Source organism: Streptomyces sp. NPDC029296 (genome assembly GCF_055569255.1).
This window is the reverse complement of the sequence record NZ_JBVHXT010000038.1, coordinates 1-57061: the sequence shown is the minus strand read 5'-3', so window position 1 is coordinate 57061 and position 57061 is coordinate 1. Positions and strand designations below refer to the sequence as shown.

Annotated in this window: 43 protein-coding genes, 6 tRNA genes, 1 pseudogene and 1 riboswitch (1 of these 51 cut by a window edge); of the genes and pseudogenes, 22 read left to right on the top strand and 28 right to left on the bottom strand. The window is 72.8% G+C overall.

The genetic code is table 11. From position 1 onward, the window contains the following. Nucleotides 1–2035 carry the 3' portion of a phosphoribosylformylglycinamidine synthase subunit PurL gene (purL, locus tag ACZ4W9_RS29655; RefSeq protein WP_467940974.1) on the top strand. It extends 224 nt beyond the left edge of the window, so 2035 of the gene's 2259 nt are visible here — the last part of the coding sequence; its start codon lies off the left edge, out of view; it ends in the stop codon at nucleotides 2033–2035. 60 nt (nucleotides 2036–2095) lie between these two features. Here the strand turns inward: purL and ACZ4W9_RS29650 are convergent, their stop codons facing one another. Continuing rightward, the gene (locus tag ACZ4W9_RS29650; RefSeq protein ID WP_467940972.1) at nucleotides 2096–2680 is read right to left on the bottom strand and encodes a Uma2 family endonuclease; all 585 of its coding nucleotides are present in this window, start codon (nucleotides 2678–2680) and stop codon (nucleotides 2096–2098) included. Between the two features lie 117 nt (nucleotides 2681–2797). On the opposite strand from ACZ4W9_RS29650, the gene ACZ4W9_RS29645 reads away from it, so the two are divergent. The 4 genes from ACZ4W9_RS29645 (at nucleotide 2798) to purM (ending at nucleotide 6912) form a co-directional block, all read left to right on the top strand. Continuing rightward, entirely contained in the window at nucleotides 2798–3595 is a 798-nt protein-coding gene (locus tag ACZ4W9_RS29645) for a maleylpyruvate isomerase family mycothiol-dependent enzyme (RefSeq protein ID WP_467940970.1), read from the top strand. A 119-nt stretch (nucleotides 3596–3714) separates the two neighbouring features. Next, nucleotides 3715–4080, top strand: a complete 366-nt coding sequence (locus ACZ4W9_RS29640; RefSeq protein WP_467940968.1) for an META domain-containing protein — start codon at nucleotides 3715–3717, stop codon at nucleotides 4078–4080. A 202-nt stretch (nucleotides 4081–4282) separates the two neighbouring features. Continuing rightward, nucleotides 4283–5812, top strand: coding sequence for an amidophosphoribosyltransferase (gene purF, locus ACZ4W9_RS29635; protein WP_467940966.1), 1530 nt, complete (start codon nucleotides 4283–4285; stop codon nucleotides 5810–5812). Nucleotides 5813–5847: 35 nt separating this feature from the next. Further along, nucleotides 5848–6912, top strand: a complete 1065-nt coding sequence (gene purM / locus ACZ4W9_RS29630; RefSeq protein WP_467940964.1) for a phosphoribosylformylglycinamidine cyclo-ligase — start codon at nucleotides 5848–5850, stop codon at nucleotides 6910–6912. Between the two features lie 99 nt (nucleotides 6913–7011). Here the strand turns inward: purM and ACZ4W9_RS29625 are convergent, their stop codons facing one another. Further along, entirely contained in the window at nucleotides 7012–7257 is a 246-nt protein-coding gene (locus ACZ4W9_RS29625; protein ID WP_318202591.1) for a DUF3073 domain-containing protein, read from the bottom strand. Between the two features lie 290 nt (nucleotides 7258–7547). Next, on the bottom strand, nucleotides 7548–8654 hold the full coding sequence (locus ACZ4W9_RS29620) for a Leu/Phe/Val dehydrogenase (RefSeq protein ID WP_467940961.1): 1107 nt from the start codon (nucleotides 8652–8654) through the stop codon (nucleotides 7548–7550). A 199-nt stretch (nucleotides 8655–8853) separates the two neighbouring features. Here ACZ4W9_RS29620 and ACZ4W9_RS29615 point away from each other — a divergent pair, with 199 nt between their 5' ends. Beyond that, nucleotides 8854–9696 (top strand): DUF8083 family protein, encoded by an 843-nt coding sequence (locus ACZ4W9_RS29615; protein WP_467940959.1) that lies wholly within the window; start codon nucleotides 8854–8856, stop codon nucleotides 9694–9696. 518 nt (nucleotides 9697–10214) lie between these two features. Next, nucleotides 10215–10421, top strand: coding sequence for a developmental transcriptional regulator BldC (gene bldC, locus ACZ4W9_RS29610; RefSeq protein WP_003949541.1), 207 nt, complete (start codon nucleotides 10215–10217; stop codon nucleotides 10419–10421). Between the two features lie 461 nt (nucleotides 10422–10882). On the opposite strand, the gene ACZ4W9_RS29605 is transcribed toward bldC, so the two are convergent. The 3 genes from ACZ4W9_RS29605 to hrpA all read right to left on the bottom strand — a co-directional run bounded on the left by ACZ4W9_RS29605 (nucleotide 10883) and on the right by hrpA (nucleotide 15414). After that, nucleotides 10883–11074, bottom strand: a complete 192-nt coding sequence (locus tag ACZ4W9_RS29605) for a DUF6274 family protein (RefSeq protein WP_467940957.1) — start codon at nucleotides 11072–11074, stop codon at nucleotides 10883–10885. 215 nt (nucleotides 11075–11289) lie between these two features. Beyond that, nucleotides 11290–11364, bottom strand: a tRNA-Asp gene (locus ACZ4W9_RS29600). Nucleotides 11365–11457: 93 nt separating this feature from the next. Then, nucleotides 11458–15414 (bottom strand): ATP-dependent RNA helicase HrpA, encoded by a 3957-nt coding sequence (hrpA, locus tag ACZ4W9_RS29595; protein ID WP_467940955.1) that lies wholly within the window; start codon nucleotides 15412–15414, stop codon nucleotides 11458–11460. A 116-nt stretch (nucleotides 15415–15530) separates the two neighbouring features. Here hrpA and ACZ4W9_RS29590 point away from each other — a divergent pair, with 116 nt between their 5' ends. Further along, nucleotides 15531–16568 (top strand): ABC-2 transporter permease, encoded by a 1038-nt coding sequence (locus tag ACZ4W9_RS29590; protein ID WP_467940953.1) that lies wholly within the window; start codon nucleotides 15531–15533, stop codon nucleotides 16566–16568. Here the strand turns inward: ACZ4W9_RS29590 and ACZ4W9_RS29585 are convergent. The 6 genes from ACZ4W9_RS29585 to ACZ4W9_RS29560 form a co-directional block, all read right to left on the bottom strand. Then, nucleotides 16565–16921 carry a hypothetical protein gene (locus ACZ4W9_RS29585; protein WP_467940951.1) on the bottom strand — a complete coding sequence of 119 codons (357 nt, stop codon included), beginning with the start codon at nucleotides 16919–16921 and terminating at the stop codon, nucleotides 16565–16567. The two genes, ACZ4W9_RS29590 and ACZ4W9_RS29585, sit on opposite strands and share 4 nt — an antisense overlap. A 105-nt stretch (nucleotides 16922–17026) precedes the next feature. After that, a complete protein-coding gene (locus ACZ4W9_RS29580) occupies nucleotides 17027–17722 on the bottom strand; it encodes a histone deacetylase (RefSeq protein ID WP_467940949.1) in 696 nt (231 codons plus the stop codon). A gap of 96 nt (nucleotides 17723–17818) precedes the next feature. Next, nucleotides 17819–17892, bottom strand: a tRNA-Phe gene (locus tag ACZ4W9_RS29575). Between the two features lie 24 nt (nucleotides 17893–17916). Further along, nucleotides 17917–17991, bottom strand: a tRNA-Asp gene (locus ACZ4W9_RS29570). Between the two features lie 36 nt (nucleotides 17992–18027). Then, nucleotides 18028–18100, bottom strand: a tRNA-Glu gene (locus ACZ4W9_RS29565). 80 nt (nucleotides 18101–18180) lie between these two features. Beyond that, nucleotides 18181–19734, bottom strand: coding sequence for a metallophosphoesterase (locus ACZ4W9_RS29560; RefSeq protein WP_467940947.1), 1554 nt, complete (start codon nucleotides 19732–19734; stop codon nucleotides 18181–18183). 60 nt (nucleotides 19735–19794) lie between these two features. Between ACZ4W9_RS29560 and ACZ4W9_RS29555 the strand changes: the two genes are divergently transcribed. The 5 genes from ACZ4W9_RS29555 to ACZ4W9_RS29535 all read left to right on the top strand — a co-directional run bounded on the left by ACZ4W9_RS29555 (nucleotide 19795) and on the right by ACZ4W9_RS29535 (nucleotide 25078). Next, on the top strand, nucleotides 19795–20145 hold the full coding sequence (locus ACZ4W9_RS29555) for a metallopeptidase family protein (protein WP_030619698.1): 351 nt from the start codon (nucleotides 19795–19797) through the stop codon (nucleotides 20143–20145). Nucleotides 20146–20345: 200 nt separating this feature from the next. After that, nucleotides 20346–20882, top strand: coding sequence for a hypothetical protein (locus ACZ4W9_RS29550; RefSeq protein ID WP_467940943.1), 537 nt, complete (start codon nucleotides 20346–20348; stop codon nucleotides 20880–20882). A gap of 247 nt (nucleotides 20883–21129) precedes the next feature. Then, nucleotides 21130–23280, top strand: coding sequence for a DEAD/DEAH box helicase (locus tag ACZ4W9_RS29545; RefSeq protein ID WP_467940941.1), 2151 nt, complete (start codon nucleotides 21130–21132; stop codon nucleotides 23278–23280). A 108-nt stretch (nucleotides 23281–23388) separates the two neighbouring features. Then, nucleotides 23389–24906 (top strand): amino acid permease, encoded by a 1518-nt coding sequence (locus tag ACZ4W9_RS29540; RefSeq protein ID WP_467940939.1) that lies wholly within the window; start codon nucleotides 23389–23391, stop codon nucleotides 24904–24906. Between the two features lie 99 nt (nucleotides 24907–25005). Next, a tRNA-Lys gene (locus ACZ4W9_RS29535) sits at nucleotides 25006–25078 on the top strand. Between the two features lie 105 nt (nucleotides 25079–25183). Here ACZ4W9_RS29535 and ACZ4W9_RS29530 read toward each other — a convergent pair. From ACZ4W9_RS29530 to ACZ4W9_RS29505, 6 genes are all read right to left on the bottom strand, one after another. Further along, entirely contained in the window at nucleotides 25184–25924 is a 741-nt protein-coding gene (locus ACZ4W9_RS29530) for a hypothetical protein (RefSeq protein WP_467940937.1), read from the bottom strand. Continuing rightward, nucleotides 25921–26394 (bottom strand): hypothetical protein, encoded by a 474-nt coding sequence (locus ACZ4W9_RS29525; RefSeq protein ID WP_467940935.1) that lies wholly within the window; start codon nucleotides 26392–26394, stop codon nucleotides 25921–25923. The genes ACZ4W9_RS29530 and ACZ4W9_RS29525 overlap by 4 nt, the downstream gene beginning before the upstream one ends. Further along, nucleotides 26391–26729 carry a hypothetical protein gene (locus ACZ4W9_RS29520; protein WP_467940933.1) on the bottom strand — a complete coding sequence of 113 codons (339 nt, stop codon included), beginning with the start codon at nucleotides 26727–26729 and terminating at the stop codon, nucleotides 26391–26393. Before ACZ4W9_RS29520 ends, ACZ4W9_RS29525 begins: the two co-directional genes overlap by 4 nt. Beyond that, the gene (locus ACZ4W9_RS29515) at nucleotides 26726–27148 is read right to left on the bottom strand and encodes an ATP-binding protein (protein WP_467940931.1); all 423 of its coding nucleotides are present in this window, start codon (nucleotides 27146–27148) and stop codon (nucleotides 26726–26728) included. The genes ACZ4W9_RS29520 and ACZ4W9_RS29515 overlap by 4 nt, the downstream gene beginning before the upstream one ends. 309 nt (nucleotides 27149–27457) lie before the next feature. Next, nucleotides 27458–28639 carry a helix-turn-helix domain-containing protein gene (locus ACZ4W9_RS29510; RefSeq protein ID WP_467940929.1) on the bottom strand — a complete coding sequence of 394 codons (1182 nt, stop codon included), beginning with the start codon at nucleotides 28637–28639 and terminating at the stop codon, nucleotides 27458–27460. Nucleotides 28640–28700: 61 nt separating this feature from the next. Then, complete coding sequence (locus ACZ4W9_RS29505) at nucleotides 28701–29342, bottom strand: HAD family hydrolase (protein WP_467940927.1); 642 nt, start codon at nucleotides 29340–29342, stop codon at nucleotides 28701–28703. Between the two features lie 564 nt (nucleotides 29343–29906). On the opposite strand from ACZ4W9_RS29505, the gene ACZ4W9_RS29500 reads away from it, so the two are divergent. Beyond that, complete coding sequence (locus ACZ4W9_RS29500) at nucleotides 29907–30767, top strand: hypothetical protein (protein ID WP_467940925.1); 861 nt, start codon at nucleotides 29907–29909, stop codon at nucleotides 30765–30767. Between the two features lie 494 nt (nucleotides 30768–31261). Here ACZ4W9_RS29500 and ACZ4W9_RS29495 read toward each other — a convergent pair whose 3' ends face one another. Together ACZ4W9_RS29495 and ACZ4W9_RS29490 are read right to left on the bottom strand one after the other, a co-directional pair. After that, nucleotides 31262–31897: a GTP cyclohydrolase II gene (locus ACZ4W9_RS29495; RefSeq protein ID WP_467940923.1), complete on the bottom strand. Its 636-nt coding sequence runs from the start codon at nucleotides 31895–31897 to the stop codon at nucleotides 31262–31264. A 75-nt stretch (nucleotides 31898–31972) separates the two neighbouring features. Next, the gene (locus ACZ4W9_RS29490; protein ID WP_467940921.1) at nucleotides 31973–32482 is read right to left on the bottom strand and encodes a MarR family winged helix-turn-helix transcriptional regulator; all 510 of its coding nucleotides are present in this window, start codon (nucleotides 32480–32482) and stop codon (nucleotides 31973–31975) included. A gap of 83 nt (nucleotides 32483–32565) precedes the next feature. On the opposite strand from ACZ4W9_RS29490, the gene ACZ4W9_RS29485 reads away from it, so the two are divergent. Then, the gene (locus tag ACZ4W9_RS29485) at nucleotides 32566–33702 is read left to right on the top strand and encodes a dihydrofolate reductase family protein (RefSeq protein ID WP_467940919.1); all 1137 of its coding nucleotides are present in this window, start codon (nucleotides 32566–32568) and stop codon (nucleotides 33700–33702) included. Between the two features lie 77 nt (nucleotides 33703–33779). Here the strand turns inward: ACZ4W9_RS29485 and ACZ4W9_RS29480 are convergent. After that, a tRNA-Met gene (locus tag ACZ4W9_RS29480) sits at nucleotides 33780–33853 on the bottom strand. A gap of 321 nt (nucleotides 33854–34174) precedes the next feature. Next, a riboswitch (cyclic di-AMP (ydaO/yuaA leader) is annotated at nucleotides 34175–34342 on the top strand. A 9-nt stretch (nucleotides 34343–34351) separates the two neighbouring features. Between ACZ4W9_RS29480 and ACZ4W9_RS29475 the strand changes: the two genes are divergently transcribed. Together ACZ4W9_RS29475 and ACZ4W9_RS29470 are read left to right on the top strand one after the other, a co-directional pair. After that, a complete protein-coding gene (locus ACZ4W9_RS29475) occupies nucleotides 34352–35419 on the top strand; it encodes a M23 family metallopeptidase (RefSeq protein WP_467940918.1) in 1068 nt (355 codons plus the stop codon). Nucleotides 35420–35495: 76 nt separating this feature from the next. After that, nucleotides 35496–36440: an aldo/keto reductase gene (locus ACZ4W9_RS29470; protein ID WP_467940917.1), complete on the top strand. Its 945-nt coding sequence runs from the start codon at nucleotides 35496–35498 to the stop codon at nucleotides 36438–36440. Between the two features lie 42 nt (nucleotides 36441–36482). Here the strand turns inward: ACZ4W9_RS29470 and ACZ4W9_RS29465 are convergent, their stop codons facing one another. From ACZ4W9_RS29465 to ACZ4W9_RS29450, 4 genes are all read right to left on the bottom strand, one after another. Then, nucleotides 36483–37778: a PrsW family intramembrane metalloprotease gene (locus ACZ4W9_RS29465; protein ID WP_467940915.1), complete on the bottom strand. Its 1296-nt coding sequence runs from the start codon at nucleotides 37776–37778 to the stop codon at nucleotides 36483–36485. A 60-nt stretch (nucleotides 37779–37838) separates the two neighbouring features. Beyond that, nucleotides 37839–38654, bottom strand: coding sequence for a tRNA (guanosine(46)-N7)-methyltransferase TrmB (gene trmB / locus ACZ4W9_RS29460; protein WP_467940913.1), 816 nt, complete (start codon nucleotides 38652–38654; stop codon nucleotides 37839–37841). A 30-nt stretch (nucleotides 38655–38684) separates the two neighbouring features. Continuing rightward, on the bottom strand, nucleotides 38685–39926 hold the full coding sequence (gene lhgO / locus ACZ4W9_RS29455) for an L-2-hydroxyglutarate oxidase (protein ID WP_467940911.1): 1242 nt from the start codon (nucleotides 39924–39926) through the stop codon (nucleotides 38685–38687). Between the two features lie 69 nt (nucleotides 39927–39995). Continuing rightward, nucleotides 39996–41420 (bottom strand): MFS transporter, encoded by a 1425-nt coding sequence (locus tag ACZ4W9_RS29450; protein WP_467940909.1) that lies wholly within the window; start codon nucleotides 41418–41420, stop codon nucleotides 39996–39998. Nucleotides 41421–42130: 710 nt separating this feature from the next. Here ACZ4W9_RS29450 and ACZ4W9_RS29445 point away from each other — a divergent pair. Both ACZ4W9_RS29445 and ACZ4W9_RS29440 read left to right on the top strand, forming a co-directional pair. Further along, on the top strand, nucleotides 42131–44206 hold the full coding sequence (locus ACZ4W9_RS29445; RefSeq protein ID WP_467940907.1) for an asparagine synthase-related protein: 2076 nt from the start codon (nucleotides 42131–42133) through the stop codon (nucleotides 44204–44206). A gap of 303 nt (nucleotides 44207–44509) precedes the next feature. Then, nucleotides 44510–47810: pseudogene (locus tag ACZ4W9_RS29440) on the top strand (AfsR/SARP family transcriptional regulator). A gap of 45 nt (nucleotides 47811–47855) precedes the next feature. Here ACZ4W9_RS29440 and ACZ4W9_RS29435 read toward each other — a convergent pair. Together ACZ4W9_RS29435 and ACZ4W9_RS29430 are read right to left on the bottom strand one after the other, a co-directional pair. After that, a complete protein-coding gene (locus ACZ4W9_RS29435; protein ID WP_467940905.1) occupies nucleotides 47856–49811 on the bottom strand; it encodes a sigma-70 family RNA polymerase sigma factor in 1956 nt (651 codons plus the stop codon). A gap of 551 nt (nucleotides 49812–50362) precedes the next feature. Further along, entirely contained in the window at nucleotides 50363–51130 is a 768-nt protein-coding gene (locus ACZ4W9_RS29430) for a TetR/AcrR family transcriptional regulator (protein ID WP_467940903.1), read from the bottom strand. A 377-nt stretch (nucleotides 51131–51507) separates the two neighbouring features. Between ACZ4W9_RS29430 and ACZ4W9_RS29425 the strand changes: the two genes are divergently transcribed. Next, nucleotides 51508–52881 (top strand): NAD(P)/FAD-dependent oxidoreductase, encoded by a 1374-nt coding sequence (locus ACZ4W9_RS29425; protein ID WP_467940901.1) that lies wholly within the window; start codon nucleotides 51508–51510, stop codon nucleotides 52879–52881. 136 nt (nucleotides 52882–53017) lie between these two features. After that, nucleotides 53018–54664, top strand: a complete 1647-nt coding sequence (locus tag ACZ4W9_RS29420; protein WP_467940899.1) for an ATP-binding SpoIIE family protein phosphatase — start codon at nucleotides 53018–53020, stop codon at nucleotides 54662–54664. Between the two features lie 99 nt (nucleotides 54665–54763). Here the strand turns inward: ACZ4W9_RS29420 and ACZ4W9_RS29415 are convergent, their stop codons facing one another. Beyond that, entirely contained in the window at nucleotides 54764–56029 is a 1266-nt protein-coding gene (locus tag ACZ4W9_RS29415; RefSeq protein WP_467941030.1) for an MFS transporter, read from the bottom strand. A gap of 134 nt (nucleotides 56030–56163) precedes the next feature. Here ACZ4W9_RS29415 and ACZ4W9_RS29410 point away from each other — a divergent pair, with 134 nt between their 5' ends. Next, on the top strand, nucleotides 56164–56712 hold the full coding sequence (locus ACZ4W9_RS29410) for a MarR family winged helix-turn-helix transcriptional regulator (protein ID WP_467940897.1): 549 nt from the start codon (nucleotides 56164–56166) through the stop codon (nucleotides 56710–56712). Nucleotides 56713–57061 lie beyond the last annotated feature (349 nt).

Here is a 57061-nt window from a genome sequence, read left to right as displayed (position 1 = left end):
CCCGCGGTCGGACGCCCTTCTCGTCGGCATCGGCGAGAACGCCGGCGTGGTCGACGTCGGCCAGGGCTACGCCGTGACCTTCAAGGTCGAGTCGCACAACCACCCGTCGTACGTCGAGCCCTACCAGGGCGCGGCCACCGGCGTCGGCGGCATCGTCCGCGACATCATCGCGATGGGCGCCCGCCCGGTCGCGGTCGTGGACCCGCTGCGCTTCGGCGCCGCCGACCACCCCGACACCAAGCGCGTCCTGCCGGGCGTCGTCGCGGGCATCGGCGGCTACGGCAACTGCCTGGGCCTGCCCAACATCGGCGGCGAGGTCGTCTTCGACGCCTGCTACCAGGGCAACCCGCTGGTCAACGCCGGTGCCATCGGTGTGATGCGGCACGAGGACATCCACCTCGCCAAGGCGTCCGGCGCGGGCAACAAGGTCATCCTCTACGGCGCCCGGACCGGCGGCGACGGCATCGGCGGCGCCTCCATCCTGGCCTCCGAGACCTTCGACGACGCCAAGCCCTCCAAGCGCCCCGCCGTCCAGGTCGGCGACCCCTTCCAGGAGAAGCTGCTCATCGAGTGCACCCTGGAGGCGTTCCGGGAGAAGCTGGTCGTCGGCATCCAGGACCTCGGCGCGGCCGGTCTGTCCTGCGCCACTTCCGAGCTGGCCTCCAACGGCTCCGGCGGCATGCGCGTCACCCTGGACGACGTGCCGCTGCGCGACTCCACGCTCTCGCCCGAGGAGATCCTCATGAGCGAGTCGCAGGAACGCATGTGCGCGGTCGTGGAGCCGGACAAGGTCGACCGCTTCCTGGAGATCTGCGAGAAGTGGGACGTCATCGCCACCGTCATCGGTGAGGTGACCGACGGCGACCGGCTGGAGATCTTCTGGCACGGCGGGAAGATCGTGGACGTCGACCCGCGCACGGTCGCGCACGACGGCCCGGTCTACGAACGCCCGTACGCCCGCCCCGACTGGCAGGACGCCCTCCAGGCGGACGACGCGAACAAGCTCCCCCGCCCGGAGACGAGCGAGGAGCTGAAGGACCAGGTCCTGAAGCTGGTGGCGTCGCCGAACCAGGCGTCGAAGAAGTGGGTCACGCAGCAGTACGACCACTTCGTGCAGGGCAACACCGTGCTGGCGCAGCCGGAGGACTCCGGCATGATCCGCGTCGACGACGAGACCGGTCTCGGCGTCGCGATCGCGACGGACGGCAACGGCCGGTACGCCAAGCTGGACCCGTACACGGGCGCGCAGCTGGCCCTTGCCGAGGCCTACCGGAACGTCGCCACCACGGGCGCCAAGCCGCTGGCGGTCTCCGACTGCCTGAACTTCGGCTCGCCCGAGGACCCGGCGGTGATGTGGCAGTTCGCGGAGGCGGTACGCGGTCTCGCCGACGGCTGTCAGCAGCTCGGCACGCCCGTGACCGGCGGCAACGTCTCGCTCTACAACCAGACCGGCGACGCGGCGATCCACCCGACCCCGGTCGTCGCCGTCCTCGGCGTGATCGACGACGTGGCCCGCCGCACCCCGGTCGCCTTCCAGGAGGAGGGCCAGCTGATCTACCTCCTCGGCGACACCCGCGAGGAGTTCGGCGGCTCGGCCTGGTCCCAGGTGGTCCACGACCACCTCGGCGGCCTGCCCCCGGCGGTGGACCTGGAGCGGGAGCGGCTGCTCGCCGAGATCCTGATCTCCGCCTCCCGCGACGGCATGATCGACTCCGCGCACGACCTGTCCGACGGCGGTCTGATCCAGGCGGTCGTGGAGTCGGCGCTGCTCGGCGGCATCGGCGCCCGCCTGGTCGTCCCCGACGGCCTGGACGCCTTCACCTTCCTCCTGTCCGAGTCGGCCGGCCGCGCCATCGTCGCCGTCCCGCGCTCGGAGGAGATCCGCTTCACCGACATGTGCGGCGCCCGCGGCCTGCCGGCCACCCGCATCGGCGTGGTGGACGGCGACGCGGTCGAGATCCAGGGCGAGTTCTCCCTCCCCCTGGAAGACCTCCGCAAGGCCCACGAGGAGACGATCCCGGCGCTGCTGGCGTAAGCGGTCGTACGCCGTGAGGGTCCCGCCCGGACGAGTGTGTCCGGGCGGGACCCCCTGGTTTCAGCGCACGTAGTCTTTGAGGATCTCCGTGTCCAGCTCGATGCCCATCGGGCCGGGAAGGGCCACCTTCTCGCCGAACTTCGCGGTGTGGACGTCCCGGTACCCGCCGATCTGCCGGTCCGGCCCGCTGTGCACGGTCACCGTGCGGGAGTCCCGGTCGATCAAGAGGTAGAGCGGGATTCCCGCCTGGCCGTACGCGGTCGGCTTCTCGTGCCGGTCCCGCCGGTCGGTGTCCGAGTCGTACGAGGTGACCTCGACGACCATGAGCACACCGGCCGGGTCGGCCCACTCGCCGTGCCCGGCGAAGTGGGCCTCCGGGGCGATCACGGCGTCCGGCCTGGTCCTGCCCTCGTGGTATGCGTCGACTCGGAGTCCACGGGCCTGGTACACATCGAGGTCGGGCCTCGTCTGCATACAGCGTCGGGCCAGCCAGGTAACGATGGTGTCGTGGTCCCCGTCGGCCACCTTCTTGACTCCGATCCGTCCGTTGACGAACTCCAACGTGACGGTCTCGGGAGCGGCGGAGGCGATCGCTTCGAACTCCTGCACCGACATCTGAGACGTGCGCTCGGCCATAACCGTCATGTTGCCCCCCTTCCAGGCACAGGCCACCGTTGTCCGGTCCCGGCGCCGCGAGGCGGGTTTCGGCGTCGACCACCCGCACGAGTGATCGACGGCGGAGGTCCGCATAGGCTCGGCCGCATGCCAACAGCCAGGAAGCGTGTGCGTGGTTACGACCCGGCCAGGACGCGGGCCGCCGTCCTCGCCCAGTTCGGCAACGTGCGGGAGGCCGTGCGCGGGTTGGACGAGGAGCGGCTCGGGCTGCCCACGCGGCTCGGGGAGTGGACCGTGCGGGAGCTGGTCGTGCACATCGGCATGGCCGTCACCGCCGTGCTGCGGGCCGCCGCCCGCCCGGCGCCGCCGAAGCAGGACGTCCGGCTGGTCGACTGGACCTTCGCCACGGCCGCCAACTCCGCCGCCATCGACGACTTCACGCGCCGGCTCGCCGTGGAGCGCCCGGACCTCGACGCCTACCTCGCCGAGGCCGAGGACGGCCTGCGGGCCCTGCTGGCCGAGCACCCTGCCGGCCGGCTGCTGGAGACCAACGCGGGCGCCATGCCGCTGGACGACTACCTCGTCACCCGCACGGTGGAACTCGTCGTCCACACCGACGACCTGAACGCCGCCGTCCCGGGCCTCGCCGTGCCGTTCGACCGGCAGGCCCTGGCCGCCGCCACCCGGCTGCTCGCCGATGCGCTCGCGGTCAAGGCGCCCGGCGGCTCCACCGAGGTGCGCGTGCCGCCGTACGCCGTCGTGCAGTGCGTGGAAGGGCTCCGGCACACCCGCGGCACCCCGCCCAACGTCGTGGAGACCGACCCGCTGACCTGGATCCGGCTCGCCACCGGCCGCCTGGCCTGGGCGGACGCCGTGGCCGGCGCGCAGGTCGCCGCCAGCGGGGAGCGGGCCGACCTCGGCGGGCTGCTGCCGCTGCTGGGGTAGCGGAACCGGCGGCCGCCCGCCCTCGTCCCAACGGTATGAAACGGCACGGCAAGTGGCTCGGGCTGCTGATGGTTCCCCTGTTGGCGGGCTGTGCCGCCGGGGCGGCGGACAGGAGTGCCATGGGCGGGAACGCGTCGGTGACCGGCGTGGAGTGGCGGGTCGAGAGCGTCACGGCGGGCGGTGAGACCCTCGGCGCCCCCGCCGGCGGCTCCCCGCACCTGAGGATCGGCACCGACGGCACCGCGGCCGGCGATCTCGGCTGCAACCGGTTCAGCGCCCGCGTCGGCGTGCACGGGGACCGGATCACCTTCGGGGCGCTGCGCACCACCAAGATGGCCTGCGATCCCGCGCGGACGCGCTTCGAGCGGGCGCTCACCCGGGTGCTCGACGGGCAGACGGTCACCGGTACCGTCGAGCAGGGCAGGCTCACCCTCACCAGCGGTCACGGTGACCTCGTCCGGCTCGGCCGCGGCGCGCCCGAATGATGTGCGACACCTCACTCATCGCGGCGGCGAATCGTTCGTATTCGCCTCGCGACGGCCCGTCCCGGAAACGGTCCGATCGCCGCAACACGCCGGGTGACCTGCGTAAACGTAGAAAGCACCAAGGTGATCGGAGCGGTCGGGCCGGGCGAGGGCACGTATCCCCAATTCGGACCAGTGGTCGACCTCGCCTACACTCGGTGGCGTGCCACGTGGTGACGGTCGACTCAATCACGATCTGCTTCCCGGCGAAAAGGGCCCCCAGGACGCTTGCGGCGTCTTCGGCGTCTGGGCTCCGGGTGAAGAGGTCGCAAAGCTCACGTACTTCGGGCTCTACGCCCTCCAGCACCGGGGTCAGGAATCCGCGGGAATCGCGGTCAGCAACGGCTCCCAGATCCTCGTCTTCAAGGACATGGGCCTGGTTTCCCAGGTCTTCGACGAAACCTCGCTCGGTTCGCTCCAGGGTCACATCGCGGTCGGACACGCCCGCTACTCGACCACCGGAGCCTCCGTGTGGGAGAACGCCCAGCCGACGTTCCGTGCCACCGGGCACGGCTCGATCGCGCTCGGCCACAACGGCAACCTGGTCAACACGGCGCAGCTCGCCGAGATGGTCGCCGAACTGCCCAACGACAACAACAGCCGCTCCACCCGGGTCGCGGCGACCAACGACACCGACCTGCTGACGGCCCTGCTGGCCGCCCAGGTCGACGAGGACGGCAAACCGCTGACCATCGAGGAGGCCGCCCATACGGTCCTCCCGAAGGTGCGGGGAGCCTTCTCGCTCGTCTTCATGGACGAGCACACCCTCTACGCCGCCCGTGACCCGCAGGGCATCCGCCCGCTGGTCCTCGGCCGCCTGGAGCGCGGCTGGGTGGTCGCCTCCGAGTCGGCCGCCCTGGACATCTGCGGCGCCAGCTTCGTGCGCGAGATCGAGCCGGGCGAGTTCGTCGCCATCGACGAGAACGGCCTGCGCAGCTCGCGATTCGCGGAAGCGAAGCCCAAGGGCTGTGTCTTCGAGTACGTGTACCTGGCCCGCCCGGACACCGACATCGCCGGCCGCAACGTGTACCTCTCGCGCGTGGAGATGGGCCGCCGGCTGGCCAAGGAGGCCCCGGCCGAGGCCGACCTGGTCATAGCCACCCCGGAATCCGGCACTCCGGCCGCCATCGGCTACGCGGAGGCCTCCGGCATCCCCTTCGGCGCCGGCCTGGTCAAGAACGCCTACGTCGGCCGGACCTTCATCCAGCCCTCGCAGACCATCCGCCAGCTGGGCATCCGGCTGAAGCTGAACCCGCTGAAGGAAGTCATCAAGGGCAAGCGCCTGGTCGTCGTCGACGACTCGATCGTGCGCGGCAACACGCAGCGCGCCCTGGTCCGCATGCTCCGCGAGGCGGGCGCCGCCGAGGTCCACATCCGGATCTCCTCGCCGCCCGTGAAGTGGCCCTGCTTCTTCGGCATCGACTTCGCCACCCGCGCGGAACTGATCGCCAACGGCATGAGCATCGAGGAGATCGGCACCAGCCTGGGCGCCGACTCCCTCGCCTACATCTCCATCGACGGCATGATCGAGGCGACCACCATCGCCAAGCCGAACCTGTGCCGCGCCTGCTTCGACGGCGAGTACCCGATGGAGCTGCCGGACCCCGAGCTGCTCGGAAAGCAGCTGCTGGAGACCGAGCTGGCCGCCGGTCCCGCCGCCACGGCCGCGGCCGACGCGATCCGTCGCCCGTAACACCCCCGCAGTACGACACGAAAGCTCTCACAGTCATGTCTGAGACAACCGGTGCCAGCTACGCAGCGGCGGGCGTCGACATCGAGGCGGGCGACCGCGCGGTCGAGCTCATGAAGGAATGGGTGAAGAAGACCCGGCGCCCCGAGGTGCTGGGCGGCCTCGGCGGCTTCGCCGGGCTCTTCGACGCCTCCGCCCTCAAGCGCTACGAACGTCCCCTGCTGGCCTCGGCCACGGACGGCGTCGGCACGAAGGTGGACATCGCCCGCCGCATGGGCGTCTACGACACCATCGGCCACGACCTGGTCGCCATGGTCATGGACGACATCGTGGTGTGCGGCGCCGAGCCGCTGTTCATGACCGACTACATCTGCGTCGGCAAGGTCCACCCCGAGCGGGTCGCGGCCATCGTCAAGGGCATCGCGGAAGGCTGTGTGCTGGCCGGCTGCGCCCTGGTGGGCGGTGAGACGGCCGAACACCCGGGCCTGCTGGGCGAGGACGACTTCGACGTCGCCGGGGCCGGTACGGGCGTCGTGGAGGCCGACCGGCTGCTCGGCGCCGATCGCATCCGCACGGGTGACGCGGTGATCGCCATGGCGTCCTCCGGGCTTCACTCGAACGGGTACTCCCTGGTCCGTCACGTCCTGCTGGACCGCGCCGGGCTGGCCCTGGAGTCGGAGATCGCGGAGCTGGGCCGCAGCCTCGGCGAGGAGCTGCTGGAGCCGACGAAGATCTACTCGCTGGACTGCCTGGCGCTGACCCGCACCGCCGAGGTGCACGCGTTCAGCCACATCACCGGCGGCGGCCTCGCGGCGAACCTGGCCCGGGTGATCCCGGACGGTCTGCACGCCGTGGTGGACCGCTCCACCTGGACCCCGGGCGCGATCTTCGACCTGGTCGGGAAGACCGGCAGCGTCGAGCGCCTGGAGCTGGAGAAGACCCTCAACATGGGCGTCGGCATGATGGCGATCGTCCCGCAGGAGTCGGCCGAGGTGGCCCTCGCGACCCTGGCCGACCGGGGCGTCGACGCCTGGGTGGCCGGCGAGATCACCGAGCGCGGCGACAGGACGACGGGCGCCGAGCTGATCGGTGACTACGCGTAAGACCGGTACGCGGGGCCCCGGCCCCGCGACGGCAGCACAAAACCCGGTCCGGCGCCAAGGCCCCGGACCGGGAAAGTGCGGTAAAGCCCGCTGCAAGCGTTACGCGCCGCGACGGTGCTGCTGAGGACCGTCGTCCTCGTCGTCGTCGTCCTCATAGAGGTCGGCGTACCGTGCATACAGGTCGTCGTCGTGCTCATCGTCCTCGAAACGGTCGCCGTTCGGCGACTGGTTCGACGTCGATGCGCCCAGCTCCTCGGCCAGGCGTGAGAGGTCCGTCCCACCGCTGTTGTACTTCAGCTGGCGGGCGACCTTCGTCTGCTTGGCCTTGGCCCGGCCGCGCCCCATGGCTCGACCCCCTCAACGACGGGGCTCGACGGCCCCAGAGTCTGACACGCGTTCATGATCTGGAACGGACTCTCCGCGGAGAGGCCGGTCCGTAGGGCTTCCACGGTACCTGAGCCCGCGCCCATACGGTACGTCGCCCGCAGCAAGCGCGTCTGCCCAGGACCTTCGAGGCGCCCCGTCCTCGCTGGTCAGTGGCGATTTTAACCACTTATCGGGGAACGACCCGCCGGGGGAAGTGAGAGTTCTCTCGAAGTTCCCGCCGACGGGTACCGCTCATATGTGCGAACGGGCTAGCGCTCGGCGCCGTTCGCACGGGCGTCGGCCATCCGCCGCTCGGCGATCCGGTCGGCCGCGGCGGCCGGCGGGATCCCGTCTTCCTTCGCACGTGCGAATATGGCCAGCGTGGTGTCGAAAATCTCCGACGTCTTGGCCTTGCACCGGTCGAAGTCGAACCCGTGCAGCTCGTCGGCCACCTGGATGACCCCGCCCGCGTTCACCACGTAGTCCGGCGCGTAGAGGATCCCGCGGTCGGCGAGGTCCTTCTCCACCCCCGGGTGGGCGAGCTGGTTGTTGGCCGCGCCGCACACCACCTTTGCGGTGATCACCGGCACGGTGAGGTCGTTCAGCGCGCCGCCGAGGGCGCAGGGGGCGTAGATGTCGAGGCCCTCGACGCGGATCAGCTCCTCGGTGCCGGCGACGGCCGTCACGCCCTCGGGGTACTGGTCGAGGATCCGGCGCACGGCGTCCGGGCGCACGTCGGTGATCACGACCTCGGCGCCCTCCTCGCGCAGGTGCCGCACCAGCTGGTGGCCGACCTTGCCGACGCCCGCGACGCCGACCTTGCGGCCGCGCAGCGAGGGGTCGCCCCACAGGTGCTGGGCGGAGGCGCGCATGCCCTGGTAGACACCGAAGGAGGTGAGCACCGAGGAGTCGCCGGCCCCGCCGTTCTCCGGGGAGCGGCCGGTGGTCCAGCGGCACTCGCGGGCCACCACGTCCATGTCGGTGACGTAGGTGCCGACATCGCAGGCGGTGACGTAGCGACCGCCGAGGGAGGCGACCATCCGCCCGTAGGCGAGCAGCAGCTCCTCGGTCTTGTCGCGCTCGGGGTCGCCGATGATCACGGCCTTGCCGCCGCCGTGACGGAGACCGGCCATGGCGTTCTTGTACGACATCCCGCGCGCGAGGTTGAGCGCGTCGGCCACGGCCTCGGCCTCGGTCGCGTACGGGTAGAAGCGCGTGCCGCCGAGGGCGGGGCCGAGGGCGGAGGAGTGGATGGCGATCACGGCCTTGAGGCCGCTGGCGCGGTCCTGGCAGAGCACGACCTGCTCATGACCGCCCTGGTCCGAGTGGAACAGGGTGTGCAGAACATCGGCAGGCGCGCCGGTTACGTCGGTCACTGTGGTGACTCCTGTGTACTAGCGGCGAGTGGGGTCGGTCCCCGTACGGGTGGCGGGGAGCCGTGGCATGAGCGTAGAGCCTCGGCCCCGTCACCATCCGCTCAGTGTTCAGGATCACTCGCACGGAGCCCTGACGCACGCATGACCGTGACACGATGCGCAGTGGTTTCGAGCCGGGCCCGATGGGGAGGGAGCAGGCGTGCCCAAGGTGTCCTCCGTGGTCGTCCCCTATGCCGCCTACCTGCGTGTGTACGAGCCGCTGGGCGCCTTCCCGGAGCCCGAGCGCGACCACTGGGCGCGCTACGCCCGCCGCCCCGACCGCCCTTCCTACCAGGACGAACTGCGGCGCTCCCTGGCCGACTTGGTGGCCACCCCACCGATCGCGGTGCCGGTGCACGAGAGCGGGGACGCCTTCGTGCTGGAGGTCGACGGGGTCGTCTGCGTGTGCCCCTGGCGGACCCGGCTGCGCGGCTGGCAGGCCCTGGACGGGCTCGCGGAGGAGCTGCCCCCGCCGGTGCTGGACGCGGTGCTGCCGCCGGTGGTGCGCCGGCAGGCGGCCCAGGACTACGAGCGCTGGCTCGCCCGCAACCCGGATGCCCGCCCGTGGATCCGCACGGCGACCTGGCAGGTGCCGCTGAACTGGTTCGTGCTGGTCGCGGACGACGAGCGGCGGTACGACGAGGGGACCGCCGACGTGCCCCCGGTACTGCGCTACCGCACGGCGATGGTGCAGGCCCGGCGCCGGGTGGCGCGGGCGCTGCGCACGCTGCGGGACACCGTCGAGGAGGGCCCGCTGATCGACGGCGTGGTGGACGTCGGCCGCTGGCTGGAGGAGTTCCACCCGCGCTCGCTGGTGGAGCTGGACTACGGCGGGCTGGTGCACGTGCTGCCGGCGGGCGAGCTGGAGGGCGACCACTCGGCGGCGGACGTGGCGGCCGGGATCGAGGCGCTGCGCCGGGGCGACGGCATGGCCGCCGGGGAGGCGTACGGGCGGCTGGTGGAGCGCTGGCGGGCGGTCCGGGACCGGCGCTCCGCGAACTGAGTGACGTGGGTCACGGTCAAACCGGCCCGGAGGACGTACGTTCTACCTCGCTTGACCATCTGACGGGACGTTGGACTCGATCTGGACTTTTGTCCCAAGGGTGATGGACAGCACTTACAAGGCCCTTGCCCAGGAAGCCACCCCTCGTGCCAAAATAGGACAAGGAGTCCGGGGAGGGCTCCGTCCGTCCCACTATGCTCCATTGTGGCCGGAATCTCAGCATTGCACGCTTTGGGGGGTCCGGTGACTCCTGAACCCCACTGTGACTGATCGTCACAGTGGGGTGACTGTCCGCTATGGCATGGTCCATCGGCTTCCGTCGCTGATGAACACCTGGGAGGGCAATTCCATCGGTTTGGCCGACGCGGCTGGACAGATGGTGTAGTTGTAGTGCCGAGGACAAGCCGTTCGTCCTATAACCGACTCGACTTGCGTCCGCCATTTCGGGCAACGCGGGTCAAGGTGCAGAATTTAGAGGAAAGAACCGAGAAGGTTCGGTTCTCCCGAGGAGGCCGCTCATGACCGCTCGCACCCCTGATGCCGAGCCGCTGCTGACCCCCGCTGAGGTCGCCACCATGTTCCGCGTCGACCCCAAGACGGTCACGCGGTGGGCGAAGGCCGGCAAGCTCACGTCCATCCGCACGCTCGGTGGGCACCGCCGCTACCGCGAGGCGGAGGTCCGGGCGCTGCTGGCGGGCATCCCGCAGCAGCGCAGCGAGGCCTGAACAACCGCGTAACCGGGCAAGACGGACGGTCCCCCAACCGTCCGGGGCGCCCGAAACCTTGGCTCCACACGACGCGGGACCTGCCCCAACAGGCCCCACGCCCAAGCCGAAGAGAACGTCGTAGGCACACAGCACAGGGTGCGTCGTCGATCGCGCTGGACCCCGCCGGGTCCAGCGCGATCTTTTTTGTGCGCGGGGTGCGGGCGGGGGCGGGGTCTGTGAGCGTCCTTGTCGGAGTCTGGGGAGGCCTGTCGGAACGGCTGGGTGCGACCCCGGGTCACAGTGCAATTGCACATATTAAATTGACCCATTGTAGGAGAGGGGTAAGTTCCCCTGTTTCCCCAACTCGTGCGGTGACTCCCGTCACACGGCAGGGCGCTTGCCGCTCCCGGCACGCATGGGTTAAAGAGCCGCACCGCTCTCAGGGGCCCATGTGCGTACGGGTGTTGGGTCCGGCGGGGTCACGCGCGCGGGCGGCCCTCGCCCTCGGCGGCCTCCCGCTCGCCCTCCTGGCCCCGCGGGCCGGCGGCCATCGCCAGCCGCAGCAGATGGTGGCAGACGGGACAGTGACGGGTGAGATGCCGGTAGGACGTGGCGGCCGCCAGATGGGCCCTCAGAAGCGCCCGCGTCTCGTGCCTGACCGACGCCGTCATACGCCACCTCCAGGGGCCGCACAGGAGGAACGGGCCCTGCTCCCTGGGTACCGGTGGAAAGAGACGCCGTCAAGGCCGCGCGCCGCCACCGGAAGGGTGAAGAGCCGCCCGGCGGGGGCCACTTCGCGACGGGCGGGGGCGCGAGCGGGATCGGCGTTTCCCGCAAACACGACCGAGGCCCGCTTCCCTTGCGGGAAGCGGGCCTCGGTTCGATGCGGTCCTGACGGGATTTGAACCCGCGGCCTCCACCTTGACAGGGTGGCGAGCACTCCAAACTGCTCCACAGGACCTTGCTCGCGGCGCTTGTTCGTGCGTTGCGCTGCGAGAAGGACTGTACAGGAGGGTGAGGGTGCTGGTCGAACTCACCCTCCGTACCGGGTCGGCTACGGGGCCGCCGCGTCGATCGCCTTCACGATCCGCTTGTCCGACACCGGGTACGCCGTGCCCAGCGCGTGGGCGAAATAGCTGACCCGCAGCTCCTCGATCATCCAGCGGATGTCCAGCACCTGCTGCGGCACCGGCCGGCCCTGGGGCAGCTGCTCCAGCAGCCAGGCGTACTCGTCCTGCATCTCGTGGACCTTCTCCATGCGCGTGGTGTCCCGCTGCGCGTTGGCCGGCATCTGCTGCAGGCGCCGGTCGGCGGCCACCAGATAGCGCATCAGGTCGGGCAGGCGGCGTATCCCCGCCCAGGTGACGAAGCCGGGCTTCACGAGGGCGTCCAGCTGCTTGCGGACGTCCGTCAGGTTGGCGAGCAGGGCGGGGCTGCGTACGGCCTTCAGGCGCCGCTCACAGGCCTGCCAGGCGGCCAGCACCTGCTGCACTTGGGCGACCGTGCGGACCGTGGTGTCCACGATCTCCGCGCGCACCTTGTCGTACAGCTTCCGGTACGACTCCTCGTCCCACACCGGACCGCCGAAGTCCGCGATGAGCTTGTCCGCCGCCGCCATCGCGCAGTCGTCGAACAGGGCCTGGATGGAGCCGTGCGGATTCGCGGACAGGGCCAGCTTCTGCTGGTTCGTCAGCTTCTCGGACGCGAACTTCGCCGGGTTCACCGGGATGTTGCGCAGGATCAGCCGGCGGGTGCCCTTCCACATGGCCTCCGTCTGCTCCGCCTCGGTGTCGAACAGCCGGACCGAGACCGTGTCGCCGTCGTCCACCAGCGCCGGGTACGCCCGCACCGGCTGCCCGGCCCGGCGCGTCTCGAAGACCCGGGTCAGCGCGCCGATCGTCCAGTCGGTCAGGCCCGCGCGCTCCAGGGACTCGCCGCCCTCGCGGGACGCGGTCGCCGCCGCGGCCTGGGACAGGGCCTTGCGCGCCTTCGGCTTCAGCCTGAGCTTCAGCACCTCCAGGTCCTTGTCCTCGGCGAGCTTGCGGCGCCGCTCGTCGACGATCCGGAAGGTGATCTTCAGGTGGTCGGGGACCCTCGCCCAGTCGAAGTCGTCCGCCTCGAAGGGCACGCCGACCATCCGCTTCAGCTCGCGGGCCATGGTGACGGTCAGCGGCTCCTGGAGGGGCACCGCCCGCTCCAGGAACGCCTTGGCGTAGTTCGGCGCCGGGACGTAGTGGCGGCGGATCGGCTTGGGCAGCGAGCGGATCAGCTCGGTCACCACCTCCTCGCGCAGGCCCGGGATCTGCCAGTCGAAGCCCTCGTCCGTGACCTGGTTGAGCACCTGGAGCGGGATGTGCACCGTCACGCCGTCGGCGTCCGCGCCCGGTTCGAACTGGTAGGTGACCTTGAACTTCAGGTTGCCCTGGCGCCAGGTGTCCGGGTAGTCGGCCTTGGTGACCGCCTCCGCGGACTCCCGGATGAGCATCTCCCGCTCGAAGTCCAGGAAGTCGGGCTGCTCGTGCCGCTTGTGCTTCCACCAGGAGTCGAAGTGCGCGCCGGAGACGACGTGTTCGGGCACCCGCTGGTCGTAGAAGTCGAACAGGGTCTCGTCGTCCACGACGATGCCCCGGCGCCGGGCGCGGTGCTCCAGCTCCTCGACCTCGCTGAGCAGCCTGCGGTTGTCGGCGAAGAACTTGTGGTGCGTGCGCCAGTCGCCCTCCACCAGCGCGTTGCGGATGAACAGCTCGCGGGAGACCTCGGGGTCGATCCGGCCGTAGTTCACCTTGCGCTGGGCGACGATCGGGACGCCGTACAGCGTGACCTTCTCGTACGCCATCACGGCCGCCTGGTCCTTCTCCCAGTGCGGTTCGCTGTACGTGCGCTTCAGCAGGTGTTCGGCCAGCGGTTCGACCCACTCGGGCTCGATCCTGGCGTTGACCCGGGCCCAGAGCCTGGACGTCTCCACCAGTTCCGCCGACATCAGGAACTTCGGCTGCTTCTTGAACAGCGCCGAGCCCGGGAAGATCGCGAACTTGGCGCTGCGGGCGCCCAGGTACTCGTTCTTGTTGCCGTCCTTGACGTCCTTCATCCCGATGTGGGAGAGCAGGCCGGCGAGGAGGGAGACGTGGACGCGGTCGGCCGGGGCGTCGGTACCCGCCGAGGGCTCCTCGAGGTGGATGCCCATCTGCTTGGCGACCGTGCGCAGCTGGGTGTAGATGTCCTGCCACTCGCGGATGCGCAGGAAGTTCAGGTACTCCTGCTTGCACATCCGGCGGAAGGACGACGACCCCCGCTCCTTCTGCTGCTCGCGGATGTACCGCCACAGGTTCAGATAGGCGAGGAAGTCGCTGGTCTCGTCCTTGAAGCGGGCGTGCTGCTGGTCGGCCTGGGTCTGCTTGTCGGCCGGGCGCTCGCGCGGGTCCTGGATGGACAGCGCGGCGGCGATGACCATGACCTCGCGGGCGCAGCCGTTCTCGGCGGCCTCCAGGACCATCCGGGCCAGCCGCGGGTCGACCGGCAGCTGGGCCAGCTTGCGGCCGGTGTCCGTGAGCCGCTTGCGGGGGTCCTTCTGGGCCGGGTCCAGCGCGCCCAGCTCCTGGAGCAGCTGCACGCCGTCGCGGATGTTGCGGTGGTCCGGCGGGTCGATGAAAGGGAACTTCTCGATGTCGCCGAGGCCGGCCGCGGTCATCTGGAGGATGACGGAGGCGAGGTTCGTCCGCAGGATCTCCGCGTCCGTGAACTCCGGGCGGGCGAGGAAGTCCTCCTCGGAGTACAGGCGGATGCAGATGCCGTCGGACGTACGGCCGCAGCGGCCCTTGCGCTGGTTGGCGCTGGCCTGGGAGACCGGCTCGATGGGCAGCCGCTGGACCTTGGTGCGGTGGCTGTAGCGGCTGATCCGGGCGAAGCCGGGGTCGATGACGTACTTGATGCCCGGGACGGTCAGGGAGGTCTCGGCGACGTTGGTGGCCAGAACGATCCTGCGCCCGGTGTGCTGCTGGAAGACGCGGTGCTGCTCGGCGTGCGAGAGCCGGGCGTAGAGGGGGAGGACCTCCGTGAACCTGTACTTCTTCTTCTCCAGCGCGTCCGCGGTGTCCCGGATCTCCCGCTCACCGGAGAGGAAGACGAGGATGTCGCCCGGCCCCTCGGCCATCAGTTCCTCGACGGCGTCGGTGATGGCGGTGATCTGGTCGCGGTCGGCGTCCTCGGACTCCTCCTCCAGGAGGGGCCGGTAGCGGACCTCCACGGGATACGTCCGCCCGCTCACCTCGATGATCGGGGCGTCGCCGAAGTGCCGGGAGAAGCGCTCGGGGTCGATGGTCGCCGAGGTGATGACGACCTTCAGGTCCGGGCGCTTGGGCAGCAGCTGGGCCAGGTAGCCCAGCAGGAAGTCGATGTTGAGGGACCGCTCGTGGGCCTCGTCGATGATGATCGTGTCGTAGGCGCGCAGCTCGCGGTCGGTCTGGATCTCGGCGAGCAGGATGCCGTCCGTCATCAGCTTGACGAAGGTGGCGTCCGGGTTGACCTGGTCGGTGAAGCGGACCTTCCAGCCGACGGCCTCGCCGAGCGGGGTCCGCAGCTCCTCGGCGACCCGCTCCGCGACCGTCCGGGCGGCGATCCGGCGCGGCTGGGTGTGCCCGATCATGCCGCGCACGCCCCGGCCCAGCTCCATGCAGATCTTGGGGATCTGCGTGGTCTTGCCGGAGCCGGTCTCACCGGCCACGATGACGACCTGGTGGTCGCGGATGGCGTCCGCGATCGCGTCCTTCTTCTGGCTGACCGGCAGCTGCTCGGGGTAGGTGACGGCCGGCACGCGGGAGCGGCGCTCGGCCATCCGGCCGGCGGCGCGGTCGATCTCGGTCTCGATCTCGGCGAGCACGGCGGCGCGCGCCTCCGGCTTGCGGATCTTGCGCGCGCCCTCCAGCCGCCGCCCGATCCGGTGCGCGTCGCGCAGCGACAGCTCGGTCAGGCGGGGGGCGAGGGTGCCGAGGGCGGGGGCGGGATGCGTAGACATACGCGATCCAGGATCTCACCCAGGACGAAAAACACGCGAACGATTTGACCGGGGGCGGCCCGGCGCCCCCGGTCACCGACAGGCACCCCGCACGACAAGCTGCCAAAGTAGCCGTTATGCCCGATAAGCAACGCTGGGCGGCGTTCAAGGCATCTCCTTTCCTGCCCGCCACGGTCCTCGTCCTCATCCTCGCCGCCGCGGCCGGCCTCTTCGCCGGCTCGTACACGTACGCCATGGCCAACCCGACCCCGCACGGCATCCCGACGGCGGTCACCGGCCGCTACGACGAGCCGGCCGCCCGGCGCTTCATCGACGGCATGGAGGAGGCGCTGGACGCCTCGATGCGGCTGCACCCGTACGGCAGCCGGCGGGACGCGGTACGGGCCGTGGACGAGCAGAAGGTGTTCGCGGTGCTGGACGTGCCCGCCGGCGGCCGGACGGTCTCGCTGGACGTGTCCGGGGCGTCCGGGGCGACGGTCGCCCAGGTGCTCGGGCAGGCGGCGGGGCAGGTCGGCAAGGCCACCGGCACCACCGTGGTGGTCCGCGACCTCAAGCCGCTGCAGCCGGGCGACCCGCGGGGACTGGCCATCTTCTACATCACCCTGGCCGCCGTGATCATCGGCTTCGTGGGCGCCATCCAGCTCAGCGTGCACGCGCGGGAGCTGAACCCGGCGGAGCGGATCGCCTACACCGTCGCCTACGCCGTGCTCGGCGGGTTCACGATCGGCGCGGTGGTCGACTGGTGGCTGGGCGCGGTCCGGCTGCCGTTCGTCGAGTCGTGGGCCATCCTCGCCTTCACGATGTTCACGTCCGGCATGGTGTTCACGATGTTCAACACCCTGTTCGGCCGGTGGGCCATGCTGCCGACCTGGGGCCTGATGGTGCTGCTGGGCAACCCGTCGTCCGGCGGTGCCGTCTCCTGGCCGCTGCTGCCGTCCCTGCTCGGCACGATCGGCCGCTGGCTGCCGCCCGGCGCCTCGGTGAACGCCCAGCACACCGCGGTGTACTTCCGGGGCCACCAGCACGCCGTCCCGTTCCTGGTGCTGGCGGCCTGGGCGGTGGTCTCCTGCGCGGTGTTCCTGACCTGGCGCCACCGCCACCCGGGCGGGCGTCCGGTCCGGCCGGCCGGCGAGGAGGGCCTGGAGAGGGCCTAGGAGGCGCCCTGGGCGCCCTGGGCGCCCTGGGCGCCCTGGGCGGGCGGGGCGGCCTGTGCGGCCGGAGCGGGTTCGGCGTGCCTGCGGGCCGTTCCCTCGCCGAGCGCGATCGACCTGGCGGTGTTGGAGACGGCCTTGATGCCCAGGTAGGCCGTGGTCATGCCGCTGACGGCGGTGAACGCGCCGGTGAGGACGCCGACGATCACCGCCTTGTCCCCGTCGAGCCGCCAGACGCCGACGATCGCGACCGTGGCGATCGCGAGATTGCTGACGACCACCGCGAACAGCCCGTACCGTGCCCGGACCTTCTCCAGGTCGGTGTCCCGCCCGGCTCTGCCCTCGTTCCGGCTCATGCGCTCCCCCCGCCCCCGCGCACCTCGCGCGGTGAGGCCGAACGTAGCGCCGACCGGGCGCGGTGCCAAGGCGGTCACCGCGCGTCCGGCCGGGGCCGGTCCCGGTCAGTGGCCCCCGGGAGGCGGGGGCCCTCCCGGGCCGCCGGCGAGGAGGGCGGCGACGGCCCCGGGCGACCAGTGGCCGTCGGCGCCGGGGCAGGAGGCGACGTAGGAGGCGACCGCGTCGGTGTCCCAGGCCCCGGCGGAGAGCAGGCCCGCGGCCAGGAAGCGGACGTAGGCGGCGGACGGGGCGACCCACGGCACGTCGTTCACGCCCCACGGCGCGGTGAAGGTCAGCACCGGCAGGCCGTCCACCTGACCGGCGCACACCAGGGTTTCGTAGCGCCCCTCGCCGAGGACGGCACGCCCTCGCGTGAGCACCTCCACCAGGTCCAGGTCCCCGTCGGGCCCCCGGTACATCTCCTGCGCCGCGATGTCGGCGAACTGCCCGCTGGTCACCAGGTGCGCCCGGGCCAGCACCCGCCCGTCCGCCTCCGGATCGTAGAAGGCGCGCCCGCCGCCCCAGACGGCGGACTCGGTGGCGAAGTACATCGCGCCGGTCAGTTCCAGGGGGATGGACCGGACCGGCATGGCGGGGTCGCGGCATCCGGGATAGTCCCGGACCGCGCCGGGCGGCCGGCCGCCCTTGATGTAGGCGGCGAGACGGTCCAGGTGGGTGTTGGAGCCGTAGGAGGTGTACCAGACCCGCTCGGGATACCGGTCGGGCGGCGGCGTCGGATCGATGCTCGGTAAGGCCTTCACCGTGGCGGGCTCCGTGGGCGTACCGGTGGGCAGGGCGGGTACGAAAGAGCCCCTCTCCGTGAACGAAGAGGGGCTCTGCCCTGGTCAGGGCGGCTGTGGCTGGGGCCGGGGTCGAACCGGCGACCTTCCGCTTTTCAGGCGGACGCTCGTACCAACTGAGCTACCCAGCCACGGTGTTTCACGTGAAACACCAGCGGTCCTGACGGGATTTGAACCCGCGGCCTCCACCTTGACAGGGTGGCGAGCACTCCAAACTGCTCCACAGGACCAAGCGTGTGTGCAACAGTGTCGCACACGGTATTGCGTGCCCCCAACGGGATTCGAACCCGTGCTACCGCCTTGAAAGGGCGGCGTCCTAGGCCGCTAGACGATGAGGGCTATCGGCCCGCCTGGGCGCTTCTCAGCGCGTCGGGGACGTGAGAAGCATATGGGATGGCGAGCGGTATCGCCAAAACGCTTTACGGCAGGGCGCTGGGAGGGGTGGGTGAAGGGGACCGCGAGGCACCGGTGGCGCCGGGCTGGTTCTCGTCCACCAGGTGGCGGCTGACCTCGGCGGTCGTCAGGCCCAGCCCACCCAGTTCGATGGCGTCCCAGGCCTGGAGCCGGCGGCTGTCCCGGTCGAAGTAGAGGACCGAGGCCTCGATCGGGGCGGGGTGCTCGTGCTCCACGGCCCGCAGCCCGCCGCCGCCGGTCGAGCCCTCCCTGCGCAGCCGGGTGCCGTACGGCAGCAGCCGCGTGCCCTCGTGGTGCAGGTGCCCGCAGAGCACCAGGGGGACCACGCCGTCCGTCTCCTCGGCGGCGGTCGGCTCGTGCGCGACCGCCACGTCCACGGGGGTGCCGGCCGCCCGCTGGTCGCGCAGGGCGCTGGCCAGCCGGGCACCCGCCAGCCGTTCGGCCGCCTCGCCACCGGGCACCGCCGAGCGGTCGGGGGTGAATTGCGGATCACCGGTGCCCGCGAACCGCAGGCCCGCCACCGTCACGGCCCGGCCCTCGTCCAGCACGCGCACGTTCCGCACGCGCTCCAGATAGCGCTGGGTGGTCCGGGAGTCGTGGTTGCCGCGCACCCAGACGTAGGGCACGCCCAGGTCCCCGATCGGGTCCAGGAAGCCGTTCTCCGCCGCCGTGCCGTGGTCCATCGTGTCCCCGGAGTCGACGATCACGTTCACCTGGTACTGCTTCACCAGCGAGCCGATGATCTTCCAGCTCGCCGGGTTCAGATGGATGTCCGACACGTGCAGGACCCGGATGGTGGACGGGTCGGGGCGGTAGGCCGGAAGGGTGGACGTGGCGTCGTACAGCTTCGTCACGTTCGTCACCAGGCGCGCCAGCTCCTTCTGGTAGACGTCGAACTCCGTGACGATGCTGCGTGCGTTGCCGACCACGGACGGGGCCGAGGCGAGCAGCCCGGAGAACCTCGGCTCCAGGACCGACTTCGGGTTCCAGGTGGCGTACGCCGACGCGCCCGAGGCGGCCAGCAGCACCAGGGCCAGCCCGCCGGCGGCCAGGGCCCGGCGCGGGCGGCGGTAGACGGCGAGACCCAGGGCGGTGGCCCCGCAGACCACGGCGACGCAGGAGCGCACGGCCAGGTCCCGCGTGCCGTGCCCGACGTCCCGGACGACCTCGTCCTGGAGCCCGGAGATCCGTTCCGGATGGTCGACCAGCGCCTGGGCGCGCGGCGGGTCCAGCCGTTGGACGTTCACGTCCAGACGGACCGGGGCCGCGTGGCTGTCCAGGGAGAGCGAGCCCAGCGGGGACACGTCGATCCTGGTGCCGCCGGTGAGGGAGGGCCGCAGCGCCATCGTCGTGTCCATCGGGCCGACCGGGACCCGGGCCGTGCCGGCGACCAGCAGGCCCAGCCAGGCGCCGGCGAGCACCACGGCGGTCAGGCCGAGGGCGCGTGCCCAGGGGCGGGGGCGGGCGGCGAGTTCGGGCGGGGGGAGGGGGCGGGGTCGTGCGCGGTGCGGCATCCGGTGGCGCATGGTGCTCAGGGCTGCGAGGGGGACGCGGGCCATTGGTGCCGTATGCCCACGTCAAGGGGTGGATATGCGACGCCGTTCGCGGACAATGGCCGTGTGCTGGAGATGACGCGCGAGGAGTTCGAGGAACTGGTCGCCGAGGCGCTGGACCGGATCCCGCCGGAGCTGACGCGGCTGATGGACAACGTCGCGGTGTTCGTCGAGGACGAACCGCCCGCCGACGATCCCGAGCTGCTCGGGCTCTACGAGGGGACACCGCTGACCGAGCGGGGCGAGTGGTACGCGGGGGTCCTGCCGGACCGGATCACCGTCTACCGAGGGCCGACGCTCAGGATGTGCGCCAGCCGGGAGGACGTGATCGCGGAGACCGAGGTGACGGTGGTGCACGAGATCGCCCACCACTTCGGCATCGACGACGACCGGCTGCACGCCCTCGGGTACGGGTGAGCGGGACGGCTGCCGCGGCCGGCCCCGGGTGCGCGGCGCCCGGTGCCGGTGCCCGGACGGGTACGGCCGAACGGGGCGCCCGGCACGGGTGAACGTGGGGCGGTGGGTGCCGCCGTGCGCCCGGGGCGTGCGCGTGTCCTCTTGCGGGCGGCGGGAGTTGGGGAGGTTGACTCCGTCCCCCGCCCCCGGAGGTGGCCGCCGTGCGCCCCTTGTACGTACCCGTCCGTCTGGCCGCCACCGTACTGGCCGTCACCGCCGTCGCCGGCTGTGTGAACGTGGGCCACGGCGCGGACCGGGCCCGCCCCTCCCACTCGGCGGGACAGCCCGGCGGCGAGGCACCCGACGGCGGCCCGGCCCCGGGCGTGGACGGATCCGTCGAGGCGGGCGGGGCGGCCGACGGCACCCACGGCCACGGCGGCAAGGCGAAGCCGGGGGAGCCCGGCTCGGCCCCGCCCGCCCCGTCGGGCGGGGACAGCCCCTCGGACGCACCGGAGAGGCCGGGGAACCGGGGCGAGCCGGAGGAGCCCGGGGAGACCGACGCGCCCGGCGGCCCGGCGCCGACCAAGGCCCCGCCCACGCCCCCGGCCAGCTCCGCCCCGCCCCCGCCGCCGGCCACCACGGAGCCGCCGCCGGTCACCGAGCCGCCGTCGGCCGAGCCGTCCTCCTCGGCGCACGAGGAACCCGGGCCCCAGCTCGTCCAGCGCGAGCCGGCGCCCGCGGCGGGCGCGGCCGTGTGACTCCTCCCCCCAGCACCGGCGCCGGCCGGACCACTGTGACGTGGGTCTATGCCGCCAGGTTTGCCTTCAGGGGTGGTGGGTGCGTATGGTGGTAGATCGTTTGATCCCATTTGCCCGGCGCCACCACAGAGCGCGCCGTGTGGCGCGTACTCTCCTTTGCCGTGGCGGACCGCATCGAGGCGGTCGTGAGCGAATCACGGAGTTGACGGGCGCGTGCCGACGAGACTCCGGAAGGTTTCGCATTCGCATGTCCGTGTCCAGTACCGACCAGATCGTCATGTCCGAGAACGAGAACGAACTCGACGTGACGAACGAGGTCACCGAGGCCCCCGAGGCCGCTGACACCACCCCCCAGACCACCTTCGCCGACCTCGGCCTCCCCGAGGGCATCGTGCGCAAGCTCGCGCAGAACGGCGTGACGACCCCCTTCCCGATCCAGGCCGCGACCATCCCGGACGCCCTGGCCGGCAAGGACATCCTCGGCCGTGGCCGCACCGGCTCCGGCAAGACCCTCTCCTTCGGTCTGCCGACCCTGGCCCTGCTGGCCGGCGGCCGCACCGAGAAGAAGCGGCCCCGCGCGGTCATCCTCACCCCGACCCGCGAGCTGGCCATGCAGGTCGCCGACGCTCTCCAGCCCTACGGCGACGTCCTCGGCCTGAAGATGAAGGTCGTCTGCGGCGGCACCTCCATGGGCAACCAGATCTACGCCCTGGAGCGCGGTGTCGACGTCCTCGTCGCCACCCCCGGCCGGCTGCGCGACATCATCAACCGCGGCGCCTGCTCCCTGGAGGACGTGCGGATCGCCGTCCTCGACGAGGCCGACCAGATGTCCGACCTGGGCTTCCTGCCCGAGGTCACCGAGCTGCTCGACCAGGTGCCGGCCGACGGCCAGCGCATGCTCTTCTCCGCCACGATGGAGAACGAGATCAAGACCCTGGTCGACCGCTACCTGAACGAGCCCGTCCTGCACGAGGTGGACGCGGCCCAGGGCGCGGTGACGACCATGTCGCACCACATCCTCATCGTGAAGCCCAAGGACAAGGCGCCGGTCACCGCCGCGATCGCCTCCCGCAAGGGCCGCACGATCATCTTCGTCCGCACCCAGCTGGGCGCCGACCGCGTCGCCGAGCAGCTGCGCGACGCCGGGGTGAAGGCCGACGCGCTGCACGGCGGCATGACCCAGGGCGCCCGGACCCGGACCCTCGCGGACTTCAAGGACGGGTACGTGAACGTGCTCGTCGCCACCGACGTCGCCGCCCGCGGCATCCACGTCGACGGCATCGACCTGGTCCTGAACGTGGACCCGGCCGGCGACCACAAGGACTACCTGCACCGGGCCGGCCGTACCGCCCGCGCGGGCCGTACCGGCACGGTCGTCTCGCTCTCCCTGCCGCACCAGCGGCGCCAGATCTTCCGCCTGATGGAGGACGCCGGCGTCGACGCGGCCCGCCACATCATCCAGGGCGGCGCCGCCTTCGAACCGGAGGTCGCCGAGATCACCGGCGCCCGCTCCATGACCGAGGTCCAGGCCGAGTCGGCCGGAAACGCCGCCCAGCAGGCCGAGCGCGAGGTCGCCCAGCTCACCAAGCAGCTGGAGCGCGCCCAGCGCCGCGCGGCCGAGCTGCGCGAGGAGGCCGACCGGCTGGTCGCCCGGGTCGCCCGCGAGCGCGGCGAGGACCCGGAGACGGCGGTGGCCGAGGCCCAGGCGACGGCGGCGGAGCAGCTCGCCGTGGCCGAGGAGCCGGCCGAGCGCGAGACCGAGCGCGAGGAGCGCCCGGCGGCGGCGCCGTACGAGCGCCGGGAGCGGCGCGGCTTCGAGCGTCGCGACGACCGCCGGGACGACCGGGGCGAGCGCCGTCCGTTCGACCGTGACCGTGACCGTGGGTTCGAGCGCCGTGACGACCGCGGTGGCCGTGGCTTCGAGCGTCGCGACGACCGGGGCGACCGGGGCGACCGTCGTCCGTTCGACCGTGACCGTGACCGTGGGTTCGAGCGCCGTGACGACCGCGGTGGCCGTGGCTTCGAGCGTCGCGACGACCGCCGTGACGACCGTGGTGGCCGTGGCTTCGAGCGCCGTGACGACCGCCGGGACGACCGGGGCGAGCGCCGTCCGTTCGAGCGCCGTGACGACCGTGGCGGCCGTGGCTTCGAGCGTCGCGACGACCGTCGTGACGACCGGGGCGGCTTCCGCCGCGAGGAGCGCGGTGGCTTCCGCCGTGACGAGCGGAGCGGCCACCGGGGCAGCGACCGTCCGTTCAACCGCGACCGCCGTGACGACCGCCCGGGCTTCCGCTCCGGTGGCCACGACCGCCCCTACGGCCGTCGTGACGACCACCGCGGCACCGGCGGCTCCTTCGGCCGCCGCGAGGACAAGCCGCGCTGGAAGCGCAACGGCTGACACCCCGTGAGGTGAGGGAAGGGCCCGTACGACACCGGTCGTACGGGCCCTTCCGCGTTCCCGCCCAGTGGCGCATATCACATCACCGGGCAGGGAATTGCTGGAGGCATGACAGATGACGCGCGGGTGACAGGACCGCGGGCGGCGCCCGGCCCGTCGGACGAGGAACGGCTGGCGCAGCTCGGCTACACCCAGGTCCTCGCGCGCCGGATGTCGGCGTTCTCGAACTACGCCGTCTCCTTCACGATCATCTCGGTCCTCTCCGGCTGTCTGACCCTCTACCTCTTCGGCATGACCACGGGCGGCCCCGCCGTGATCACCTGGGGCTGGGCCGCGGTCGGCCTGATGACGCTGTTCGTGGGCCTGTCCATGGCCGAGATCTGCTCGGCGTACCCGACCTCGGCGGGCCTGTACTTCTGGGCCCACCGGCTGGCGCCGGCGCGCTCGGCGGCGGCCTGGGCGTGGTTCACGGGCTGGTTCAACGTGCTGGGCCAGGTGGCGGTGACCGCGGGCGTCGATTTCGGCGCGGCCTCCTTCCTGGGCGCCTATCTGAACCTCCAGACCGGCTTCGAGGTGACCCCGGGCCGTACGGTGGCACTGTTCGCGGCGATCCTCGTCCTGCACGGCCTGCTGAACACCTTCGGCGTGCGGATCGTGGCGTTCCTGAACGGCGTGAGCGTGTGGTGGCACGTCCTCGGAGTCGCGGTGATCACCGGCGCGCTCGCACTGGTCCCCGACCACCACCAGCCGGCGTCCTTCGTCTTCACGCACTTCGTCAACGAGACGGGCTGGGGCAGCGGCCCGTACGTGGTCCTGCTGGGACTGCTGATGGCCCAGTACACCTTCACCGGCTACGACGCCTCCGCCCATATGACCGAGGAGACCCGGAACGCGGCCACCGCGGGCCCGAAGGGCATCGTCCGCTCGATCTGGACGTCCTGGATCGCCGGCTTCGTGCTCCTGCTGGGCTTCACCTTCGCCATCCAGTCCTACGACGCGGAACTCGCCTCCCCCACCGGCGCCCCGCCCGCCCAGATCCTCCTGGACGCCCTCGGCGCCACGGCCGGCAAGCTGCTCCTGCTGGTGGTGATCGGCGCCCAGCTCTTCTGCGGGATGGCCTCCGTCACCGCCAACAGCCGCATGATCTACGCCTTTTCCCGGGACGGCGCGCTGCCCTTCTCCCGCGTGTGGCACACGGTCGGCCCGCGCACCCGCACCCCCGTCGCGGCGGTCTGGCTGGCCGCCCTCGGCGCGCTGGCCCTCGGCCTGCCCTACCTGATCAACACGACGGCCTACGCGGCGGTGACCTCGATCGCGGTGATCGGCCTGTACATCGCCTACGTCATCCCGACCTTCCTGCGGGTCCGCAAGGGGGCCGCGTTCGACCGCGGCCCCTGGCACCTGGGCCGCTGGTCCGGGGTGATCGGGGTGGTGGCGGTGACGTGGGTGCTGGTGATCACGGTCCTGTTCATGCTGCCGCAGGTCTCCCCGGTCACCTGGCGGACCTTCAACTACGCGCCGGTGGCCGTCCTGGCCGTCCTCGGCTTCGCGGCGGTCTGGTGGCTGGCCTCGGCGCGCCACTGGTTCCTGTCCGGCGACCCGGCCCCCACACCGGCCGAAAAGTGACCATCACGCCCCTCCCGCGCCCCGCGACGCGGCCGTGTCCCCGATACCCGATCGGCGACACGGCCCCGTCCGGCTATGCTCGGACAAGCAACATCGCCCGGGCCCTTAGCTCAATTGGCAGAGCAGTGGACTTTTAATCCATTGGTTGTGGGTTCGAGTCCCACAGGGCCTACGTGCGGGACCCCAGCTCAGTGCGGAAACGAGCTGGGGTCCTGTCCGTTTCGCTCAGCGTTCACGACCGTGTGCCGGCCCGAGGGGCAGCCTTTCCGTCGGCAGGTCAGGCCGTGCCCGGCGCGGTCGGCGGCGCTGCCGGGCACGGAGTTCGTCGGGAGGCTCGGGTGGCGTCGGTTTCCTCGTTGGTCAGGGCGTCGAGGTCGGTGACGGGGGTGACGCCTTGGAGGGTGATGGCGAGGCGGGCGGCGAGGGTCCAGTGGATGCGTCTGGTGTCGGTGAACGCGATGCGGTGCAGTCCCTCGCCGTCTTCGGGCGCGGGTGCTCGTTGGAGGGTGAGGGGGTCGTGGAGCGTTCCGGCGACTCCCCAGACGGGTGTGTGCTCCACGAGGGCCGCCGTCCAGCCCCGGTGGCCGAGGGGCGGGCAGTGTTCGACGGCGAGGCGGGCGCAGACGGCGTGCACGGGTGGAGACGTCGTCACTTCTCCGTCGTGGAGGGGGTGGCGGGCGCCGGCTGCGAGGAAGAGTGTGCGTGCGTCTTTCCGGGTCCCGGTGGTGGGTCCGCCGCAGAGCTGGCAGAGCAGGCGGCTCATCGCCTGGCGCTGGCGCAGGGCGTGGACGGTTCCGTGCCGGGGCCGGCCGCCGCGGGTGGCCGGCATGCGCATCCAGGGCACGCCGTAGTGCCGCTCGATGTCCGTCTCGCCCTGAAGGCCCAGTTTCGTTCCTCCGGGGTGCCGGGCTTTGGCCAGGGGCTGGGGTGGGATGCGTTCCCTGGTCCAGGCGGTGATGAACGGGACCGGGGTGCCGTCCCAGTATTGGACGGGGCGGACGGGGCTGGTGACGGTCATCGGGTGTTCGCTCGTCCTGTCAGGCACCGGAGGTGGGCATACCCGGCGTTGAATCGGGTGGTGCCCTCCCAGCACAGGGGGGCGACCGGTTGTGTCGGCAGCAGCGGGGCGGGGCACAGGAGGCACTCGGGTGTCTTGCCGATGGCCTGTGCGGTCTGTTCGTGCAGGAGGCGGTGTCCGTGGCCGGCGTAGCAGGTGCGGCGCTGCCTGCAGGTGGTGCAGGCCGTGAAGTGGGTGTGCCAGTCCGCCCAGGTGAGGTACCAGGCGAGCCGGGCCGTGTAGCAGCGCAGGCAGGCCAGGCGGGGACGAGTTGCTGAGGGGGCCAATTGCACGGTGGTGGCGTCCGCCGGGCGGGTGCACCAGACGCATGCCTCGCCGGCCACGGCTGGCGCGGGCAGCGGCCGGGGGACCTCGTACCAGGAAACACGCTCGTGCACGTCGTAGAGCACCTCTGGCACCTGCACAGTCATCGGGGCAGCTCCAGGACCAGCGCCCTGAGAGCGTCCATGACCGGGCAGGGCTTCAGGTCGTAGACGCACTGTGGGCAGGGGCCGGGATGGGCGACGTACGCCTGGGCCGTGGCCCGCAGGGTGCACGGGCGGCAGCCGCGCGGGAACAGGGTGATGCCGCCCGGACTCGGGCGCTCACCGAGATCCACGGCGGTGGCGATGGACAGCCGCTTGCCGCACCAGGCGCACTCGGCCCCGCGCGCCTTGGCGTCGGGGAGACCGTTCAGGGATGGCAGGGGGAGCAGCGGGCGGAGGCCTGCGGGGATGCGGGACAGGGTCCTTGAGGGGGCGGTCATGCCCGGTCCTCCGTGGGGGCTTTCAGGTCGGCCCACACCTGCTTTTCCCAGGGCCAGCGGGTGCAGCCCCAGCCCTTGGTGACGGCGTCCACGACTGCCAGGCCGCGCCCGGCGGTGTCGAGAGGGGTCGCAGACTGGAGGGCGGGCCAGGCGTCAGGGCTCTTGTCGATGACGATGAGCCGTACGGCGTCCGGCGGCATCTGGCGCACGATGACCCGGACGGTCGGCGTCTCGGTGTGCCGGACCGCGTTGGTCACCAGCTCGGTCACGACGGTCGCGGCATCGTCCAGTACGCCGAGCAGGCCCCAGTCCTTGAGGACGTCGACCACGAAGTGCCGCGCGTCCGGGACGGTACACGCCTGCCGGGGCAGTACGCGGACCTGCGGCGGAGTGTGCGGTCGCGGTGTGGAAGGGGTCACTGGACCCGCTCCTCGCCGGCGAGCGCCGTGACGACCGCGACCTTCGGCTTCTGGTGACAGCCACACGACATGACGGTCCACACTCGCTGGCCGGGGCTTCGCTGCACCCGCTCCGCTGCATACATCCCTCGCGCGACCGCGCCGCAGTACCAGCAGGCTCGGCCGTGGAGCCGGGCCGTACTGACGGGTCCAACGACTTGGAGCAGCTGCTCGCTGCATCGTCGCATCCTGGCCTCCATCTGCCGTCTCTTTCCGACAGGCAGATCATGGGCCGGGACAAGAGCCACAAGGGATACAGCGTGTATCCCCTCAGATGGCGCCGATCCACTCGGTGAATGCGGTCAGCGATTCGGCGTCCGCGCGCTTCAGCCGACGGATCGTGGCCGCAGCCTCGCGGGCCCACGGGTGTTCGCGGGTGTGCTGCGGTGCGATGAATCGGGCGACCTTCAGCGACTCGAACGCGTCGTCCGGGCGGCCCGCCCACACCTGCGCTCGCGCCAGCTCGATCCAGAACCCGGACCGGCGTTCGGCCGGCATGGAGTCCGGCGGGGTCCACTCCTCGGCGACGCTCAGGGCTGTCTGGATGTGATCGCGGCCGAGGCTGACCGCGACGGACACCTCGTGCGCCTTTACTGAGTCGGGTCCGAACCGGGTGCCGTCGTACGAGTCCTCGGGCAAGGTGGTGCTGAGTCGGCGCGCCTCGGCAAGGTGGTGCTCTGCGGCGTCCGGATTCCCGGCGCGACCGGCGATGACGGCCGCCCGCATATGCAGGGCGCCCCGAGCAGCGGCCGTGGCCCGGCCGATCGGGCTGGGGCCGGTGTCGATGGCGCGTTCCAGCGCGGCAAGCCCTTGCGCGTGGGCGTGCGCGGCGAAGAACGTTTCCGTGCGCACGTAGGCGGCGGTGGCCTGGGTGATGCGGTCCTCGGTCTGATCTGCTGCCCACCGCATCAGATCAACAAGCCTGGCTGACAGGTCCCGGTGCCCGAACTTGTACGCGACCGCGTCCGCTGACCGGGCGGTGGCGGCGAGGAGTCGCGCGGCGCGCAGCCGATCGGCGCCGGTGCAGTGGTGCAGCGCGGCCAGAGAGCGGGTGAGGAGCTGTGGGGCGTGTTCGGCGATGCGGGCGTACTGCGCGGTCAGTCTCCACTCGGTCAGGTGCGCCACGGCCGTCGCGAGTTGGTGCAGCGGGAGCGGCGGGACGTCGGGGGGAATGTCGTAGGCGGCGATCGCGGCGGAGATGGCAGGGATGGAGGCGTGCACCCGGCTGTCGGTGCGCGTACTGCCGGTGATGATGCGGCCCGGGTCGACGGCGAGCGCTGCGGCGATCGAATCGAGGGTGTCGTCACCGGGGGAGCGGGCACCGCGCTCGATGGCCTTGACGGTGGCCAGGGAGACGAAGGCGGCGCGCGCAAGGTCGGCTTGGGTCATCCGGCGGGTACGGCGGATGGTGGCGATGCGGTGGCCGACCTCGATGGCGGTGGGGGTGGGCATACGGGCTCCGTTCGGTACGTCCACCCCGGACAGTAGCGGCGCCGTGACAGAGTGAGGGCGCCTACTGGGCAATGAGCGCCGGGAGTTCCGTGAGGCGGTCGATTCGCCAGTCCGCGGCCGCCACGGCGTCCGGGTCCGCGGCCCAGAGGTGACCCCACGGACCGCGGCGCAGGTGAGCAGTGCGTAGGCCGGCCGCCGCGGCGGGCACAGTGTCGTTGGCCGGGTGGTCACCGACGTACAGCGTTTCACCGGGTGGTGCCTGTCCGCACTCGACGGCCCGCTGGAAGAACTCGGGCTGTGGCTTGGCCACCCCCCACTCTCCGGACGTCGCGACCACATCGGCCGGCAGGTCGAGGGCGCGCAGCAATTCACCCACGCGAGCGGTCTGGTTCCCGGCGATGACGACCCGGACGCCGAGCCGGCGCAGCTCGGCCAGGGCGGGACGGACATCGTCGTACAGGTCGCTGTCGTCCAAGTGCTCGCCGCGGCCGGCGGCTTCCCGTGCCCGGTACTCGGCTGCGACATCGATGCCGGGTCGGACGAGGCGGAGGGCGTCGGCGTTGTCACGGCCCTGCGCGACGACGGCCCCGACGAGCGCGGACAGCGTGTGCCGGGGGACGTCCAGCCAGTCGGCCCACGATGCCCAGTAGCGATCGTCACGGACGAGAGTCTCGCCGACGTCGAAGATCACAGCGCGAATCATGCGGGCAGGGTACCGGGCACGACGAAACGCCCCATCCCCCCGCAGTTTCCGTTCTAGTGGTCGTTGCAACACCCCAGTTCAGTGGGTGCGTTGGATTTCGCGTCCCGGCCCGTCAACCAGCGCTTCGGGGACGGCGGCTCGTTGCCGCTCTGCCGCATCGACCCGGTCAGCTCGGCGACGTACCTGGCGTATGCGCGCCCCGAGAGAGGGCTCCGGACGGCGAGCGCCAGGGCAACGACGAGCGAGACGACGTACCGATTCCGTCCCGTGCCGGGTGCAGGTCGACATCGTCGCTGCCATCCTCGCGTTCGGCGGCGCAGAGGCGGATCGGGTGCGGAGTTAAGGAAAACCAGGAGTTGGCTGCGAAGCCCGGCTGCAGTCGCTACGCTCACAGGGTTGACTTGTCTAACCTGAGCGCAGAGGCTCAGGAGCTCCGACGTGTGGACACCGGCCACAAGCGTCGTCTCGCGGGTGTATGTGCACTCACTCTGTGAAAGTGGTGCAGTAGGCAGATTTTTTGGCGTCCACTCAAACGCCGACCGGTGCGGTGAGTGAGGTATTGGCGTGCCAAATTCTGCAAAGAAGCGAGCTGCACACGCGCGCAAGGCATATTCGGGTGAGATTTACGAAGCTGCGCTTTCTGGTATTTCGAACGATCGCACCCATGGGTTGGATTCGTGTGGGCCGGGGCAGCGCAAGATGAACGCTTTGCTTGCTCTCGGTCTATTTAACCGCGGTGAGGGCGGTGCGCCTCCGGCCGAATGGTTGTTGAGCACTCTTACCTGGTACACGATTACGGTGTCGCCCCGATGGAACCGGCTGGTGTTTATCAGCGATGCCCCGGATAACGTCACTAGGTATCTGGTGCCACATGGTGGAAGCATCCCAAGGCTTCCGGGAATGCGATTGCGGACTGTCCTGGACTACCGGACGTATGCATTGGAGCATGTCCCCACAGGGGCGCAACTGGTAGTCACGAGCCGGCTGGATGGAAAATCGCAGGGAGTGCGAGAAAATGCGCACTTCAATTTTCGCACGCTTGAAGATCCACTGGACTCAGTAGAAGAACGGCAGCTTGCCGACGTTCCGCCGATGGATGGCGCAGCCCAGATCCTGTTGGCTGGCATGGCTGCCCGTATGTCGATGACTGACCCCAAGGGGCGGTGGACTACGGGTAACTGGTATTGGGACCCGTTGCGACGACGTGATGACGGCAGGGGCCGCGATGGCGTTTCGGATCCGCAGCGCAGGCTTTGGGGGGCAGGTGATGAATGGGAGGCTCGATGGACAGGGCTTCCCTATCCGGAAGACGTCGCGGCAGCGCTGACCGACCCTGTGGTCGGTATTTCTGGAGCGAGGCTTGTGAAAAGCAAGAGGGTGTACGACGTGACTCTCGACGATTCGGTCCTCAAGATTCACATTTAGTGGTGTCTTTGAGTACGGGTCCACAATTCGCCTTCGCGTAGAGAGTTATCGACGTGCTTGAGATCTTTCAAAGTGCTCTTGCTGAAATGCCGTGGTGGGCTGCTTTCCTCCTGATTCTTCCATTCTTTGTGCTGGGTTTTGCCCGCACTGTGCTCCCAAAGGATTCGCGTGACCTCTACATGTGGTGGGTTGCCTTCTGGGAGCACCGTCGTAAGCGTGCGACCTTAAGGAGGAGGAGATTGGTGTGCCGTCGAACTGTCACGGAGGAAAGGAGGCAGGGGCACAAACAGGGGCCGTATTCTCCTTGAGGGTGCGGGCGATCTCGTTGCGGTCTACGCACCTCTGGTCCTCGCGGCACGCCTGCTGCCGACGGGCACCGCCGCACACCCCCTCGGCTCGGACCGGCCCTGGCTGGACTCACCGGTCTGCTGATGTTTTTGCCCGGTGTGGCCCTCTGATCCGCCGGTTCTGCCGCAACCGCCCCCGCCGCCCCCTCAGCCCGCCGTCGCCTCCGTCGGTTCGGGCAGGGGCAGGGTGTGCCGGGTCTGGAGGGCCTTGGCGCGCAGGTAGCGGATGTTGTGGGCGGTGGTGAAGACGCCGGTGGGCACCCGGTCCCGGACGGTGAGGCCCAGCGCGCGCAACTGGCCGGCCTTGTCGGGGTTGTTGGACAGCAGGTCCAGCTCGGTGACGCCGAGGGCGGTGAGCATCTGGGCGGCGGCCGTGTAGTCGCGGGCGTCCTCCGGGAGGCCGAGGGCGGCATTGGCCTCGTAGGTGTCGAGCCCGCCGTCCTGGAGGGCGTACGCGTCGAGCTCGTTGTAGAGGCCGATGCCCCGGCCCTCCTGGCGGAGGTACAGCAGGATCCCGCCGCGACCGGCGATCAGCTCGACCGCCTCGCGCAGCTGCGGGCCGCAGTCGCAGCGGGCCGAGCCGAAGACGTCACCGGTCAGGCACTCGGAGTGCAGCCGCACCAGCGGGACCGGGCCGGGCTCGCCCAGGACGAGGGCGAGGTGCTCCCGGCCGTCGGTGAGGCCGTGGAAGGTGACGAGTTCCGCGTCGGCGCCGTAGCCGTCGGCGAAGCGCAGCGGTACCCGGACGCGGGCGCGCGGGGTGGCGGCGGGCAGGTCGGGCATGCGGATCCCTCCGGGACAGATGCTTCAGATTTGAAGCAATGGTTCGCGGGGACCCTATCCCATGCTGCAAAGCAATCAGGAGCAGGACGAGCGGCGCCGCCAGGGGACGTCGTCCGCCCCGGCCGTGGCCCCCTCGCCCTGCAGCCCGTGCGCGATCCCCGTGCAGATCGCCTCCAGCTGCCCCACCTGCTCCGCGGTGAGCCGGTCGAACAGCAGCGTGCGGACCGTCTCGACGTGTCCGGGCGCCGTCCGCTCCAGTACGGCCGTCCCCGCCTCCGTCAGCACCGCGAGCGAGGCGCGCTTGTCCTCGGCGCAGTTCTCCCGGCGCACCAGGCCGTCCCGCTCCAGCCGGTTCACGACGTACGTCAGCCGGCTGCGGGTGATCTTCAGGCTCTCGGCGAGATCGGTCATGCGCAGCCGCCGGCCCGGGGCGTCGGAGAGGTTGGCCAGCACGGAGTAGAACAGGTGCGGCATGCCGCCGTCCTGCTGGAGCTGCCGGTCGATCGCGTCCTCCAGGAGGCGGGAGGCGGCGATGTAGGCGCGCCAGGCGCGCTGCTCCTCGGGACTGAGCCAGCGGGTCGTCATGCCGCCAGTGTAGGTTTGTTCAAAAATTGAACCAAGCCGCCGCGGGCCCGCCTCGCCGCCCGCCTCCGGAAGAGAGAGCGCCGATGCCCCTGCCGTACGTGCTGCTGTCCGCCGCCGTCTCCCTCGACGGCTACCTGGACGACACGGGCCCCGAACGGCTCCTGCTGTCCAGCCCGGCCGACTTCGACCGGGTCGACGAGGTGCGGGCCTCGGCCGACGCCGTCCTCGTCGGCGCCGGCACGATCCGCGCCGACGACCCCCGGCTCCTGGTCAACTCCGCCGAGCGGCGCGCGGCCCGGCGCGCGGCGGGCCGGCCGGAGTATCCGCTGAAGGTCGCCGTCACCGGATCCGGCGACCTCGACCCGGCGGCGCGCTTCTGGCACACCGGCGGCGACAAGCTCGTCTACACCACCGACACCGGCGCCGTACGGGCCTCGCGCCTCCTCGGGAACACCGCCGACGTCGTCCCGCTCGGCCCCGCCCTGGACTGGCGGTCCCTGCTGGAGCACCTGCACGACGTGCGGGGGGTCGGGCGGCTGATGGTCGAGGGCGGCGGCACGGTCCACACCCAGCTCCTGAGCCAGGGCCTCGCCGACGAACTCCAGCTGGTCCTCGCCCCGCTGCTCGTCGGCGACCCGGCGGCCCCCCGGCTGTTCGGGCCCGGCGCCTACCAGGACGGACGCCTGCGCCTGCTGGACACCCGCCGGATCGAGGACGTCGTCCTCGTGCGCTACGCCCCCACGGCTCCCGGCACCGGTACGGCCGCCACCGCCGCCGACCGCCACTGGCTGCGCACCGCCTGCGAGCTGGCGGCCCTGTGCCCGCCGTCGCGGACGGCGTTCAGCGTCGGCGCGGTCGTGGTGGCCGCCGACGGCACCGAACTGGCCCGGGGACACTCCCGCGAGGGCGGCGACACGGTGGTGCACGCGGAGGAGGCGGCGCTCGCGAAGATCGACCCGGCCGAGCCGCGCCTCGCCGGCGCCACGGTGTACTCCAGCCTGGAGCCGTGCACCCGCCGTGCCTCCCGGCCGGCGCCCTGCGCCGAGCTGATCCTGCGGGCGGGGGTGCGGCGGGTGGTCACCGCCTGGCGGGAGCCCGACACCTTCGTCACGGCGGCCGACGGGGCGGGCGCGCTGAGCGCGGCGGGCGTACGGGTCGTCGTCCTGCCGGAGCTGGAGGAGCCGGCCAAGGCGCCGAACGCCCATCTTCTGCCGGGCTGAGCGTGCGCCCGGGCGCACCCGGGCGCACATACACCCAGGGCCCGGAATCCTTGGGATTCCGGGCCCTGGGCCTTCAGTAGCGGGGACAGGATTTGAACCTGCGACCTCTGGGTTATGAGCCCAGCGAGCTACCGAGCTGCTCCACCCCGCGTCGTTGTGACTCCAGTGTACGCCATGCGCGGGATGGTTCGCACACCGGTTTTCGCGGGCCCCGGGACGGGCGGCCCCGCGGGTCACGCAAGGTGACCGGACGAGCGCCGTACGCATAACATCTGAGTCACCATCAAAATCCCGAGTGACTGCTGAACCCTCCCGGGGGTCAGGCAACTCGCCCGCTTTGGCGGGATAGTTGCCGATAACTCCACCAGTAAAAAGCGTGTTGATCAAGGGGGACGGCTTGGAAAGTGACTGGCAGGTCTATTAACGTTCGATAACGCAGCGCGGTCGTCCCAGCCGTCACAAGAGGCGGCTCCGTGCGCACGCGCCGAATCCCGCGAGGGAACCGGGGAACCACCATTTGGGGTGAATCACGCGGATACCGTCGTGTACTCACGCGAGTCCACGACCGGATATACGCGCGTAGGAGACCTTCCTGCTCCGAACCCGTCAGCTAACCCGGTAGGCGGAGGAAGGAAAGGAGCGCGCCCGCGTGGCGTCCAACCGGCCTGTCCCCGAAGCCCCGTCCATACCGGCACAGCGCGAGACCGAGCCCGAGCCCGAGACCTTCGGCTACGGCGCCTACCGCGCCGACGAGGGCCCGTGGGAGGAATGGAACCCCACCGAGGACTCCGTCGCCCCGGTCCGCGGCCGGCACCGGGTCGCCAAGCAGCGCGGCGGCTTCGCGCGCAGCTCCACCGTCCTCGGCGTCGGCGTCATGGCCGCCGTCGGCGCGGGCGGCATGGCCAGCGCCAACACCGGCAAGCCGCCGGTGTCCATCTCCCTGCCGGACCTGCCCTCGGTCGGCTCCCTCTTCCACGACGGCTCCGGCGACGCCGAGCCCGCCGCCGAGGCCACCGCGCTCAGCACCGTCGCCGTGGCCTCCGGCACGGACCGGGACAGCGCCGACGCGGGCGAGGTGCTGCGCAACCGGATCATGGCGCAGGCCGAGCAGCAGCAGGGCCAGGCCGACAGCAAGGCGGCCGCCGCCGCGCTCGCCGCCGCCGAGAAGCAGACCGCGCGGGCCGCCGCCGAGGCGGAACAGGAGGCCGCCGCCAAGGCCGCCGCCGCCAAGGAGAAGGCGGAGGCCGACGCGGAGAAGGCCGAGGCCGAGGCGAAGAAGGCGGCGGAGGAGAAGCGGCTGGCCGAGCTGGCCAAGCAGTACGCGCTCCCGACCTCCTCGTACACGATCACCTCGACGTTCGGGCAGGCCGGCTCGATGTGGTCCTCCGGCCACCACACCGGGCTCGACTTCGCCGCGCCCACCGGCACCCTGATCAAGGCTGTGCACAGCGGCACGATCACCGAGGCGGCCCTGGCCGGCGCCTACGGCTACCGCACCATCCTGACCCTGGACGACGGCACCGAGCTGTGGTTCTGCCACCAGTCCTCGATCAACGTCACGGTCGGCCAGAAGGTCACCACCGGCGAGGTCATCGGCCGCGTCGGCGCCACCGGCAACGTCACCGGCCCGCACCTGCACCTGGAGATCCACCCCGCCGGCTCGTCCGCCGGCATCGACCCGATGGCCTGGCTGCGCGACAAGGGCCTCAACCCCTGACGGCCTTCCCGGAAGACCCGGGAATCCGGCGCCGGCGGCGGGATGCGATGAGCCCCCGCCGGCGTTGGCATGACGTATGACGTCACTTCGTACACTCGGCTCCTCCGACCTCGAGGTCTTCCCGCTCTGCCTGGGCGGCAACGTCTTCGGCTGGACCGCCGACGAGCAGACCTCCTTCGCCGTCCTCGACTCCTACACCGCGGCCGGCGGCAACTTCATCGACACCGCCGACGTCTACTCGGCCTGGGCCGAGGGCAACAAGGGCGGCGAATCGGAGACGATCCTCGGCGCGTGGCTGAAGGCCCGCGGCAACCGCTCCGACGTGGTCGTCGCGACCAAGGTCAGCCAGCACCCGGAGTACCAGGGCCTGTCGGCCGCCACCATCAAGGCCGCCGCCGACGCCTCGCTGCGCCGCCTGGGCACCGACTACATCGACCTCTACTACACCCACTTCGACCAGCCCGAGGTGCCGGTCGAGGAGATCATCGGCGCGCTGGACGAGCTGGTGAAGGCCGGCAAGGTCCGGCACATCGCCGCCTCCAACATCACCGCCGAGCGCCTGCGCGAGTCCCTGGAGTTCTCCGACCGCGAGGGCCTCGCCCGCTACGTCGCCCTCCAGCCGCACTACAACCTGGTCTCCCGCGACACCTACGAGGGCCCGCTCCAGGAACTCGTCGCCCGTGAGGGCCTGTCCGTCGTCCCGTACTTCGCGCTCGCCTCGGGCTTCCTGACCGGCAAGTACCGGCCCGGCGAGAGCGTCGACAGCGCCCGCGCCGACCGGGTCCAGGACTACCTGGCATCCGAGCGCGGCCGGAAGGTCCTGACGGCCCTGGACGAGGTCGCCGCCGCCCACGGGGCCCCCGTCGCCACGGTCGCCCTGGCCTGGCTGGCCGCCCAGCCGACGGTCACCGCCCCGATCGCCTCGGCCCGCACGGTGGAGCAGCTGCCGGCGCTGCTCGGCGTGGCGGACCTGGAGCTCACGGACGCGGAGGTGGCGAAGCTGACGGAGGCCTCGGCCTGACCGCTTCCCGGCGGTACCCGCCCGCCGTGCGGGCCCGTGCGGTCAGGTCCGGTACGGGTTGTACAGGGCGTAGGGCACCGCCGGGTGTCCGTACGGCGCCGCCGCCCGGTACACCGGGACCGCGGCGGCGGCCCGGCCCGCGTACTCCAGCGCCGGCCGGGCCAGGTGCCGCCGCTTCCACAGCTCCTCCAGCAGCTCCCGCTCCCGGGGGACGAAGTCCGCCCCGGCCCTGCCCGCGCGCCCGCGCTGGCGCAGGAACGCGAGCGAGGTGGCGTACCCCTCGTAGCGGGCCACCTCGCGCGCCGCCGGGCGGCCGTGGTGGTGCCGGGCGTAGTCCCGGGCCATCCGGCGCGCCCGCATCGATCCGAGCGCGAAGGGCTCGGCCGGGCCCAGCCACCCGGCCAGCACATACGCCGGCAGCTCGGCCCGCACCAGGCGCAGCTCCCGCTGCCGGGTCCAGACCGCGAGCCAGGTCACCAGCCCGAAGACGGGCACCATGAAGCCGCCGTAGACGGCGAAGAACCCGTACTGCCCGAAGGTGGCCGAGCCGTTCCAGAGGGCGTGCATGCCCATCGCGAGCAGCAGTCCGCACACCGGCAGCAGGATCCGCCGGGCGGGCCGGCGCTCGGCGGACAGCGCGGCGATGCCGAAGCCGATGCCGGTCAGGACGGTGAACAGGGGGTGCGCGAACGGGGACATCACGATGCGCACGAAGAAGGTGGCGGCGGTGACGGAGGAGATGCCCCGGTCGCCGGTGAGCTGGTCGGTCCCGAAGGCCGTGCCGAGGTAGAGGATGTTCTCGGTGAACGCGAACCCGGTGGCGGTGATCCCCGCTATCACCACGCCGTCCACGATCCCGGTGAAGTCGCGTCTGCGGAAGAGGAAGACCAGCAGGACGGCGGCGGCCTTCGCGGACTCCTCCACGATCGGCGCTATCACCGTGGCGCCGAGGGTGTCGGCGCTCGCCGGGTCGGCGGTGGAGGTGGCGATCCACTCCGTGGCGAAGCTGTTGGCCACGATGGCGATCAGCGCCGCCGCGCAGGCACCCCAGGCGAAGGAGAACACCAGGTTCCGCCACGGTCCCGGCGCCACCCGGTCCAGCCACCGGAAGGCGGCCAGCAGCCACGGCACCGGCAGCACGGCCAGCCCGAGCCCGACGAGGAACCCGTCCGTGCCGGTCTGCCGCCGCACGAGCGCCAGGATGACCAGCCCGGACAGCGCCAGCAGCGTGCTCGGCGCCCCGTACCGCACCCACCTGCGCTGCCACCAGTGCGGGTGGCGGAGCACACCGTCGCCGGGGCTCGGAGGACGGGTCGCGGACGGAGGACTGGTGGCCACGGCATCGACCCTAACGGTGGCGGGACGAGGGGCCGATCGGATGACCGGCCCGCCGGTCGGCTATCCGTCCCGGCGGTGCGGTACACGCCGGAACAGCAGATCGTTCACGACGTGTCCCTTGTCCAGTCCCTGTCCCTCGAAACGGGTCAGCGGCCGGAACTCCGGGCGCGGCGCGAAACCGCCGTCCGGCCGGGTGTTCTCGAAGTCCGGGTGCGCGGTGAGCACCTCCAGCATCTGCTCGGCGTACGGCTCCCAGTCCGTCGCGCAGTGCAGCAGCGCGCCGGGCTTCAGCCGGGTCGCGGCGAGCGTCAGGAACTCCGGCTGGATGAGCCGCCGCTTGTGGTGCCGCTTCTTGGGCCAGGGGTCGGGGAAGTAGACGCGCAGCCCGTCCAGCGCGTCCGGGCGGAGCATCTCGCGGAGCAGGATGATCGCGTCGCCGTTGCCCACCCGGACGTTGGTGAGGCCGCCCCGGTCGGCGAGACCCAGCAGGTTGCCCTGGCCGGGGGTGTGCACGTCGACGGCGAGGATGTTGGTGTCCGGGTCGCCCGCGGCCATCCGCGCGGTGGCCTCGCCCATCCCGAAGCCGATCTCCAGGACCACGGGACGGTCGTTGCCGAACAGCTCGGCGAGGTCGATCACCCGCTGCCCGTCGATGTCCAGCCCCCACTGGGGCCACAGTCGCTGCAGCGCCTCGGCCTGCCCGGCCGTCACCCGGCTGCGCCGCGGCTGGAAGCTGCGGATCCGCCGCTCGAAGTGCGAACCCGCGGGGTCCGCCTTCGGTCCGTCCGGAAAGCGCGGTTCGCCCTTGGCCCGGGCGGGCCGGACGGGGTCACCGGGGGCGGGCGGGGCGGCGGGGGTGTTCAGGGAGTCAGACACAATAGGGTCAATTTTACGGGTCCGGGCAGCTCACCCCGGCGCCCCGAGCATGGCCAGCGCCCGGCGCCCGATCTCGCGTCCGATCGGCAGCGAGGCGGTGGCCGCGGGCGACGGCGCGTTCAGCACGTGCACCGCCCGCGCGCCCTCCCGGATCAGGAAGTCGTCCACCAGCGTTCCGTCCCGCAGCACCGCCTGCGCCCGCACCCCGGCCGGGGCCGGCACCAGGTCCCCGGCGTCCACGCCGGGCAGCAGTCTTCGCACCGCCTCCAGGAACGCCCCCTTGGACACCGAGCGGCGCAGCTCGCCCGCCCCGTACCGCCAGTGCCGCCGGGCGATCGCCCACGCACCCGGCCACGCCAGGGTGCCGGCCAGTTCCCGGGGCCGCAGGACCGTCCAGCCGTACCCCTCGCGGGCCAGCGCCGGCACCGCGTTGGGCCCGATGTGCACGCCCCCGTCGATCCCCCGGGTCAGATGCACTCCGAGGAACGGGAACGCCGGGTCCGGCACCGGATACACCAGGCCCCGCACCAGCTCGGGCCGGGCCAGTTCGTAGTACTCCCCGCGGAACGGCACGATCCGCATCCCGGGCTCGTCCCCGGTGAGCCGCGCCACCTCGTCGCACTGCAGCCCGGCGCAGTTCACCAGCACGCGCCCGCGGACGACGTCCCCGGCGGCGGTGCGCACGGCCACGCCCCGCTCCGGCCGCCGGTCCACCCGGACGACCCGGGCGCCGTACCGGATCTCCGCCCCGGAGGCGCGGGCCAGCTCCCGGGCCACGGCCGCGTAGTCGCACACGCCGGTCGTGCCGACGTGTATCGCGGCCAGGCCGCGCACCTCCGGTTCGTACTCGGCGATCTGCGCGGGTCCCAGCTCCCGCACCGGGATGCCGTTCTCCCGGCCCCGCTGCACGAGCGCGTGCAGCCGCGGCAGCTCCGCCCGCTCGGTGGCGACGATCAGCTTGCCGGTGACGGCGTGGGCGACGCCGTACTCGGCGCAGAACTTCACCATCTCGGCGGCGCCCCGCACCGCGCAGCGCGCCTTGAGGGAGCCCGGGCGGTAGTAGATCCCGCTGTGGATGACCCCGCTGTTGCGTCCCGTCTGGTGCCGGGCCGGCCCGTCCTCCTTCTCCAGCACGGTCACGCGCGTGCCCGGCGCCGCCCGCGTGATCGCGTACGCCGCCGACAGCCCGACGATCCCCCCGCCGACCACGAGCACATCACAGTCGTACGCCCCGCCCAGCACCGAGCACCACCTCCACTCCCGATAGTGCACTGCGCCACTGACAGCACCTTCAAACGCGGGGCCGTACCGCCGTGCGGCCGAGCCGCGCGGGCGCGGCTCCTACGCGGGGGCCATCAGGAGCGGCCGGGCCCGCTCCCGCAGCTCCACCACCCGCGGCTCGTCCCCGTACGGCTCCAGCCGGTGCAGGAGGTCCTTCACGTACTCGGTGGTGCGGGCGGACGAGATCCGCCCCGCCACCTCCACGGCCCGCACCCCCTGCTCGCACGCCGCGTCGAGGTTCCCGGACTCCAGCTCGGCGACGGCCGACACCACCAGCCGCAGCCCGTGCGACCGCACGAACTCCTCCGTCGGCTTCGACAGGGCCTGCTCGGTGAAGCGCCGGACCTGCCGGGGCGCCTTCAGGTCGCGGTAGCACTCCGCGGCGTCCGCGGCGAACCGGTCGTATCCGTAGAAACCGAGCCAGGAGGGGTCGTTGTCGCCGGGCCGGGACCGTTCCAGCCAGCTCTCCGCCGCCTTCAGCGCCGCGCCGGCCGCCTGCGCGTCGCCCGCGCGCGCGTGTGCCCGCGCCTCGACCAGCCGGAAGAAGCTCATGGTGCGGGCGGTGGCCAGCCCCCGGTTCCGCTCCAGCGCGGCCTGCGCGAGGTCCACGCCCTCATCGCCGAAACCCCGGTAGGTGGCCTGCAACGACATGGAGGCGAGGACGTAACCCCCGAGGGGGACGTCCGCCGCCGCGCGCGCGAGGCGCAGCGCCTGGATGTAGTACCGCTGCGCGGCCTCCTGCTGTCCGGTGTCGAAGGCCATCCAGCCCGCCAGCCGGGTGAGTTCGGCCGAGGCCCCGAACAGGGCGCGGCCCACCTCGTCGGAGTAGGAGCCGAGCAGCAGCGGGGCCGCCTCCACCCGCAGGCACTCCGGCACCATCGACGAACGCCAGTCCCCGCCGCCGTACTTGGAGTCCCAGCGCCGGGCGTCCTCGGCGGCCTCCCGCAGCTTCTGCACGTCGCTGTGGCCGACTTTGAGCGGGGCGCCGGAGCCCTCGGCGGCGCCCGCCTCCCGCGCGACCGAGCTGTCGGCGGGGGTTATCAGCCAGCGCGAGGCGGGCGTCGCGTAGGCGCTCACCGCGAACGATCCGGCGAGGGACTGCCAGATGCCGCCGGAGCCGGCCCGGCGGCCGGCCAGGTCGAGGCGGTACAGCTCGGTCGCCGACTTCACCGCCTGTGCCACGTCCCGGGGGAAGGCGAGGCCCACCTCGGGCGCGGGATCCGCGTCCGCCAGGCCGATCTCGTGCAGCGGCACGGGACGGCCGAGCTTCTGCCCGATGGCGGCGGCGATCAGATGCGGCGCGGCACCCTGGGGCACCATGCCCTTCGACACCCAGCGCGCCACCGACGTCTTGTCGTAGCGAAGTGTCAACCCGCGCTGGGCGCCAAGGTCGTTGACGCGCCGGGCGAGTCCGGCGTTGCTGATTCCCGCGAGGGCGAGAACGGCGCCGAGCTTTTCGTTCGGCCCGCGTTGCTCCCTGGACATGCGCCACCCCTCGACACAGACGGCTGCCGCGCTGGCATAACCACGCGGCATTCGTAAACCCAGCGTAGTTCGCCGCATCCCAAGCGTTAAGGGGCAATGTTCCGGATGGCGGGATTGTGGTCCGTGCGTCCGCGCGGCCGTTCACGCAGCGTGCGCGGGCTGTCGCCCCGTGCCCCCGCACGTGTGGCCGTGCGCCCGCCCGTGCGCTCTTCTCCGGCCATCCGGGGAGCGATTGCATGGGCCGTGCGTGGGTCGGCCCGCTGTACTGGATCCAGCGGGCTGGGGGACACCGCCGCCTTCATCCCCGCGGGTGGCGGACCGGTCCGGGAGGCGTCATCCGCCTCCCGGACCGTGCGTGTGTGTAAGCCCTCAGGCGCTCCGCAGCCCTGTACGGAGCGTGCTCAATTGCGGCACCCTGTCACAGATTTGGCTGAAAAACATCCCCCAATCGAGTGGTGAAATTCCCTCGCGACCATGCAACTTGGGGGCGCGAAACGGGTTTTAGGGGAGCGCATTAGGGGCGCATTCGCATCGCCCCCGTGGGACGCGGTCCCCGTCGCGCGGGGCCGCCACCCGTCAACTCCCCCTCCCCGCACCGCGGGCATCGCTCGCGCGAAGGCGGCCACGCCGCGCCTGCGGGACGTGCTCTTCATGGCAGCATGGGGCCGTTCGTGCGGTGCACTGGTGGTCCACAGCCTGTGGAGGCGTCGATGCGGTGGTTGGTGGGATGGAGCAGCACCGCCGCGGGCGCCGCCGGGACCGGCTCGGCCGGAGCCGTCGGGTACGACGGCGAAACCCTGCAACCGGTCGGCTCCCAACTCCTGTGGGGCGACCCGGACCCGCTGTGGGCGGTCGGCGACTGGCGCCCGGACGAGATCCGCGTGGTGCACGCCGACCCGGAGCACCGGATCGCCGTCCTCGGCATCTGCGGCGCCACCGACGAGGAACTGCGGCGCGGCCTGTTCACCGCGCGCGGGGGCGCGGTGCGCCACCTGACCACCTGGTCCGGCAGCTACACGGCCGTGGTCCGGGCCGGCCGCCGCGTCACCGTCTGCGGCGACCTCGCGGGCGCCCGGCCGGTCTTCTACACCCCCTGGGCCGGCGGCACCGCCTACGCCACCGCCGCGCTGCCCCTGGCCGACCTCGTCGAGGCCAACCTCGACTTCACCCACCTCGCCGCCCTGCTCGCCGCCCCGGACGTACCGGCCGCGCTGCGCGACACCACCCCCTACGACGGCGTACGCCGCGTTCCGCCGGGGCACGCCTTGGTGCTGCGCGCCGGGGCGCGCGAGATCGCCGGGTACGAACCGGTCGCCTCCCTCGCCGTGTCGGCGCCCCCCGCCGACCCCGGCCACGCCGTGGACGCCGTACGGGACGCCCTGGTGGAGGCGGTCCGCACCCGGCTGGCGGCCCCCCGGCACGTACCCGACCTGGATCCCGGGCCGGTGCCCGGCATGGGACCGGCCGAGCGGCGCGCCGCCCGCGGGATGCCGGCGCCCGGCGTCGGCGCCGACCTGTCCGGCGGGCCCGCCTCCGGCACCCTCGCGCTGCTGGCCGCCGGGCTGCCCGGCCGGCCCGGCACCCTCCTCGGCCACCGCACCGGCGCGGGCGAGCGCCTCCTCGCCGTCACCTTCAACGACCTGGCCGTGCCCGGCCGCGAGGCCGAACTCGAGCGCGCCGGCGCCCTGGCCGCGGGCCCCCGGCTGCACCACGTCGTGGTCACCGGCGGCGAGGAGACCCTGCCGTACGCCGACCTGGACGGCCCCCTCACCGACGAACCCGGTCCCTGCCTGGTCCAGGCGGCCCGGCACCGGGCGCGGCTCGCCGCCGGCAGCGCGGACCACTTCACCGGCCACGGCGCCCGCCAGGTGCTGGACGCCCACCCCGCCCGGCTCGCCGACCTCCTGGTGGACCGCCGCCGGCGCCACCTGGTCCGGCCGGTCGCCGCGCTCGCCCGGGCCGACGGCTCGGTGTTCGTCCCCGCGCGCGTGTACGGCGCGGCCCGGAAGCTGGCCCGCACCCCCTACCGGGCGGGCCTGGAGGCCCTGGCCGAGCGGCTGATGCGGCGCCGCTTCGACGAGCCCCAGGGGCCGGCCGACGCGTCCCTCGCCGCGCTGGCCTGGGCCGGGCCCGGACCCGCCGCGCGGTGGCTGACCGGGGAGGCGCTGGCCGAAGTATCGGTTCTGCTCCAGGCGGAGGCCGACCGCTCCAAAAGCGGCGCCCTGCGGCCCGGCGACTACCGCGCGCGGGCGGCGCTCGCCCGGCACGCCGCCGACCTGCGCGTCCTGGAGCAGGCCGCGGAGATCCGCTCCCAGCGGCTGCACGCGCCCTTCCTCGACAACCAGGTCGTCCGCGCCTGCCGCGACCTCCCCGAGGCGCTGCGGGTCCGGCCCGGCGCCCGCGCGGCCGTCCTGCGCACGGTCCTGGAGGGCGCCGGTGTCACCGATCTGCCGCCCGGCTGGGGCACCCCCTCCTACGCCTCCACGGCGGCGGCCGCGCGCGCGGGACTGCGGGCCGCGGCCGACCCCCTCCTGGACCTCTTCGCCACGCCCCTGCTGGCCGACGCCGGCCTGGTGGAGGCCCGCGTCGTCCGCGCGGCCCTGCGGGGCGGGGCGGCGGGCGAACCCCTTCCCCTGGACGGCCTCGCCGACCTGGTCTCCCTCGAACTGTGGCTGCGGCGCCTCCTCGCCCGCCGCGGCACGTGCTGGACGGGCACCCCGTCCCGCTCCCGCGCGGTCCCCTCGGGGATCCAGCCGAGGCGCAGCGCGCTGACGCCGGGGGCGTGAGCCGGCACGGGGACGGCGGCCCGGGCGGCCCGGACCGGCGTCCGGCCGCGAGCCGGTGAGGCCGGACGCGCGGTCTCCCGCGCCCTTCGGCATGCCGTCCGGCGCACCCGGTCCCCAGCCCGTGCCCCTTCGGATCGCTGTCCGGCGCACCCGGTCCCCAGCCCCCGCGTCCCACCCCCGCGCTCCTGCGGGACGCCGTCCGCGCTCCTGCGGGACGCCGTCCCCGTCCCTGCGGAACGCCGTCCGCCGCACCGGTCCCGAGCCCCCGTGCCCCCGGTCCCCGCTCCCCGCGACAATGACCGGGTGCGGTACAGAATCCTGGGCGTGACCCAAGCAGCGGACGGCCGGGGGGCTCCCGTACCCATCGGCGGGCGCCGGCTGCGCACGCTGGTCGCCGCCCTGGCCCTGCGGGCCGGCCGTACCGTCGCCCCCGCCACCCTCGTCGACGAGATCTGGGCGGACGACCCGCCCCAGGACGCCCCCGCCGCCCTCCAGGCCCTCGTCGGCCGGCTCCGCCGCACCCTCGGCAGGGACACCGTCACCTCCGCCCCGGGCGGCTACCGCCTCGAAGCCGCCCGGGACGACGTGGACCTCCACGTCTTCGAGCGGCTCACCCGCGCCGGCACCGCCGCCCTCGCCACCGGTGACGCGGCCACCGCCCACCGCGTCCTCACCGAGGCGCTGTCCCTCTGGTACGGCCCCGCCCTCGCCGACCTCCCCGACCGCACCGCCGCCGCCCGCCCCGAGGCCCTGCGCCTGGAGGCGGCCCGCGCCCGCGCCGCCGCCGCCCTCGACCTCGGCCGCGCCCAGGAGGCCGTACCGGAGCTGCGGGAACTGACCGCCGCCCACCCCTACGACGAGCCGCTGCGCGTCCTGCTCATCCGCGCCCTGCGCGACACCGGCCGCACGGCCGACGCCCTCGCCGCCTACGAGTCCGCCCGCCGCACCCTCGCCGACACCCTCGGCACCGACCCGGGCCGGGAACTCCGGGACCTGCACGCGGCGCTGCTGAGCGAGGAGACCCCCGCCGCCCCGGTGCCCCCGCGCCCGCCCCGGCGCACCGGGAACCTCCGCCCCCGGCTGACCTCCTTCGTCGGGCGGGAACCGGAGCTGGCGGCCATCCGCCGCGACCTGCGCGCGGCCCGCCTGGTGACGCTCACCGGACCCGGCGGTTCCGGGAAGACCCGCCTCGCCGAGGAGGCCGCCGCCGCCCACCCCTCGGCCTGGCTGGTGGAACTGGCCCCGCTCGACCGGCCGGAGGCGGTCCCCGCCGCCGTGGTCAGCGCGCTCGGCCTGCGCGAGACCGTGCTGCTGACCACCGAGCTGGGCACCCCGCAGACCGACCCCACGGCCCTGCTGATCGAGTACTGCGCCCCGCGCGGCCTCCTCCTGGTCCTCGACAACTGCGAACACGTCATCGGCGCCGCCGCCGCCCTCGCCGAGACCCTCCTCACCCGCTGCCCGGGGCTCACGGTCCTCGCCACCAGCCGGGAACCCCTGGGCGTGCCCGGCGAGTCGGTGCGCCCGGTCGAGCCCCTCGTCCCCGAGCAGGCGCACCGCCTCTTCGCCGAGCGTGCGCGGGCCGTCCGCCCCGACGCCGACGCGGTGCTCACCGACACCGGGGCCGTCGCGGAGATCTGCCGCCGCCTGGACGGGCTGCCGCTCGCCATCGAACTGGCCGCCGCCCGGCTCCGGCTGCTGAGCCCGCGGCAGATCGCCGACCGCCTGGACCACCGCTTCCGCCTGCTCACCTCCGGCAGCCGCACGGTCCTGCCCCGCCAGCAGACCCTGCGCGCGGTCGTCGACTGGTCCTGGGACCTGCTGGACGAGGCCGAGCGGACGGTGCTGCGCGAGGTGTCGGTGTTCGCCGGCGGCTGGGACCTCGCGGCGGCCGAGGCCGTGTGCACCGGCCCCGCGGCGGACCTGCTCGGCGCGCTGGTCGACAAGTCCCTCGTGGTCGCCGCCCCGTACGACCCGGACGGCACCGGCGCCGGCATGCGCTACCGCATGCTGGAGACCATCCACGAGTACGCCACCGAGCGCGCCGCCGAGGTCCCCGGACTGCGCGCGGCGGCCGAGATCCGCCACCGCGCCTGGGCGCGCTCGCTGGTGGAGGAGGCCGAGCCGCAGCTGCGGTCGGCGGCCCAGCTGCCCTGGTTCTCCCGCCTGGAGACCGAGCTGGACAACATCCGCGCCGCCCTGGACCGCGCGGTCCGCGCGGGCGACGAGGCCGGGGCCGGCGCCCTGGTGCTGGCCATCGGCTGGTTCTGGTGGCTGCGCGGCCACCGCCAGGAGGCGGTGGCCTGGGTGCGCCTCGTGCTCCGCCTGGGCGTCGCCCTGGACACCCTGCCCGGGGACGCGCCGCCCGAGGAGCTGATGGCCCGGGTGGAGTCCGCCGACCCGGTGGGCGCCTTCCTCACCGGTCCCGACGGCGGTGCCGGGCACCCGCTGGCCGGGCTGCGGACGGACCTGCGGATGCTCGACCTGTTCCTGACCTCCGAGTCGGGCGCCGACCACCTCGCGGGCGACGAGCGGGCCCCGGAGTACGTGGCGCGCGTGCGGGCCGCCTACGAGCACGGCGGCCCCCCCGGCCGCCCGCTTCCCGGGCATCCTCTGGCCGCTGACCACCTACTACCTGGGCAGCCCCGCCGACGTCCGCCCGGACCTGTCGCAGGCCGTCGCCAACGCCCGCCGGTACGGCGGCGACTGGGAGATCGCGGTCGCCCTGATGTACCGCGCCCACGTGGCCGTCGACTCCTCGGGCAACCTGCGCGGCGTGGACGAGGACCTGGCCGAGCTGCGCCTCCTCGGCCGGCGCGTCGGCGACCGCTGGATGGGGGCCCAGGTGTGCAGCGCGGCCGGCGAGGCGGCCATGGCGCGCGGCCGGTTCGACGAGGCACGCGCCGAGTACGAGGAGGCGCTGCGCCTCGCCCACGAGGTCGGCGCGGACGCCGAGGCGCCGTTCCTGACCGCCCGGCTCGCCGAGATCTCCTACCGCTGCGGCGACCGGGACGGCGCGCTGGCCGCCCTGGACGAGGCGGAGTCGGCCGCCGACCGGTACGCGGTGCCGGAGTCCCGGGCCTTCGTGCTGCTGCTGCGCGCCCACCTCGCCCTGACCGACGGGGATACCGGCCGCGCCCGCGCGCTGCACGCGGCCTCCCGCGCGCTGGTCGGGGACGGCGGCACCGCGCCCCCGCAGTTCGTGGCGGCCCTGCGCATGGTCGAGGCGTACATCGTCGCCGACGCGTCGGACACGGCCGAGGGGCTGCGCCTCCTGGCGACCGCCCTGCGCGAGGCCGTGGACAACCGCTGCGCCGAGGCGGTCACGGCCGGCCTGGTGGACGCGGCGGCCTGCCTGCTGGCCCGGCACGGCGATCTGCCCGCCGCCGTCCGGCTGTTCAGCGCCGCGGACGGCTGGCGCGAGGGCATCCCCCGGCCCGAGCCGGAACGCGGCGAGGCCGCCCGGGCGCACGCCGACGCCCGCGCGGCCCTCCCGCCCACCCGCTACGCCGCCGAGTGCGCCCGGGGCGCCTCCATGGGCGTCGCGGACGTCCTGCGGGACCTGAGCGCGGTGCCGGCGGCGAGCCGTACGACCGGCGGATGAACCGGACCGCCGGCGTTCGCACGGCCTGCCGGCGGGCGGACGGGCCTACCGGCAGGTGAACCGGGACTCCGCCCAGTCCGCCGGCGCCACCCGGCCGACGCCGTGGTCGTGCGGCTCCACCACCAGCCGTACGGTCCTGCGCCCGGTGAGGTCCACGTGGACGGGGACGGCCGGATCATCGCCCTCGACCCCGCCGGACCGCCACAGCGGGACCCCGTCGGCGTAGACGGAGAAGAAGACCCTGCCGAGCCCGAGGGCCATGTCGTCCACGCCGGCCCGCGCGTCGTAGGCGGTGCACGGCCGGTTGAGGTCGATGGTGACGGAGGACTCGCCGTGCACGGTGACCCCGCGCGCGTACGTCCGGCCGCCGATCGACAGGCCGTACCGCTGCCACACCCAGCCGCTCTCGCCCAGCCTGATCTCGGGCTCGGTGCCGTCACCGGTGGCGTCGAAGCGCAGGGCGCTCAGCTCGTAGACGGCGGGCGCGGGCGGCGGAGTCGGCGTGGGGGCCGGGGTCGGGGTCGCGGTCGGTGTGGGTTCGGGCCTCGGCCTCGGCCTCGGCTTCGGCGGGGGAGTGGGGGCCGGCGTCGGCGTCAGCGTCGGGGCGGGCTTCGGCGTCGGCGTAGGCGTGGGGGTCGGCGTCGGCGTCGGCGTGGGGGTGGGCGCGGGGGTGGCCGGGGCCGGCTGCGGGGCGACGGCCGCCGGCTTCGGCGAGGGCTCGGGCCGGGGCTTCGGCTTCGGCGGGGGAGTGGGCGTCGGCGTCGGCGCCTCGGAGCGTACGACCGGAGCGGACGGCGGCGGCCCGGCGGCGGCCTCCTTCGCCGGGTGGCCGTCGTTCACCAGGGCCAGCGCGACCGCGGCGACGGCCACCGCGACCACCCCCGCCGCGATGCCGGCCTTCACCGGCGCCCCGAGCCGCCCGGAGGCCGCGGCCCCGCCCGCGCCGCCTCCGCCGCCGGACGAGCCGGTGGCCGCGGCGGCGGCCCCGGCGGCCCCCGCCCCGGTGCCGCCGGCCACGATCCCGAGCGCCTTGGCGTACCCGGCGGCCCCGAACCAGCCGATGACCGCGACCGGGACGACCGCGGGGATCCCGCTCGCGACCTCCTCGATCTGCGCCGCGGCCAGCCGGCACCGGGCGCACTCCGCGAGGTGCCGGCGCAGGCCCCGCTCGGCCCGGACGCGCAGTTTGCGGCGGGCGTAGGTGCCGAGCTGGTCGGCGTAGCGGGCGCACTCCTCGTCGGCGGCGAGCGCGGTGCCGACGTGGGCCTGGAGATAGGCCTGTCTCAGCCCCTCCCGGGCGCGGCTGGCGAGCACCCGGGTGCCGTTGGCGTCCAGCCCGAACAGGACGGCCACCTCGCTCGGGGACTCGTCCTCCACCTCGGTGTGCCACAGCACGGCCTGCCAGCGTTCGGGCAGGGAGCGGAACGCCCGCATGGCCAGGGACTGCTCGGCCTCGTGCAGGGCGCGTACGTCCGCGCCCTGATCGAGCTTGTCCGCGTCGGACGCCTCCGCGGCCCGTGCGGCCTGCTGGGCGAAGAGGGCGAAGTCGTCGACGAGCTGCTCGCGCCGGGCCGACTTGGCCCAGTGCGCGGCGACGCGTCGTACGGAGGTCAGCAGATAGGCCCGTACGGCGTGCTCGGGCCCCGAGCCGCCGCGCACCGCCTGGAGCATGCGGGCGAACACCTCGGCGGTGAGGTCGTCGGCGGTGTGGGCGTCCCGGCAGCAGGTCCGCGCGTACCGGCGGACCGCGTCGGCGTGCCGCCGGTACAGCTCCGCGTAGGCCGAGTCGTCGCCGGCGCGCATCCGCCCGATCAGCTCGCCGTCGGCGGCGGGCGTCTCCCGGGGAGGCGGCAGCGCACTGCCGTCGCGCTGCGCGGGCACGCTCACGTCCCCGGGGCCGTCGCGGAACGGGGGGCGTCCGCCCCGGCCGGGTACGTACGGCCCGCGCGTCCGCGCGCCCCCGTCGTCCACGTGTGACTCGTCCCACCCGTCAGCGCTCATCGCGGTCAGCCCCCGGCACCGGCCCAGCCCAACCCGTCACCGGCTCAGAGTGCCACAGCCCTATTCCCCCTAGCGCCCCCGCACACCCCATCCACTCATCCGCGCGCACTTACCCCCGAGCCGCCGAACCCTCCTCGAACACCACGGCCCTCCCCAGCCCGGCACCCCTCACCGAGCCACCGCCGTACGCTCCGGTGGCGACGCCGCTCGGCGAGCCACCGCCCTGGGTCCACGTGAAGAGGTTGCTCGGCGAACCGGCGCCGGGGAGGGCAACCCGGCGCCGACGCTCGGCGAGCGACCGCCGTACGTCCATGCGGCAACGTCCCTCACCGAGTCACCGCCGTACGGCCGCCCGGCCACACCGCCCGGCGGGCCGCCGCCCCGCGACCCGGCAGCCGCCGACGACGGACGCGGGACGCGAGGGCCACCCGCGCCCACCGCGATGGCCGCACGGGCCGCGCGGGTGGCGCGGGTGGGAGAACGAACCCGCCGAAGGCGGAGCCGGGCGGAGCCGACCCGGGCGGAGCCGAGCCTGCTGTGCCCAGCCGGGCCTACGCCGAAGCCGGCGTGTGCCGGGACCGGAGCCCCTCCAGCAGGATGTCCAGCAACCGGGCCGAAGCCGCCGCCTGCTGCGCGGCATCCGGCAGGGACGGCGCCGCCGTGGCGATCACCAGCAGCACATCCCCCACCGACACGTCCGCCCGCAGCTCACCCGCCGCCCGAGCCCGCTCCACCAGCTGCCCGACCACGTCGAGCAACGCCCCGGCCCCGGCGTCGTCGGCCCCCACCGAGGGCTCGTCCGGCACCAGCCGCAGCTCACCGCCCCCCGGCTGCACCCGCTGCTGCGGCACCCGGGCCGCCTCGCCCGGACCGTCCGCACCGGCGGAGCCGACCCGCAGCACCTGCGGCGGCAGCAACCGCCCCGCGCCCGACGCCACCGATGTCCGCAGGAACCGCGACAGCGCCGACCACGGCTCGTCCTCCTGCCCGAGCGCCGTCCGCGCCTGCTCGGTCAGCCGCGCCGTCTCCTCCTCGGCGATCCGCCGCACCAGCACGTCCTTGCTGGGAAAGCGCCGGTACACCGTGCCGACCCCGACCCGGGCGCGCCGCGCCACGTCCTCCATCGGCGCGCCGTACCCCAGCTCGCCGAACACCTCGCGCGCCGCACGCAGCACGTGCTCCAGGTTGCGCTGCGCGTCCACCCGCAGCGGAGTCGTCCGCGCCCCGTCCGCGCGTCCGGTGCCCGCCGCCGTACTCATCGTCCTGCCGCCGGGCGCGATGGCGGCGGCCGATGCCCAATGCGTGTCCTGAACATGCATGTCTTCCCCCGGTAATGACGTCTCCCCCCGGAGACTCTCCCCGCCACTGGATACGAAGCGCGCGGATCTGGCATCGGTTCCGACCGGATCCGCCCGTCGCGGACCCGTTCGACCACATTCCCTACACTCCGTCGACACACGAACATAGTTGAGAGGCAGTCAATTCAGAAGGGGCAGGTTCCGTACAGTGCGCCCCCCGATCGGAGTACGGGACGTGTACGTCCCGATTCCGTCCCCTCCCGCCCCCGGACCCGCCCCCGCTGACCTGCCCCCTTTTCACCCGAACGGACACCGCGGCCGGCCCCGCGTACACCCGGCCGCCGGTCACACAAATTGCCGGGCCTGTGGACAAACTCCCGCGCCGGGTGCGTCATGGGATGGTGAAGGAACGTGCGCGCATTCTGGTTGTCGGCGGCGGCTACGTCGGGATGTACACGGCCCTGCGTCTCCAGCGGAAGCTGAAGGCGGAGCTGAGGAGAGGCGAGGTCGACATCACCGTCGTCACTCCCGACCCTTATATGACGTACCAGCCGTTCCTTCCCGAGGCCGCCGCGGGCTCGATCTCCCCGCGCCACGTCGTCGTACCGCTGCGCCGCGTCCTCCACCACTGTCACGTCGTCATCGGCGAGGTGACCTCCATCGACCACGCGGTGCGCACGGCCGCCGTCAGCACCCTCGCCACCGCCGACCACGGCGCCTCCGCCGAGCTGATCGGTTACGACGAACTGGTGCTCGCCCCCGGCTCGGTCTCCCGCGCCCTGCCCGTACCGGGCCTCGCCGAGTACGGCATCGGCTTCAAGACCGTCGAGGAGGCCATCGGCCTGCGCAACCACGTCATCGAACAGATGGACATCGCCTCCTCCACCCGCGACCCCGCGATCCGCGACGCCGCCCTCACCTTCGTCTTCGTCGGCGGCGGCTACGCGGGCGTCGAGGCCCTCGGCGAACTGGAGGACATGGCCCGCTACACCGCGCGCTACTACCACAACCTCCGCCCCGAGGACATGAAGTGGATCCTCGTCGAGGCCACCGACCGGATCCTGCCGGAGGTCGGCCCGGAGATGGGCCGCTACACCGTCACCCAGCTGCGCCGCCGCAACATCCAGGTGCTGCTGGGCACCCGCCTGGAGTCCTGCGCCGACCGGGTCGCCGTCCTCAGCGACGGCCAGCGCTTCCCCACCCGTACGCTCGTGTGGACGGCCGGCGTCAAACCGCACCCGCTGATCGCCGCGACCGACCTGCCGCGCACCGACCGCGGCCGGCTGCGCTGCACCGCCCAGCTCACCGTCGAGGGCACCGAGCACGCCTGGGCCGCGGGCGACGCCGCCGCCGTCCCCGACATCACCGCCGCCGAACCCGGCACCGACACCGCGCCCAACGCCCAGCAGGCGGTCCGCCAGGCCAGGGTCCTCGGCGACAACATCGCGCACGCGCTGCGCGGCGAGCCCCTGGAGACGTACGCCCACCGCCACGTCGGCTCCGTCGCCTCCCTCGGCCTGCACAAGGGCGTTGCCCAGGTCTACGGCCGCAGGCTGAAGGGCTACCCGGCCTGGTTCATGCACCGCGTGTACCACCTCAGCCGCGTGCCCACCGTCAACCGCAAGGCCCGGGTGCTCGCCGAATGGACCCTCGCCGGTCTGTTCAAACGGGAGATCGTCTCCCTCGGCTCGCTCGAACATCCCCGTGCGGAGTTCGAACTGGCGGCCGGTGGAAAGCCGCCCCACAGCCCCTCCGACGACCCGAAGGGGTAGTCCCGCACGGACCCGGGAACTCCGCGGACCGCCGAGGCGTCTGACGGATGTGCCGCGGTCCGCCCCCGCCAGACCGCCCCCGCCCCCGGACTGGCCACCCCCGCCCGCCCACAGCACCCACGAGGGTTTCCCCACAGTGAACTTCACGCGCTGGAGCGCCCGGCTCCCCGGAACGCAGCGCCGCGCCGCCGCGCGGACCGAGTCGGCGGTCACCCCGGACCGGCGCGGGGACGGCTCCGTGCCCGCGGCCCGCGCCGAACGGTCCGCCGACGGCGGACCCCCGGTGCCCGCCGTCGACGAACTGCCCACGCGTGACGTCCTGGACCGCGTCCCGGCCCTCGTCGCCCTCGTCCACGGCCCCGACCACCGCATCGGCTACGTCAACGGCGCCTACACCACGGCCTTCGGCGTCCGCCCCACCGGCGCCCCCGCCCGCGACGCCCTGCCCGAACTCGCCGAACTGGGCCTGCTCCCGCTGCTCGACCAGGTGCTGCGCAGCGGCAGACCCCGCACCCTGAAGTCCCGCAAGGCCGTCGACGGCCGCTCGTACACCTTCACCTGCACGCCCGTCACCGAGGACGGCGACCGCGACGCGGGCGTGCTGGTCTTCGCCACCGACGTCACGGACCACGCCGAGGCCGCCGAACGCCTGCGCGCCAGCGAGCGCCGCCAGCGCGAGACGGCCGTCACCCTCCAGCGCTCCCTGCTCCCGCAGGAACTGGAGCAGCCCGACGACCTGCGCATCGCCGCCACCTACCAGCCCGGCGGCACCGAGGCCGCGGTCGGCGGCGACTGGTACGACGTGATCACCCTCGGCGGCGGCCGGACCGCCCTGGTCATCGGCGACGTCATGGGCCGCGGGGTGCGGGCGGCGGCCGTCATGGGCCAGCTCCGCACGGCCGTCCGCGCCTACGCCCGCCTCGACCTGCCCCCGCACGAGGTGCTCCAGCTGCTCGACGGCCTCGCCGCCGAGATCGACGCCAACCAGATCGCCACCTGCGTCTACGCCATCCACGACCCGAACGAGGGCCGCCTGGTCTACGCGTCCGCCGGCCATCTGCCGATCCTGGTCCGCGACGAGAACGGCGTGGTCTCCCGCGCCGACGAACCCACCGGCCCGCCCCTCGGCACCGGCGGCTGGATCCACTCCTCCGGCTGCGTCGCCCTCGGCCCCGGCGCCACGGCCGTCCTCTACACCGACGGGCTGGTGGAGCGCCGGGACGCCGACCTGGACGAGGGCATCGCCGCGCTCGCCGGCGCCCTCGCCGGTGCCACCGGGAGCCCGCAGGTCGTCTGCGACCGCCTGGTCCGCTCGGCCGGCGTCACCGCCGACCACGACGACGACGTGGCCGTCCTCGTCCTCCAGCACCCGGCGCGCACGGGCCCCGACGGCGACCTCTTCCGCAACGCGGCCCTGGAACTCCTCGGCGGCGTGGAGGCGGCACCCCGCGCCCGGGCGTTCGCCTCCGGCGTGCTGACCAGCTGGCGCTTCCCCGCCGACCTGCACGACCTCGGCGTCCTCGCCACCAGCGAACTGGTCGCCAACTCCCTCCAGCACGGCATCCCGCCCATGCGGCTGCGCCTGCGCCGCACCGACCGCCGCCTGATCGTCGAGGTCACGGACGGCGACGACCACCTGCCCCGGCGCCGCCGCGCGGAACCGGGCGACGAGTCCGGCCGGGGCATCGCCATCGTGGCGACGATCGCCACCAGCTGGGGCTGCCGCCGCACCCCGGGCGGCGGCAAGGCGGTCTGGTGCGAGTTCGTCCTGCCGAAGGGGTGAGCGGCGCAGCGGTGCCGGCCGGTGCGCGGGCGCGGAGGGCCCGTGGCAGGTCGCGCGCCTCCCCGCACCCCCGCGGGGCGCTCTCCCCGGGGCGCGGTCCTACGCCTCCGCGGTGACCGGTTCCGCAGACACCTGGCCCCGAGTGACCACCCGGCTCTCCCGCGCCGTCCACGGCCGGTCCTGTACGGCGGTGAGGTGCCGCCCCAGCCGCAGGGCCAGCACGGTGATCGACAGCGAGAACAACAGGAACGTCACGATGTACGGCGCGTGCAGCGAGGCGCCCAGGGGGCCGCCCACCGCCGGACCGACCGCCAGCGCCAGCTGCTTGACCAGCGCGAACGCCGAGTTGTACTGACCGGCCAGGCCCTCCGGCGCGAGGTCGGCGACCAGCGGGGCGACCGTCGGCGACAGCATCGCCTCACCCAGCCCGAACAGCGCGTACGTCGACACGAAGGCGGCCGTGGCCATCTCCTGGCTGCCGTGCCCCAGCCCCGCGTACCCGGCGGCCAGCCATGCGACGGCCCAGATCAGGCCGACCGCGGCGACGACCCGGGACCGCCGGCGCCGCTCCACGAGCCTCAGCACGGCGAACTGCGCGACCACGATCATCAGCGTGTTCGCGGCCAGCGCCGTCCCCAGCGCGGACGTCGATATCCCGGCCGCCTCCACGCCGTAGGCGCTCAGCCCCGACTCGAACTGGCCGTAGCAGGCGAAGAACAGCACGAAGCCCAGCACGCACAGCTGCACCATCGCCCGGTTCCCGAGCAGCTGCCTCCAGCCGCCGCGGGCCGAGTGCGCGGGAGCGTCCTCCATCCGGGGGGAGCGCGGCATGCGCACGGTCGCCATCACCACGACCAGCACCAGGAACATCAGCGCCTCGATCGCGAACAGCAGCGTGAACGAGGACACGCGCGTGGTGTCGACGAGGTGACCGCCGATGAGGCCGCCCACACCGAGCCCCAGGTTCTGCAGGAAGAACTGCATCGCGAACGCGCGCGAGCGCGTGTCCGCCGTGGAGCAGTCCACGATCATCGTCGCCAGCGCCGGCTGCATCACGGCCTGTCCGGCACCGAGCGCGGCGGCGGACAGCAGCACGCTCGCGGCCCCGCCCGCCAGACCGAGGCTCAGCGCGCCCAGAGCGGCGAGGACCAGGGCGGCGAGCAGGACCGGCAGGGGCCCGCGCCGCACGATCGCCCGGCCGGCGAACGGCAGCACGATCAGCGCGGCCACGGCGAAGACGGCGAGCACGAGTCCCGCCGTCATGGCTCCCAGCCCCCGCACCTGCGCCACATAGACGTACAGGTAGGGGACGGTGAAGCCGAGCCCGAACGCGCTGAGCGCGTTGCCCACGTGGATCCGGCGCATCGCCGCGCCCATCGCCCTGGTCACGTTCACCTCTCTCACTAGTTAGACCTGAAGACTTCAAAGCTAAAGTTCGAAGCTAAAGACTACACAGCGAAGGACTTCAAGGCAAAGGGCTCGCGTGCGATACTGCGCCCATGGCCGACACCCCCGGCGTCACGGAGCCGACACTCGAAGAACAGATCGCCGCCTACCAGCGCGAGTTCCAGGACCTGGACCCCCAGGTCGAGAAGATCGTGTCGGCGCTGTCCCGGCTGAACCGCCGGATGAACGTCGCGTACGGCCGCCAGACCGCCGCCCTCGGCATCAGCAACGCCGAGTGGGAGGTCCTCAAGGCCCTGGTCCTCTCCGGGGCGCCCTACCGCATGGGCCCGAGCGACCTGGCCAAGCGGCTCGGCCTCACCCCGGCCGCGATGACGCACCGGATCGACCGCATGGTGACCGAGGGCCTGGTCACCCGGGAGCGGGACGAGTCCAACCGCGTCCGCGTCATCGTGGAGCTGACTCCCGAGGGCCGCGAGAAGTGGCTGGAGGCCATGCGTCTCGCGACGGTCTTCGAGGAGGACCTGCTCCAGGACCTCACCCCCACCGAGCGCGCGGTGCTCGGCGAGGTCCTGACCCGGCTCCTGCGCCGGGTGGAGCACGCGCAGCCGGACGCCGGCGGCCGGCTCACCGACCTGGACTGAGGCCCCCTCCCCGGGCCCGCGCAAAAGATGTTGACAGGGGGGTGTTGACACGCCTCCTGCCGATCCGTAAGGTTCTTCGGGTTGCCACGGAGCCGTAACGGTTCCTCGGCAACACTCCGCCGCCTCGAGCGGCACCCCTCACACCATCAGCACGATCTCCCGTACGGGTTGATTTCGGCGCGCCCGAATTCAATTCGAATACGGACTCGGCGGCCCGATTGGGAATCGCCGGGCGGATCCGCTAAGGTTTGAGACGTCGGAACGGCCCAACAGCCGGGAAGGCAAACCCCGCTGACCGGGGATCAGACGCCGAAAGGATCTGATAGAGTCGGAACCGCCGGAAAGGGAA

Excerpts from the sequence above, each read along its gene's own strand:
- ACZ4W9_RS29485 (WP_467940919.1), top strand. The coding sequence starts at position 32,566 with ATGCCCCTGCCGTACGTGCTGCTGTCCGCCGCCGTCTCCCTCGACGGC.
- ACZ4W9_RS29585 (WP_467940951.1), bottom strand. The coding sequence starts at position 16,921 with ATGAGCCGGAACGAGGGCAGAGCCGGGCGGGACACCGACCTGGAGAAG.
- ACZ4W9_RS29430 (WP_467940903.1), bottom strand. The coding sequence starts at position 51,130 with ATGCATGTTCAGGACACGCATTGGGCATCGGCCGCCGCCATCGCGCCC.
- ACZ4W9_RS29495 (WP_467940923.1), bottom strand. The coding sequence starts at position 31,897 with ATGCCCGACCTGCCCGCCGCCACCCCGCGCGCCCGCGTCCGGGTACCG.
- ACZ4W9_RS29450 (WP_467940909.1), bottom strand. The coding sequence starts at position 41,420 with ATGTCCAGGGAGCAACGCGGGCCGAACGAAAAGCTCGGCGCCGTTCTC.
- ACZ4W9_RS29445 (WP_467940907.1), top strand. The coding sequence starts at position 42,131 with ATGCGGTGGTTGGTGGGATGGAGCAGCACCGCCGCGGGCGCCGCCGGG.
- bldC (WP_003949541.1), top strand. The coding sequence starts at position 10,215 with ATGACCGCTCGCACCCCTGATGCCGAGCCGCTGCTGACCCCCGCTGAG.
- ACZ4W9_RS29410 (WP_467940897.1), top strand. The coding sequence starts at position 56,164 with ATGGCCGACACCCCCGGCGTCACGGAGCCGACACTCGAAGAACAGATC.
- ACZ4W9_RS29470 (WP_467940917.1), top strand. The coding sequence starts at position 35,496 with ATGACGTCACTTCGTACACTCGGCTCCTCCGACCTCGAGGTCTTCCCG.
- hrpA (WP_467940955.1), bottom strand. The coding sequence starts at position 15,414 with ATGTCTACGCATCCCGCCCCCGCCCTCGGCACCCTCGCCCCCCGCCTG.
- ACZ4W9_RS29560 (WP_467940947.1), bottom strand. The coding sequence starts at position 19,734 with ATGGCCCGCGTCCCCCTCGCAGCCCTGAGCACCATGCGCCACCGGATG.
- ACZ4W9_RS29415 (WP_467941030.1), bottom strand. The coding sequence starts at position 56,029 with ATGCGCCGGATCCACGTGGGCAACGCGCTCAGCGCGTTCGGGCTCGGC.
- purM (WP_467940964.1), top strand. The coding sequence starts at position 5,848 with ATGTCTGAGACAACCGGTGCCAGCTACGCAGCGGCGGGCGTCGACATC.
- ACZ4W9_RS29425 (WP_467940901.1), top strand. The coding sequence starts at position 51,508 with ATGGTGAAGGAACGTGCGCGCATTCTGGTTGTCGGCGGCGGCTACGTC.
- ACZ4W9_RS29650 (WP_467940972.1), bottom strand. The coding sequence starts at position 2,680 with ATGACGGTTATGGCCGAGCGCACGTCTCAGATGTCGGTGCAGGAGTTC.
- ACZ4W9_RS29645 (WP_467940970.1), top strand. The coding sequence starts at position 2,798 with ATGCCAACAGCCAGGAAGCGTGTGCGTGGTTACGACCCGGCCAGGACG.
- ACZ4W9_RS29525 (WP_467940935.1), bottom strand. The coding sequence starts at position 26,394 with ATGACTGTGCAGGTGCCAGAGGTGCTCTACGACGTGCACGAGCGTGTT.
- ACZ4W9_RS29625 (WP_318202591.1), bottom strand. The coding sequence starts at position 7,257 with ATGGGGCGCGGCCGGGCCAAGGCCAAGCAGACGAAGGTCGCCCGCCAG.
- ACZ4W9_RS29530 (WP_467940937.1), bottom strand. The coding sequence starts at position 25,924 with ATGACCGTCACCAGCCCCGTCCGCCCCGTCCAATACTGGGACGGCACC.
- ACZ4W9_RS29545 (WP_467940941.1), top strand. The coding sequence starts at position 21,130 with ATGTCCGTGTCCAGTACCGACCAGATCGTCATGTCCGAGAACGAGAAC.
- ACZ4W9_RS29590 (WP_467940953.1), top strand. The coding sequence starts at position 15,531 with ATGCCCGATAAGCAACGCTGGGCGGCGTTCAAGGCATCTCCTTTCCTG.
- ACZ4W9_RS29490 (WP_467940921.1), bottom strand. The coding sequence starts at position 32,482 with ATGACGACCCGCTGGCTCAGTCCCGAGGAGCAGCGCGCCTGGCGCGCC.
- ACZ4W9_RS29540 (WP_467940939.1), top strand. The coding sequence starts at position 23,389 with ATGACAGATGACGCGCGGGTGACAGGACCGCGGGCGGCGCCCGGCCCG.
- ACZ4W9_RS29640 (WP_467940968.1), top strand. The coding sequence starts at position 3,715 with ATGGGCGGGAACGCGTCGGTGACCGGCGTGGAGTGGCGGGTCGAGAGC.
- ACZ4W9_RS29510 (WP_467940929.1), bottom strand. The coding sequence starts at position 28,639 with ATGCCCACCCCCACCGCCATCGAGGTCGGCCACCGCATCGCCACCATC.
- ACZ4W9_RS29505 (WP_467940927.1), bottom strand. The coding sequence starts at position 29,342 with ATGATTCGCGCTGTGATCTTCGACGTCGGCGAGACTCTCGTCCGTGAC.
- ACZ4W9_RS29435 (WP_467940905.1), bottom strand. The coding sequence starts at position 49,811 with ATGAGCGCTGACGGGTGGGACGAGTCACACGTGGACGACGGGGGCGCG.
- ACZ4W9_RS29605 (WP_467940957.1), bottom strand. The coding sequence starts at position 11,074 with ATGACGGCGTCGGTCAGGCACGAGACGCGGGCGCTTCTGAGGGCCCAT.
- ACZ4W9_RS29520 (WP_467940933.1), bottom strand. The coding sequence starts at position 26,729 with ATGACCGCCCCCTCAAGGACCCTGTCCCGCATCCCCGCAGGCCTCCGC.